Here is a 57,671-nt window from a genome sequence, read left to right as displayed (position 1 = left end):
CTGTGGGACAACACGTCGGCGACGCTGCTACGCCTGTTCTGGGGCGCGCTGATCGGCGGCATACCCGCGTTGCTGCTCGGCGTCGCGACCGGCCTCTCGCGTCCGCTGCGTGCGGTGTTCGATCCGCTGATCGCCGCGACCTACCCGGTGCCGAAGAGCGCGATCTTTCCGCTGCTGTTGCTGATCTGTGGACTCGGCGAAGCGTCGAAGATCGCGATGGTCGCCATTGGCGTGTTCTACCCCGTGCTCATCAACACGACGACGGGCGTGCTCGAAATCAACAAGATCTATCTGGACGTCGGCCGCAATTTCCGCGCGAACCGCTGGCAGGTGTTTCGCACGATCGCGTTGCCAGGCGCGGTACCGCACATCATGAGCGGCATCAAGCCCGGCCTCGGCCTCGGGCTGATGCTGATCGCCATTGCCGAGATGATCGGCTCGAAGAGCGGCCTCGGCTACATGATCTGGAATGCCTGGGAATTGCTATCGGTCGAACAGATGTATGTCGGCCTGCTCGTCATCGCGTTTCTCGGCTACGGCATGTCACTGCTGCTAACCGAACTCGAACGCAAACTGATTCCATGGAAAGGACGCTGAACATGAGCGAGTTCATCGAACAGAAACAGCGGCTCGTCGACGCCGTCATGATGCTGGAGCGCGCCGAGGTAATCGATTTCAACGGCCACTTCAGCTGGCGCGTGCCAGGCCGCGATCATCTGCTGATCAATTCGGGAAAATCGGTGCGCAGCGCGCTCACCGTCGACGATATCGTCACGATCGACTTCGACGGCAATCTGATCGAAGGCGATGCGGTGCCACCGATGGAGTTTCCAATTCACGCGGAAATCTACCGCAGACGCGCCGACGTGCAATCGGTCGTGCATACGCATCCGGTGTGGTCGACGCTTTTCAGCATGACGGGCCGCCACGTCGAGCCCGTCATCATGCAGGCGGCCGTATTGGGCGAAATCCGCCGTTTCGGCAAAACCGCGTCGATCAACAAAAAGCCGCTTGCGCAGGAGCTGGCCGACGTGCTCGGTCCGCATCGTGTCGCGATGCTGAAATCGCATGGTGCCGTGATTGCCGCCGAAGGGATACTCGAAGCCTTCGTGCTCGCGTTTTATCTGGAAGAGAACGCGCATCGCCAGTACCTCGCGCTACAGCTCGGCGAACCGATGGTGCTGTCGTCCGAACAGGTCGAGACGATCGGGCGCAATCTGTGGAAACCCAATCTGTTGCAGAAGGTCTGGGACTACCACGCCGGCAAGATGCGGCGGGAGCGCTGATGCGGCCGATGATCGAGCGCATTCCCGTCTTTCTGCTCACCGGCTTTCTGGGCAGCGGCAAGACTACCCTGCTCGCCCGCTGGCTGAAGGAAGCGCCTTTGCGCGAGGCCGCGCTGATCGTCAACGAGATCGGCGCGGTCCCACTCGACCATGCGACGCTCGGCTTCGCGGCCGACGCGTCCGCGCTGCTTGCCGATGCGTGCGTCTGCTGCAGCGGCCTGCCGGACCTGAATGAAGCGCTCGAGAATCTGTTCTGGGCGCGCCTGCATCGCAGCGTCAGGCGCTTCGATTCGGTGGTGATCGAAACCACGGGCTTGGCCGATCCCCGCCCGCTCGTTGCGTCGATGCAGAGCCAGCCCTTCATACATGAGCGGTATCGGCTGGCGGGTGTCGTGACGACGATCGGCGCCCCGACAGCGTTGCAGATAATCGATGCGTTCGGTGAAGCGCGCGCGCAACTCGACGCGGCGGACCTGATCGTGCTGACAAAAACGGATCTCGCCGACGATACGGCGCGGCAGCCGATTATCGATGCGCTGCGCCGCTCGCATCCTTTTACGCGTGTGCTGTTATCCGCGCACGCGGATCTCGGCGGTGCGGACGTGTTGCGTCATCTGGAAGAAGCGCGTGGCGCGCCACAGCAACGGCCGGACCCGGTCTGGCAGCCCCCCGCCAACCCTCGCATCGGTGCGGGGTTTTCACGCCGCGGCGGCAATTCGCGCCATGCCGCGCAAACGCGATTCGAAGCGATCGAAGGCGTCGTGAACTTCGACGCGCTAAACGCGCGACTCGATGCGCTCATCGACGCTCATCGCGATGCGCTGCTGAGAATGAAAGGCATCGTGCGTATGTGCGACGGCACTTCGTTGACCGTGCAGTTCGCGTACGGCGATCGCCATGCATGGCTGACGAATGCGCCAGTGAGCCGCAGCGGGCCCGAGGTCCCAGGCGGCGTCACGCTGATCTTGCGGACGACGTAAGCGCCATCAAAGAAAACGCCGGACGCATGGGTCCGGCGCCGTGCCCCCGTCATTCGTCCGCGACATTAATGCTCACTTCATCGTCTTCCACGGTTACAGGGTACGTTTTCAGCGGAATCATGCACGGCGGCGCGACAACTTCGCCCGTGCGGATATTGAACGCGCCATTGTGAAAGTCGCACTCGACCGTATCGCCGTCGATGCAGCCCTCGGACAACGAACCCGGCCCATGCGTGCACGTATCGTCGGTCACGAAGTATTCGCCTTCGAGATTGAACACCGCCAGCACGAAGCCATTCTTCTCGATCCGGATCGCCTGCCCTTCGGCCACGTCACCCTTGCGGCACAGTGCGATGCGCGCACACGTCTTCTCCATCTCCATCCTCCGTTTTTCGAATCACTGTTTGACACGCAGTGAGGCCGATGATAACTTTGTTCTTATCGAAAGAACAGCGTTCTTTTATATGGAACATAACGAACGATGCACGACATCGAACCAATCGACTGACAGCACAAGGAGGCAATCGAATGTTGAAAAAACAGGACAACGACCTGCTGACCCAGACGGGTCCCGGCACACCGATGGGCGAACTTTTCCGGCGCTTCTGGCTGCCGGCACTGCTTTCCGAGGAAGTCGCGGAAGCGGGCGGCGCACCCGTCCGGTTGCAGTTGTTGTCGGAGCGCATGCTTGCGTTTCGCGATTCGAACGGCAAGCTCGGCCTCATCGACGAGTTCTGCGCGCACCGGGGCGTGTCGCTGTGGTTCGGACGCAATGAGGAAGGCGGCATCCGTTGTCCGTATCACGGCTGGAAGTACGACGTGCAGGGTCAATGCATCGATGTGCCGTCGGAGCCGGCCGAAAGCGGCTATTGCAACAAGATCAAGCTGAAGTCGTATCCGCTCGTCGAGCAGGGCGGCGTCGTGTGGGTCTACATGGGGCCGCCCGAACAGCAGCCGCCACTGCCCGCCTACGAGTTCTCGACGGTGCCGGCGAGCCAGTCGTTCATGACCAAGCGTCTACAGGAATGCAACTGGCTGCAGGCGTTGGAAGGCGGCGTCGATTCGAGCCACGTGTCGTTCCTGCATCGCGGCGCGCTCAATTCCGATCCGCTGTTCAAGGGCGCGCGCGGCAACCAGTACAACCTGAACGACTTCAGCCCGGTCTTCGAAGTAGTCGAGGCCACCGGCGGCCTCTACATCGGCGCGCGTCGCAACGCGGAAGACGACCAGTACTACTGGCGCATCACGCCGTGGGTCATGCCGTGCTTCACGATGGTGCCGCCGCGCGGCGACCACCCGGTGCACGGCCACTTCTGGGTGCCGATCGACGACGAAAACTGCTGGGCCTGGAGCTTCGACTATCACCCGACGCGTGAACTCACCACGGCCGAAGTCGACGCGATGAAGGCAGGCAACGGCATTCACGTGCGCTATGTCCCAGGCACGTACCGTCCGCTGCAGAACAAGGAGAACGACTACCTGATCGACCGCGCGGCGCAGAAGGCGGGCACCTCGTACAGCGGCGTCGAGGGCATCGGCATGCAGGACGCGTCGTTGCAGGAGAGCATGGGCCCGATCCAGGACCGCACGCGCGAAAACCTCGTGTCGACAGACAACGGCATCATCATGGTCCGTCACCGGCTGATGAAGGCCGCGCGCGCACTCGCTGAGAAAGGCGTGCAGCCGCCGGGCCGCGATCCGCAATCGCAGCAGGTACGTTCGGTCGCGATCGTATTGCGGCGCGATTTGCCCTTCAAGGAAGGCGCGAAAGACGCATTGCATGCCGAAGCCGGCAAGGCCCATACGACGATCTAGCGACCCACGCGCCGCCACGCGGAACGTGGCGCGCTCATTCAACAGGGACTCACCAGGGCATAACGGCATGAACGATTCACAACCGCAACTCGCAAGGTCGGACGCGCAAGCGGACGCACCGCCACGCGCGTCGACGTTCGACGCCGCCGTCGCCGTCGAGCCAGGCCGCACCGAAATCCGTACATTCGAGCGGCCGCCCGTTACGCAGTCGACGGGCTTGTTGCGCGTCGCGATCACCGGCGTCTGCGGCAGCGATGGACCTTACTACCAGCAATTGCCGCAAAGCCGCGGACCGCTGATTCTCGGCCACGAAACGGTCGGCCATCTCGAAGAGGCCGGCGTGCTCGCGCGCAAGCGTTGGGGCCTGAAAGAAGGCGACTATGTCGCGCTCGAGGAGTACATCCCCTGTGGCCATTGCGAGTACTGTCTGAGCAACGAGTTCCGGCTGTGCGACGCAACGGACTGGCGTCTTGGCGGCATGCGCTACGGCGCGACGGGTTTGCGCACCGCACCCGGCTTCTGGGGCGGCTTCAGCCAGTTCCAGTACCTCGAACTGAACACCGTGTTTCATCGCGTGCCGTCGCATGTCGAACCGCGCTACGCCGCGCTTGCGCTGCCGCTCGGCAACGGCATCGAGTGGGCGTATCTGCAAGGCGGCGCGGGTCCGGGGCAGACGGTCGTGATTCAGGGACCGGGGCAACAGGGCCTGTCGTGCGTCGTCGCGGCGCGCGAGGCCGGAGCGGCGCAGATCATCGTCACGGGTCTCGCAACGCACACCGATCAGCGCCGTCTCGAACTCGCGCGTCAGCTAGGCGCGGATCACACGATTACCGTCGATAGCGAAGACGTGCTGGAGCGGGTTGCCGATCTCACGGGCGGCGCGATGGCCGACCTGGTCATCGACTGCGCGTCGGGCGGCACGGCCACCGTCACGACCGCGATCCAGCTCGCGCGCAAGCGCGGCACCATGATACTCGGCGGACAGAAACGCAAGCCGATTCCCGAGTTCAATAGCGACATGATCATCGCGCGCTTTCTGACCGTGAAAGGCATGCGTGGGCACAGCTATCAGTCGGTCGAACTCGCGCTGCAGTTGATCGCCGCCGATCGTCATCAGGTGCGTCGCATGAGCACGCACACGTTCGGCCTTTCCGAAACCGACATCGCGTTGCGCACGTTGCGCGGCGAAGGCGTCGAGAACGCGATTCATATGACGATCGACCCATGGAAATGACGCACGCTTCCCTCGCCGTCGCGCCGCAACGCGCGGCACTCGCGCCCGAGGCACGCTTTCGCGTGCAGGCCGCGAATTCGTCGCCGCGCCATGTGCGCGTCGTCACGCTGAGCGAATGCGCCGACGACGAGCTGCGCGCCTGCGCCACCGCCTCCGGATCAAACGTGCGGTTTGCCCGCGCGAACGAACTGGCGGCACTCGCCGGCACGCACGCTCCGCAGGAGGGCGGCTGGCCGCACACGATGAATGCCGCATCCGACGCAATGGCCGCGTGGCTCGGCGCGCCGGATCTCGCGATCATGGTCGGCAGCGAAGGCGATGATCCGCGCGCCGCCGTGCTCGCCGCACAGGCGTGGTGCCAACGCGGCGTGACGGTGTCGGCCGTCATCCGCCCTGCTGTTCAGGGCGCGCAAGCGCAACAGGATCAGCAACAGCCGCGGTGCTACCGCACCGCCGATGCGTTGCGCCCGTGGTGCACGATGCTGGTTCTCGCGAGCGGCAACGACTACCTCGCGGACCTGCTCGAAGCGCTCGGCGCCACGGGCGCAACGTAGTGCACGAAATGTAGCCAGCAAGCTGGACACCCGCTTCGCGTATAACATCGGATAACTGCGGCAAACACGACCGCACGCACAACCCACACCGCGAACGGCGCGCAAAGCGCCGGCGCGGCAAACGATGTGGAGAGAGACAGTTGAAGCAGGATATCAATCGTTGGTGGACCGTCGTAGGCGGAGCAATGTGTCTGTCGGTCGGCGCGGGCGTGATTTCCGCGTTCATGTTCGGCACGTTCATCAAGGCCATAGCGGCAGAAAACGGCTGGAGCCGCGCGCAGGTGTCGCTCGGTCTGACGATCTTCGAGTTTGCGATGGGACCGGGGACTATCGTCCTCGGCTCGCTGATCGACCGTTGGGGCGTGCGGCGTCCCACGCTGTTCTTTCTCGCGATATTCGCGCTGTCGATCGCGCTCGTCGGCGTGATCCCCGTTTCGTTGCCGCTCTTCTGCCTCGTGTTCGTGATGGTCGGCTTCTTCGCGCCGGGCAGTAACGCACTCCCGTACGCGAAGGTCGTCTGCGCGCGTTTCGATCGCCGGCGCGGCCTCGCGCTCGGCCTCACCGTCGGCGGCACGGCGATCGGCGCGATGCTGATGCCGCAATACGCGGGCTTTCTGCTGCGTCACTTCGGCTGGCGCACCGGCTATCTCGGTGTCGCGGCGATGATGGCCGCGATCTCGATTCCCGCGCTCTATCTGCTGGTGCGCATGCCGCCCGACACCGACGAAGCGATCGCGCGCCGCACGCGTCAATCCGCCGACAAGCTGCCTTCGCTGTGGTCCATCTTCAGGCACGACCGCACGTTCCGGCAGCTGGGCATCTCGATCTTCTGCATGTCGGGTGTGCTGCTTGCGCTGCTGTCGCAACTCGTGCCGATGATGACCGACCGCGGCGAGACCGTACGCGCCGCCGCGAGCATGCTGTCGATCGCGGGCCTCTCGTCGGCGCTGGGGCGGTTGTTCGCGGGCTATCTGATGGACCGCATTCACGCGCCTTATGTCGCTGCGATGTCGTTCACGCTGACCCTGTGCGGCGTGCTGATACTCGCGGCGGGAGCAACGGGATCGGCTGCGATGGTCGCGGCGGCGCTAATTGGCGTCAGCATCGGCGCGGAGGCGGACATCATCACGTTCATCGTCAGCCGCTATTTCGATCTGCGGCTTTTCGGGCGCGTATGCGGCGGCATGTGGGCATGCTGGGGCTGGGGCGCGGGCATCATGATCTTCCTGTCGGGACTGTGCTACGACCTGCTGCATTCGTATCATGCCGCGCTGTGGGTGTTCGCCGCGCTTGTGCTTGTATCGGTCGTATCGATCTGCCGGCTCGGGCCGTATGTGTATCCCGAGCAGCGCCATCCACGTGATCCGGCGGACAGAACGCAGGCGGGCAACGGCACGGCGGCGGCGCGCGCGAATCCTGAAACGACGGCGGGCTGATCGATCGCCGATGGCTTGAAACGCAGCGCCGTTATCATGCCCTTGCCGCTGCACGCCGAACACGCGCGGCGAGAAGCAAACGTGGCGCTGCCCGGCCCTTCCCTGGTCGTCGAACATCGAAGAGTTACCCGGGTCGGACCGAGGCGGATCGCGGCTCGCGCCGCGATCCGCGATCAGAAGTCGATCACGAGCTTCTCGCTCTTCGAGCCAGAACAGCAGATCAGCATCGCGTCGCCACGCTGCTTTTCGCGTTCCGACAGGATGCTGTCGCGATGGTCCGGCGTGCCCGACACTACTTTCACCATGCATGCGCCGCAAATGCCCTCTTCGCACGAATAAGGGGCCGCGACCCCGGCTTCGCGCAGCACCTGAAGAATCGTCTTGCCTTCGGGTATCCCAAACGTCTGCCCGGTTCGCTGCAGTTCGACGACGAAACCGCCTTCGCATGCGGCTTGTGCCTTCGGCATGAAGTACTCGGCATGCACCTGAGCCGGGTGGAGCGCGGCGGTGGCCGCTTCATAGGCCGTCAGCATCGGCAGCGGGCCGCAGCAATAGTAGTGCGCGTCTTGCGGCGCGCGGGCGACCATCGCGGCGATGTCGAGCGGCCTGCCGCCCTGCTCCGCGTCGACATGCAGATGCACCTGCGGCAGCGCTTCGATCTGCTCGAGAAACGCCGCTTCGCGCCGTTCGCGGCACGCGTAATGCAGCTCGAACGCGCGGCCCAGTTTCAAGAGCCGCTGCGCCATCGCCCAGATCGGCGTGATGCCGATGCCGCCCGCGACCAGCACCGTGTAGCCCACCGTCTCGTCGAGCGGAAAGTGATTGCGCGGGCCGCCGATATTGAGCGTCTGGCCGACCCGCAGCCTGTCATGCATGAACGCGGAGCCGCCACGGCTTGCGTGGTCGCGCTTGATGCCCACCACGTACGCGCGCGGATCGCCATCCGCCGTCACGAGCGAGTATTGACGCATCAGGCCGTTTGGCAAATGCACGTCGATGTGCGCGCCCGGCGCGACGGACGGCAGCGGCGCATTGTCGGGCCGCCGCATTTCGTAAAGGTTGATGTCGGCGGCGGCGTAACGGATCGACGTCAGACGCATGCTGACTGTGCCCTGCACTTCAGTTTCCGTTTCAGTTTTAGTTTCAGCGGCGACGCGTTCGCGCTCGATAGTGGGTGTATCCATTGAAAAACCTCGGGCTACCTTGAAAGAGATGTCGAATACGTGTGGCTCACGCGCTGTGCGTTTGATCGATGATGCGCAGCGGCGGCAAACGCGGCCGCAACTCATTCGCGGTATCGATCAGCAGCTTGCGGAACACCTTGATCTGATCAGCCGAGAAGCGCGTGAGCAAGCCGGATACCGTGAGCGCGGCGAGCAGTTCGCCGCTTTCGTTCGTCAGCGGCACCGCGATCGCGGCGAGATCGGGATCGCGCTCACCCTTCAATCAGATTTTCCTGCACGCTTCCTCGTAAATTCCGCATGAATCGCGCGTCTCATTGCCGGGGCGTGCCAAAAAAAACGCTCGCGAACAAGGGCCCAGCATGACCCATTATTCGCGAGCGAAGCGCTTGCTAAAGGACGTTATTGTTGCTGTTGCGGACTGCCGCGCTATCTCTCTCAGACTCGTTCACCACGCAATGCAATGCAGCAGGCCGGATCGACGGAGAACCAGATCGGTTGTCCGACCGGCGTCTTATGCGAAGGGTGAACACGCGCGAGCACGATCTGTCCGTTGACGCTGATCTGGAAATCGAGCGTTTCGCCGAGAAAGACCTTCGCGGATACCGTGCCTTCGAACACGTTGCGCTGCCCCTGCGCCGCTTCGCGCGTCTCGTGAACCATCACGTTCTCGGGACGCAGCGAGATCGCGATCTCGTCGCCTTCGCGGCACGCCGTCGCATTCGCCACCGCAATCGTGCCGATCGCGGAATCGACGATGATATTGCCGCTGTCAGCCTCGCAATGGCGCACCGTGCCGTCGATGAAATTGGTCGAGCCGACGAAATCCGCGACGAAACGGCTATTCGGCAAATCGTAGATGTCGCGCGGCGCGGCCTTCTGCACGATCTGGCCGTCCTTCATCACGGCGATCTCATGCGACAGCGCGAGCGCTTCTTCCTGATCGTGCGTCACGTAAATCGTCGTGATGCGCAAATCGCGCTGCATGCGCTTCAGTTCGAAGCGCATCTTCTCGCGTAGCTTCGCGTCGAGATTGGACAGCGGCTCGTCGAGCAACAGCAACTTGGGCTCCATCACGAGCGCGCGCGCCAGCGCGAGACGCTGCTGCTGGCCGCCCGACATCTTCGTCGCGTCGCGATCCGCCACGTGATCGAGGCCGACCGCCGTCAGCACGCGCATCACCTTCTCTTCGGTCTCGCGCTTCGAGTACTTCTTCGTGCCCACTTCGAGTGGAAAGCTCGCGTTGCGAAACACCGTCATATGCGGCCAGATCGCGTAGGACTGAAACACCATGCCGAACTGCCGGCGGTTCGGCGGCACAAACGTGTGCGAGTCGGACGAAAACACCGTCACGCCGTTCACGCGAATCGAGCCTCCAACCGGCTTCTCCAGTCCCGCGATCGAGCGCAGCGTCGTCGTCTTGCCGCAGCCGCTCGGCCCGAGCAACGTGAACAGCTTGCCGGCGGGCACTTCGAAAGAAACGTCCCGTGCCGCGCGTACCCGCACGTTGTTACCGTCGACGTATTCGGTATTCAGACCTTGTACATTCAGCACGTGTTTCTCCAGACGATTCGATGTTGCGGAGTGAAGTGGCCGGATGCGCCGGCTCAGCGCTGATTCGCCTTCACGCCGAATTTCCCGCCGATGTATTGCGCAATCGAGACGAGCCCGAGCAGTGCGATCACCATCATCACGCTCAACGCCGATAGTTCGACGTATTGACCGTTCTGCCACAGTTCCCAGATCACGATCGATACCGTCTCCGAGCCGGGGCTATACAGCAGCACCGCACTCGACAGCTCACGGATCGACACGATCATCACGTAGATCCAGCCGGCCAGCAGGCCGGGCTTCAGCAACGGGAGGACGATCCGATAAAACGTCGTAGTCCACGTCGCGCAGCTCATCGCGGCGGATTCCTCGAGTTCCTTGTGGATCTGCATCATCGACGTGGACGTGTAGCGCATGCCATACGGCATGAAACGCGTCACATAAGCGAGCAGCAGAATCCACAATGTGCCGTAGATGCCGATGTCGATCTTCAACGACACGATCATGAACGACAGACCCAGCACGAGGCCCGGAAACACGAGCGGCAACGACGCGAGGTTGTTGAGCAGCGCGCGGCCCGGCAGCTTGGTTTTAATGACGATCCAGCTGATGACGGCGCTCAGCAGCATGACGGCCGTCGCACAGCCCACCGATAACAGCAGGCTGTTGGCCACCGCGCTGCGCAGCACCGGCAGATGCAGAATGTAGCGGTAGGCTGCGAACGACAGATGATGGAGCGCGTCGAGCGACGGCGAACGGTAGTACTTTTGCAGTGACGACCACAGCAGCACCGCGAACGGCAACGCGATGAGCAGCAGAAAATAGACGACGAAGATGCCCACCGTCAGATAGCGCCAGCGTCCGATATCGACGACGCGCGGCCTGAAGCCCTTACCCGTCATCGTCGAAAAGCGGTCGTTGCGCCCGGTGACGCGCGACTGCACATACAGGCATAGCGACGTGATCACGACGAGCAGCATCGAATACGCGGAAGCGAGCCCGATCTGACTCGGATACTGTTCGATCGCTTCATAGATCGATGACGTGAACACCTGCAGTTTGACGGGCAAGCCGATCAGCGCGGGCACTTCGAACGATTCAAGCGCGCGCACGAACAGGATCAGCAACGTGGACGCGACGGCCGGTAACGCGAGCCGCAGCGTGATGCGCCACATCGTGCGGCCGATGCCCGCGCCGCACATCAACGACGACTCCTCTAGCGACGGGTCCATGCCGCGAAAGGCCGCCGACATCAGCAGAAAAGCCATCGTCGAATAATGCAGACCGTCGACCCAGATCATGCCGCCGATGCTGTATATGTTGAATAGCGGCTGCGTGGTGCCGAACAACGCGCCGAGCGCGACATTGAGCACGCCGATTTTCGGGCTCGCCAGAAAGATCCACGAGATCGTGAACAGGATGCTGGGGATGATCAACGGGACGATCGTGATCGCGTAGAAGAGCTTGCGCCACGGCGTATTCGTGCGCTCGATGATCCACGCGAGCAGCGTGCCGATCACGAACGACACCAGCGACGCACCGATCGCGAATCTCAGCGACGTCCCCAGCGTGCGCAGCGTTTCCTTGCTGCCGAAAGCCGTTACATAGTTTTCGAACGTCGCGACAGCCGGTGTGTCGGCGATTTGCGGCGTGAAGAAGCTCTGCCACAACAGGAAGGTCACCGGGATCAACGCAAGCAGCGACACGATGACAACCGCACTGCCGATGATCAGCCACTTGCTCGACCATCGCGTGCGCCTGATTGCACCTGCTGTCGCATCGGTAGTCAATTCCACGCGCCGTCCCCTTCAGTGTCCGCATTTTCCGGGCATGAACCCGGACGTCCCGTTCAAAGGAGTCTCGACTTTATGCTTAGGGACCTAAGCAAAACAGTAGAGGAAACCCCGACGGAAATTGGGGTGCTGAGGGGAGGATCACGCCCCAAGGCGGGGGTGCCACGGGGCGCACGCCTGAAGACGTGCGTGGCACGGGGATCCGGCTGCGTTTGCCTGTGTGGAATCAGTTCTGTGGTGCGGAATATGCCCGGCGCCGAATCACGTGCGGCTTTGGTCCGTCCGGTAAAGACGACAGCAGTCAGCGCGGAGCTCGTCATCGACAGCCAGGCTTCTAGTGCGATGGTCTGCTTCGTCCGCCTGGTACGACCAGCAATTGATCAACACGCCGCGCGAGACGACGAGTCTTTTCGCGCGGGTGGGCATGAACCGAAAACTCCGCTGAAGCTGGCAAAACGAACGCTGCGACTCCGAGATAACGAGAGCCGCAGCGTAACGTGGCAGTTTATCTTTCGCCTGGTGGACAAAGTCCCGTCAGGGCGGCAACCCTGACGGAACCGCTGCACCCGCTCAGGCTGAGGCGAGGTCGAACCGGTCGAGGTTCATCACCTTGACCCACGCTGCGACGAAGTCGCGGACGAATTTTTCCTGTCCATCCTCGCTTGCGTAGACTTCGGACAGCGCCCGCAACTGCGCATTTGAACCGAACACCAGATCAACGCGGCTGCCGATCCACTTCACCTCGCCGGTCTTGCGGTCGCGCCCCTCGAACACGTCACGGGCCGACGAAACCGGCTGCCATTCCGTACCCATGTCGAGCAGGTTGCGGAAGAAGTCGTTGGTCAGCGTTTCTGGCCGGCTCGTGAAAACGCCATGCGAGTCCTGTCCGGTCTGGACCTTCAGCGCGCGCAAGCCGCCGATGAGCGCCGTCATTTCCGGCGCGGTCAACGTCAGCAATTGCGCCTTGTCGATCAGCAATGCCTCAGCTGGAACACTGAACTTGCCCTTCAGAAAGTTGCGGAAACCATCGGCGACCGGTTCGAGCGCGCCGACGGATTCCACGTCGGTCTGTTCCTGCGAGGCGTCCATGCGTCCCGGCGCAAACGGCACCGTTACCTGATGGCCGGCGCTCTTCGCCGCCTGTTCGATGCCGGCGCTGCCGGCCAGCACGATCAGGTCGGCGAGCGATATCTTCTTGCCGCCGGACTGTGCGCCGTTGAACTCGCTCTGGATGCCTTCGAGCACCTTCAGTACCTTCGCCAGTTGCTCGGGCTGGTTGACGGCCCAGTCTTTCTGCGGGGCGAGGCGAATGCGCGCACCGTTGGCGCCGCCGCGCTTGTCCGAGCCGCGGAACGTGGACGCCGACGCCCAGGCTGTCGACACCAGTTGCGACACGGGCAGCCCCGACGCCAGGATCTTCTGCTTGAGCGAGGCAATGTCCTGCTCGTCGACCAGCGGGTGGTCGACCGCCGGAATCGGGTCCTGCCAGATCAGTTCTTCAGCGGGCACTTCCGGCCCAAGGTAGCGGGCGCGCGGTCCCATGTCGCGGTGCGTCAGCTTGAACCATGCGCGGGCGAAGGCATCGGCGAGCTGGTCGGGATTCTCCAGAAAGCGCCGCGAAATCTTCTCGTAGACGGGGTCCAAACGCAGCGAGAGATCGGTGGTGAGCATCGTCGGCCGCCGCTTCTTCGAAGGATCGTGAGCGTGCGGGATCGTCTCGTCAGCGCCCTTGGCGACCCATTGGTTGGCGCCGGCTGGACTCTTGGTCAGTTCCCATTCGTACTTGAACAGGTTCTCGAAGAAGCCGTTGTCCCATTTCGTCGGCGCGGTGGTCCATGTGACTTCCAGACCGCTGGTGATGGTGTCGGCGCCCTTGCCCGTGCCGTAGCTGTTCTTCCAGCCCAGCCCCTGATTCTCGAGATCGGCGCTCTCGGGTTCGGGACCGACGTTGTCGGCCGGCCCGGCGCCGTGCGTCTTGCCGAAGGTATGGCCGCCGGCGATCAGCGCGACAGTCTCCTCGTCGTTCATCGCCATGCGAGCGAAGGTTTCGCGGATGTCGTGGGCCGCGGCGATCGGGTCCGGATTGCCGTCCGGGCCTTCCGGGTTGACATAAATCAGGCCCATCTGCACGGCGCCCAGCGGATTTTCCAGGTTGCGTCCGTTGTCGTCGCGGCTTACCTCTTCACCGTGCTTTTCTTCGTCGGCGACGATCACGCCGCCGTCCTCGTTATCGCCTGCGGCTCCCTTGCCATAGCGGACGTCGCCGCCCAGCCAGGTCTTTTCGTTGCCCCAGTAGACGTCCAGGTCAGGCTCCCAGGTGTCGGGCCGGCCGCCGCCGAAGCCGAAGGTCTTGAAGCCCATGGTTTCGAGCGCGACGTTGCCGGAGAGGATCAGCAGATCGGCCCACGAAATCTTCTGGCCATACTTTTGCTTGATCGGCCAGAGCAGACGCCGCGCCTTGTCGAGGCTGACGTTGTCCGGCCAGCTGTTGAGCGGCGCGAAACGCTGCTGGCCGCGCCCGGCGCCGCCGCGGCCGTCGCCGATGCGGTACGTGCCGGCGCTGTGCCAGGCCATGCGGATGAAGAGCGGACCGTAGTGGCCGAAGTCTGCAGGCCACCAATCCTGGGAATTGGTCATCAGCGCGGCGAGATCCTTCTTCACCGCCGCCAGATCGAGGCTCTTGAAAGCCTCTGCGTAGTTGAAGCTGTCGTCCAGCGGGTCCGACTTGCTGGAGTGCTGGCTTAGCAGGTCCAGCCGCAGTTGCTGTGGCCACCAGTCACGATTTGTCGTGCCGCCGCCGGCGGCATGCTTGAACGGGCACTTTGCTTCGGTTGACATGCGCTATCTCCTTGAGGGACGTACCCACTACCTGTTCTTCTACGGCATCTGGTTCTGGGGCGCATCGCCGATCCCGCTTCGGCGGGGCCGCCGTGAAATCATAGGGTGGGCCCTTCTTGGTGTATTACCGCTGTCACCCGACGCGCAGGGTGTTGGTTCAACGCGAGGATGACCACTAATAGAATACCCCAACCCTGTTGCCGCGCCGCCTTCCCGCTTCGCGGCATCGATCCAGCTATTTCAGAGAGCACCCGGGTGGCGCCTTTCGAAAAGGAACGACGTTCTTGCCTGGATTCCAGGATATGTCAATGCAACTGCACGACCAGTATTGCCTGTTTCCAATGAAGCTGGTGATGAGCACGGATTCATCGGTGCAATCTCCGGCGTCAGAGCCCAGGTCCAGGTTTTCAATGTTGCGGCATCGAATGCACAGCACAGTACGGCGGCGCCGACGAGAGGGCCAGCCGGAGTGTTCATGGTGGTTCCCCAGCTAAAACAGCCTTGATCAACGATAGGCTATCGGTCATCCCTCCGCTAATAGAGTGATTAGATGCTCGCGATAGCAAACACTTATCGGCGTTTCGACCGATTCCACGATCGCCACCCGACGAGCCCCTGTTCCTGACCCATACTGACTTCCAGGCGCGCAATCGCTGATTGCGACGCGAATCAATTCGTCCTTCAACTCGCTGTCATGCCAAGACGACGGAGTAATTCCGCCCCGGCTGGCGTCAGCCGAAGTCTTTGATCGTCAAAAGCCGTAGATACGATTTCGACGAGACGGGCTTCCTGAAGAGCGATTGCATCTGGATCACCAGGCGCGACCTGGCTGGACGCATCGAGTAGTAGAAACAGAATGGCAATCTCATGGTGGCTTAGCAGCGATCTCATCATCGACCTCGGGTACCTGGCAGGGAGTGCCGAAGGAATGGACTGCACGCGGATAGCCGCCCTGGACGAGATTTTCGGCAGCCCTGACGCCCCGGCTGCGCAGACGCGCGAGTCGGATGCTGCCGCGAGATACGGCGGAGCTGCTGGTTTCTCCTGGCCGATGGACTCGCTCTCGAGCATCGCGAACCGCTCCAGTCTTCAGGCTTGCGCCCGAACGGCGCAAATCGTTCACACACCGCGATCGAACAAGCGGACCGCCTGTTTGATCGCTGGCATGCTCTCTTGGCCTTAACTGAACTCGCTCGCAAGTTATTCCCGCTTCGAACGGAAAAAATGGATCTGAATAACGCCGCCGTGGCGACGGACTGCCCACCGCCCTCACCTGCACGGCACGGAGACGACGTTTGCGAGAAAACGAACAGGTACCCTTTCGATTGTCACGCGTAATCGCAGGGCCGAATCAAGTTATCTGCGGGGCACTCGCCAGCGTAACGCCGGTAGGCACCTTCAGTCCGTGTCCTACACTGCAAGCCGGTGACCTGCCAACGCCGGCCGTGCTATCGCCGGCGGGAAGACGCACCAGCAGCCGTCATCGTGGCGAAAGAAGAAAATCGCGCGCGAACCGCTCGGGGCCAAGGCCTCGACGCGCACGTAGCGTCTCCTCTCGCAACCGATGCGGCCGAATTGAATGACACGAAGCCGCGTCGTCGGAGTTGGCGCAAGCCATTTTTCTACCAGGAATCGCAGGGACTTCTCGGCGATGTTCATGTTCGCCTCCTTCCATTTCTGCCGCAGCTCACGTCGATCGGCGGTTGGTGGCGAAGCGCTGCGACCTGTCGATCATGCTGCGTACACAGAGCTAAACCACGCCGACGTCCGCTTTATTCCCGAGGGTCGGTAGCGGGCCCAAAGCGTATCGCGCCACGATGCCACAGTGAATCGCCGCAGCGGCGTTGACGGGTGCGGTCCCAAGATAGACATTCGCGTGCTCGTCAATGCAAACGACCTCGTCGGGAACGATTGACGAAACGTGCTGCGCATACGGGTTGACCCAATACCGGTAGTGAAACTCCGGATTGTTTGGGAATCTGCGTTCGCAGATGTCGATTTTCATGCGTGTCGAAGACACGGTCCATCGACGATTTGTCACAGGCTTGCTTCTTGTGCTCACAACGCGCGGCCCTGGTCCTGGGGCACGCCGGAATTGGCGAAAGTCTTCTCAGGTAATTGCGTCATTGCCTGGCGGCCGTCGTGATCGGATTGTCCATCCTCGTCTTGCATCGCACCTCCCTGATCTCCGCTGCTTCCGTCTCTGCGCGTTGCACGCATAGGCGAGATGGTTAACTCAATTGTGAACGGAGCAATCAATCGACGTTAACCCCGTCGGCTTTTTGGCAACCAATACTTTTCCCAAGCATGCGAATTCACGCGCCGACGCCGACATGCCGGCGGTGCGCTATCGCGTCGCCGAAAGCAACGCAATGATGTGTTGATGATCCACCGGGAACGCGAGTGTCGGATGCCATTTCAGGCGTCGCGCCAGCGATGAGGAGCGATTGATGAAAAGCCCGCGTATTGCCATTCTTGGCTTCGCGATCGAGTCGAACCGGTTTGCGCCGGTCTCCACGCGTGCCGATTTCGTATCGCGCGCGTACTTGCCAGCAGCCTCGTTGCTGGACGACGCCCGAAAAGAAGCGCCGGTGATGACGCCGGAAATTCCCGCGTTCGTTCGAACGATGGATGCAACCTCAGCGTGGACACCTGTCCCGATCCTCTTTGCCAACGCGGAGTCGGGCGGCCCTGTCGAACACGCATTCTTCGCCGACACGCTGCACGAATTCGAGCATCGGTTGCGTGCGGCACTACCGCTCGACGCTGTCTATATCTGTGAGCATGGCGCCGCCATCACCACCGAGGAAGACGATCCCGACGGCGCGGTCTTCACGCTCGTACGCAGTATCGTCGGGCCCGCAGTCCCGATTGTGGCCACCGTCGACCTGCACGCCAACGTGTCCGACCGGATGGTGGACGCCGTTGACGCGCTGATCTCGTACCGTCGCAATCCTCACACCGATATGGCCGAGCGTGGCGCCGAGGCCGCCCGCATCCTCACAGAATTGACAAACGGCATGCGCACCGCTGTCGCGCACGTACGCATGCCCGTCTGCGCGCCTCCGACCCAGTTGCTGACCGCCCCGGGAACCGGACCGTATGCGGAGATGATCCGGCGCGCGGAAGCGCTGGACGACCCGCGCATCGTGAACGTCTCGATCGTCGGCGGCTTTGCGTTCGCGGACACGCCGAAGAACGGCTTGACGGTACTCGTTACGACGCGCGGCGACGCGCCGCTCGCACGCCGGGTGGCGAATGATCTTGTGTCGTATGCATGGCGGGAGCGTGCCGCATTCACTCCGGTTCTGACGCCCGTCGACGAAGCGGTCCGCCTCGCCAAAGCGACGAGCGACGACCCTTCGCGGGCGCCCCTGTTGCTGGCCGACGTGGCTGACAACCCGGGCGGCGGTGGGCGCGGCAACACGCCGTTCGTGCTCAAGGCGCTTCTCCAGTACGAGGTGCAGGAGGCGATCCTCGGTGTCGTCACCGATCCGGAGCTCGTAGCGGACGCGTACGCGGCAGGCACCGGGCAAACGCTCGTTGCGCGTTTCAATCGTACCGAGACCACCGTGCATTCCGAGCCGTTCAATGCGCCGGCCCGCGTGCTGAAACTGCACGACGGCAAAGGTGTCGGCCGCCGCGGACAACTGGCGGGCTGCAGCTTCGACCTTGGACCGTGCGCGGCGCTACAGATCGGCGGCGTGACGGTGATCGTCATCAGCAAGCGCCATCAGTGCCACGAGCCGATGTTCTTCGAGATGTTCGGCATCGACATTGCGCGCGCGCGAGTCGTCGTCCTGAAGTCGCGCGGACATTTCAGGGCGGCATTCGACGAATTCTTCTCCGACGCACAGATCGTGAGCGTCGATGCACCGGGCCTGACTTCGCCGATCCTCGCAAGATTCGCTTTCAGGAAGCTGCCGCGCCCCGCCATTCCGCTAGACGACATTTCAATGTGGAGTCCGACGGTTCGTACGGTCCTGCCGAGGAGTGAGTTGCGATGAACGCACCATCCAGCGAAGTCGCCCCGTCTGCACGGCAGGCCCCTGGCACGTACTGTTACACGAGAGGACTTTCCCGGTGAACGATACATTGAACGCAACGCGAATCAGACCACAGACTGCGCGGAAGGTCATCCTGCGCCTCGCGCCGCTATTGATTCTGCTCTATATGGTCAACCAGATGGACCGGGCGAACGTCGGCTACGCGGCGCTGACGATGAATCGCGAACTCGGCATGTCGGTGTCCCAGTTCGGATTGGCGGCCGGCCTCTTCTACGCCGGGTACATTCTGGTCGCCGTGCCGAGCAACCTGATGCTGGCGCGCTTTGGCGCGCGGCTGTGGATGACGCGTATTCTCGTCACCTGGGGGGTGATCGCTTCGCTGACCGCATTCGTCAACAGCGCCCACATGTTGTACGCGCTGCGTTTTCTCCTCGGCATCGCAGAGTCCGGATTTTTCCCGGGGATGGTGCTGTATGTCACGTTCTGGCTGCCGCGGCAGGAACGGGTGTGGCTGATGTCACTGCTCTTTCTCGCCATCCCGCTGTCGAACATGCTCGGCGCACCGATTTCGACGCTCGTCATGGAGCACGTGCATCTCTTCGGCTGGCCCGGCTGGCGCTCGATGTTCTTCATCGAGGGACTGCCGGCGATCGCACTAGGCGTCGTCACGTTCATCGTCATGAAAGACCGCCCCGACGACGCCCGCTGGCTGACCGCCGACGAGCGCGCCGAACTGAGCCAGGCGCTCGCCGTGGAGAGGCTGGAAGCGCAGCGGGTGTCGCCGAAAAACGCGTGGCTTGCGTTGCTGGATCGGCGAGTCCTCGCCTTCGGACTGATCTACTTCGGAATCAATATCGGCGTCGTTGCGCTGTCGTTCTTCTTGCCGCAGATCGTCGCTGAGTTCTCCCGCATGTTCGCCGTCAAGTATTCGGTGTTCCAGGTTGGACTGATCACCGCTGTTCCGTTTGCGGTATCGGCCATGACCATCCTGTTGTGGGGACACTATGCGCGACGAACCACGCTCAGCGCCTGGCACGTTGCGATCCCGACGGCGGTGGGCGGCTTGTCGTTCGCCGCAGCGCTGTTCCTGTCATCGCCGTACGAGGTCATGGCGGCGTTTACGCTCGGCGCAGTCGGCGTCTACACCCCGCATGCATCGTTCTGGCAGTTGCCTCCGCGCTATCTCAGCAATGCCGCGGCTGCGGCGGGTATTGGGCTCATCAATACGATCGGCACGCTGGCGGGCTTCCTCGGACCTTACGCTACCGGCTGGCTGCACGATATGACCGGCTCCTATCGTGTGCCGATGCTCGGTGTGGCGGGAATGATGTGCGTGTCCGCGATGATGGTGCTGTTTGTAGAGCGCACAAGCCGCGCGGCGTTGCAGCCACTTGGCGAGCGCACCCCGCGTAGCGCCTCTTGATGCCGGACACGCGGCATGGGGATTTTTCACGAACTCAGGGTGTACGACGATGCGCAATGACGCAAAGCTGGTCCTTATCGATAAACACCAGGTCGAGGCGTTGCTAATGCCTGATCACGTAGTCGAAGCAGTACGGGAGGCGTTCGCTCTGCACAGCCAGGGCGAAGGTCGCGTCTTTCCTGTTGTCAGGGAGCCGCTCGTCACGGGGGGCGTATTCGGGATCAAGTCCGGTGACGTCCAGTCGCAGGCCCTGCTCGGATTCAAGGCAGCGGGGTTCTGGCCAGCAAATCGCGGACTGGGTGGCGAGCCGCATCAGGCCACCATCATGTTGATCGATCCGAAGACCGGCCGGCCTGTATGCGTGATCGACGGTAACGCGATCACGACCATGCGCACGGGCGCCGCAGGCGGCTTGGGTTTGACGCTGCTTGCACGTCCGGACAGCACTAGCCTGTGCGTGTTTGGCACTGGCGTGCAGGCGCGCGTGCAGGTCAGCTTCGCATTGCGCGTGCTGGAGCGGCTTTCCGTCGTCCGCTATGTCACCGTCGACGGTCAGCGCGACGCTTCGTTCGAAGCGCATTTCGACGGACGCTGCGAAGTCTCGCATTCGACCGACCGAAACGCAGCCGTCGCCGAAAGCGATGTGGTGATCACGGCGACGCCGGGCTCCGGCCCGCTCTTCGACGCACAGGCGGTACGACCCGGCACGCACCTCAACTGCGTCGGCGCCGACACCAAAGGCAAACGCGAACTTCCAGACGGTTTGCTGAAACGCGTCCGTCTCTTTGTCGACGACCGGACGCAGGCGCGCGAAATCGGCGAGACACAATGGGCGCCCGATACCGCATGTATCGAGATCGGCGATCTGATCACGGGCCGGCTGCCGGCCAACCGGCAACCAGACGACATCACCGTATTCGACATGACAGGTATCGCCCTGCAGGACCTGACCGTCGCGCGTCTGCTTCATGAGCGCGCCTGCGAAACAGGTGGGGCGACCTCGCTGGCGTGGCCCTGGTAGTATCATCGGCTCGGCGGCCGCAATGTCAGGTCCTGCCCGCTTCAGGCAGTTAGCGGGCAGGACCGGACGAACGGCCGGACCCTACAGGCAATCTGTTTTCCAATGGACCGGTACGTCGAAAGGTTGCGCAACGTGGTTGAGCTGCCCCTGCGCTCAACCGCAGTTCCCGCAGGCGGGAGACGTCCGGATAGAGAGCATGACTGATGCTGCTTCCACTCGCGCCACAATGTGTTCAAGCTCACGCCCCACGGCTGACGATTTGAATGCCCCAGCCATACGGCAGGCACGCACCGATCTTGCCGCGTGCTTTCGCATGGCTTCGCGACTCGGCCTTCACGAAGGGATTTGCAATCACTTCTCCGCGCTGGTGCCGGGCTATCCGGCGCTCTTTCTGGTCAACCCGCTCGGTCACGCATTCGATGAAATCACCGCGTCCAGCCTGCTGGTCTGCAACTTCGACGGTGACGTTCTTGCGGGAGAAGGAAAGCCCGAAAGCACGGCCTTTCATATCCATGCGCGGGTGCATATGCGTCATCCCCATGCGGTCGCCTGCTTTCATACCCACATGCCGAACGCGACCGCGTTGTCGATGCTCGACGGCCCGCCCTTGAGATGGGCCGGCCAGACCTCGCTGAGGTTTTATGGCCGGCTCGCAGTGGATGAGCACTACGGCGGCCTCGCGTTTGACAGCAGTGAAGGCGACCGGATCGCCGCCGCGCTCGGGAGCGCGGACGTGATCTTCCTGAAGAACCACGGTGTCATGGTCGTGGCTTCAAGCATCGCGAAGGCATGGGACGATCTTTACTATCTCGAACGCGTGTGCGAAGTGGAACGCATGGCGCTTTCAACAGGCGTGCCACTCAAGCCAGTCGAGCCGGACATCGCGCGGTTGACCTTCGAACAAATGGAGTCTGTCGCCGACGAAGGCAGTCGGCTGCACCTCGACAGCATCAAGCGCAGACTGGACAAGCTGGAACCCGACTACCGGGATTGACGTGCGGCATGGCGTCTGGTCGCTTCGCGGCGTCGCCGCGCGCGGTCACAAAGGGTCAGGCGGCGGTTGTACGATCCGTCAACTCATCGGCCCACAGGTCCTGCACGCGCCGATCACACTGGGGCTGCTCGTTGCCGACGCGCGGTAGCCACGGCTGTTGCAATGTCGCCGCCTGGAGAAGCTCCAGAAAACGCGTCGCGCGCAGCGAGCGTCCATGCCGCGAGCTGATCAATGCGACGATATCCGCGTCCGGTTGCGTCCATGCGTCGAGCAGCGCGACAAGCCGACCCGCGTGCAGATGCTCGGCGACGTCCCACTCGGAACGCGCAATGATGCCGAGCCCGGCAAGCGCCCAATCGCGCACAGTGCCACCGTCGTTGCTTGTCAGCACGGGCTCGATCCTGACGCTCGCCGGCGCACCCTGGTGTTTCGGCGTGAAACGCCACATTGTCACGTCTTCATCGTTTTCGCGCAGCGCGATGCAGTCGTGCATGCGCAGTTCGTCCGGATGCTGTGGTGCGCCGCGCCGCGCCAGATAGCGCGGCGCGGCGCACAGGATACGGCGATTAGGTGCAAGGCGCCGACTGACGAGCGACGAATCGCGCAATTCGCCGATATGCACCATCAGGTCCCACATGTCGTCGGAAAAGCGCGCGGGGCGATCGGACAACATAAGGCTTGCGCTCACTTCAGGATACAGGCTGCGAAACTGAGCAATGGCCGGTGCGACGTAACGCTGCCCGAAACCGAGCGGCGCGATCACACGCAGGTGCCCTGCCACCGTGCCGCGTCGCGACACGAGGGTATCGGACAGGTTACCGATGTCATCGCAGATCCGGCGCGCGTGTACCGCAAGCAGCTCGCCCTCGTCGGTGAGCACCATGCGCCGGCCCGACCGGTCGATTAACCGCATGCCCAGCCGGTTTTCCAGAAGACGAAGTCGCTGCGTAACCGCGGGCGGTGTGACATCGAGCTTGCGTGCGGCATCCGCCAGCGAGACAGCGCTCGTGAGCGCGATGAAAAAGTGCAGGTCCTCGGTTGAGATCATTACCTTAAGCCTTGGCGCAGCGATCAGACGATCTTAGTCCGTGGCTTTTTTGATCGCCATTTCTTTCTCACGTCTCATTTGAGCGATTCCTGCCCGTCCGTCGTCGTCATCGCGGGCGAAGTGAACGACACTACCGGCAGCAAGAAGATTTCCGCAAAACTGTATTGCAGCAATTCATGAGGAAGTTCACCACGGCCGCTCCCCCTCGCGGCCGGCCGTTCGCCGGAATGCGAATGGCTGCCGTACTTCCGGACGCGTACGTTGCAACGCAAAAGAAGGCAACCGTACTGATTCGTCGCTCGAATTCACCACCCTCGAAATCGCGGCCATTGCGCCGTGATCTCCCTTGAGCCTGTGCGGATCAACTCGTAGTGGTCGTGCTGGGCGGCGGTCGGACACGCGTGATTGGGCAGGATGCGCACCAGCGAACCGATCGGCAGTTGAGGCAGCGACGCCGTACTGCCGGGTCGCACCGCGATAATCCCTTGCTCCTGATTGGCCTGAACCATCAGCAGGTCCGGGTAGGGCACGCCGTCGACGCTGCACACGACCCCGTAGCCCTGATCGATTCGCTGCGATGCCGTACCGCGATCCCGCGACATTGCCATCCAGCCCGCGTCGACGAGAATCCATCCCTTGTCGGGCTGGTGACCGATGACGGTCGCAAGCACGCTAAGCGCGATGTCGTCGACGGTGCACACGTCAAGACCCGCCATCACGAGATCGAAGAACACAAACACACCTGCGCGTACCTCCGTGACACCCGTCAGGTCCCGCGCAAAATGCGCGGTCGGTGTCGAGCCCACACTGACCACGGGGACGGGCAGCCCCGCATCGCGGAGTACCGCCGCGCAACCGACCGCGGCCGCGCCTTCGCGTTCGGCAACCACTTCGATCTCTTCGACGCTCCTGCAGGCGTACGATTCACCCGCATGCGTCATGACGCCTCGCAACTCCGCGCCGCCTGCATGCAACGCCCGGCCGATAGCAAGAAGATTGGCGGTATCGTCGAGTCGCACGCCGGCGCGATGACCGTCCGAGTCGATCTCGATCAGCGTTGGAATCGGATCGTTGGTACGGCGCGCATGCGCGGCCACCGCACGTGCGGCGTCGAGGTTGTCCACCACGAGCGACAATTCGACGCCCTGCCGACGCAGCGCAGTCACGCGTTCAAGCTTGCTCGGCACGACGCCGACGCCGTACAGGATGTCGCGTACGCCGCCGGCGGCGAATTGTTCCGCTTCTCGCAGCGTCGATACGGTCGCCGGACCCGCTGGACAGTCCATTACGCGGCGCGCGACTTCGATCGACTTGGGCGTCTTCAGGTGTGGACGCAGCGTGACGCCAAGTCCGGCAAGGCGCCCTCGTAGCCGCGCGATGTTGCGCATCATGCGGCTCTCGTCGAGTAGCAACGCGGGCGTGGACAGATACTCGATTGAACCACCCGGCGCGGTTTCAGTGCGCGGCCGGCTGGTGTCGCCCGGCTCACCCGGATTCGACAGTTCTGTTTCTATGCTTGACATAAATCCGACTTTGGAATGAGATGAACGCGCTTACAGAGCGACGACACTAGTCTTGATCTGCGCAAAGTCACGAAGTCCCTGCGCACCTTTCTCGCGTACCCGGAGCGATTGAAACCGCCAAACGGCAGTTCCACCTTGCCGGCTTGCTGCGACGATGCGCACGCTGTCGCATACGACAGGACGGAGTATTGCCATTCAAAATGCCACTCGGGTTAACGTCGCTTAACTTCACCATTAACCCGAAAATTAACGACTGGGCTTCTGGAGGGGCAGAAATCGCTTTGGTTTTGTCACGGCAAGGATAGAGCGGCGAGCTGGATCAATATGCAAAGTACTGCTTATATTGCGAGGTCTTAGAATTGGCTACTCCTAAAAAACCAGGTTATCCAGACCTTAGCAATCCTGATGTACTGCGCGATCGATCGTCCGCCGATCAGCAAGTCGACAACACCCTCCGCCTTCGTATCGCTCCGCCCATCATAGCGGAGCAGCTCACGTCAACAGAATGGAAGCGTGGTGGAGCTAAGTAATTCTCCCCGCAGATCATGGGTCTGCGTGCGGACTTCAATGCGATCAGCTTGCATCACGATTTCACCATCTCAGGAATCAGATACAAAGATGATCTGGATCTTCGTCAAGGCGGCTTGTCTCTCGACCTGTTTCCGCTTCACACCAGCGGTTTTCGCGTAACGGCCGGCGTGCACTTCAACGACGATCATCTGACAGGGACTTCGGTTCCGACCAATGGCACTTACGTGTTCAACGGGAAGCAGTATCCGGCACTTCCCGGAGAATACGCCGTCGCCGAAGCCCGCTACCCGCGTGTGATGCCTTACTTTGGCATTGGCTACCGGCATCATCCGCAGGCGAAAGGCTTCGGGTTTATCGTAGATGTGGGGGGCGCCTATGGCATCCCCGAGGTTTCCTACACACTCTCGCCGGCACTGATTCAGAGGACCGGTCCAGCGATGAGTCAGCAAATCGCGAGCGAGGGGCTGAGTGAACTAAGGTCCAAGGTGTCGCCGTACCGCTGGTATCCGGTGGTGCAAATCGGCGTGTCGTATCGCTTTTGACGCGTGACAGGTCGCGCATGGTATGCGAGCTATCGCCGAGCTTCGGCTTGCCCAAAATTTGCGTGGCCGAGATCCGTTACCCGGCTTCAGCCTCGCTGCCGGCGCGTGGGTAAGCGGCCCGTGCCCTCGGCATCTCGCTGTATCGCGGTAATTTGCCCGCTTTTGTCAGCGGAGTTCGCGATGAAATCACTTTGCCGAAGCAACAGCGCCGGGTTAGTGCATATGCTGGCCGCCTTTCGGCTGCCGGTGAGTCCGATTCTGACGGGTTCATTTCCGCGCGTGGCCGCCACACGGATCTCCGCGTCGCTGCAGCCGGATGCCTCGAGAAGAGACGGCGGCAGGTCCTGCCGGCATTCCGGCCGTTTCTTCTCAACTCGCTCACTGGCAGCCGCGGGATAACCGCCGGGCATCGATGCGAGTTGCTGACGCGCCCGCCCGGCAGTGTCGACGTTCAACGCAATCGCTTTCTCATACGCTTCCCGGGCCTCTTTCTCGTTGCCATCATCAGCGGCCTTCATGTTTTGACCGGCCGACGCGGCGCGCTGCGGTCGCAAGGCATCGCCCAGGTTCACGAACGCCTCCTGGTAACCAGGATCGAGTTCCACTGCTTTCGTAGCCTCTGCGCGTGCCTGCGCGCGAAAATCGGTCAGCGAGGCAGTCTTCGGTTCGGCACGGACGCTCGCTATCGCGAGCGCGTTGTATGAACGCGCGAGCGCATTGTGCGCGGGTGCATAAGATGGGTTCCTGGTCACTGACGCCTTCAGCACGTCGGCACCGGCCTGATGACAGCCTAGATCGTTGAGTGCCACGCCCCAGTTGTAATAAGCCCACGAGACTGCCTTCTCCCACGATTTGTCCTGTTTGCTCTGCTCGTCGATCTTGCTCGCATGCCTGATCACACCTTCGTAGTTCCCGTCCAATTCATCGAGCTTGGACAACATGAGCTCCGCCCAGGGAGCGTTGTTCTTCATACTCGGCGTTTTCGTTGTCGCATAGCCCGTGCCATTGCGCGCAAACCGTTGTCCAGCAATGGATTGCGACGGCCGGACAGCCTTGCTGTCGCTAAAAGTGTTAGCGCCCGACCGACAGGTCAACAGCGATAGTCTGGTCTTGCCAGTCAATTCGATGGTTGAACGGGAGGCGTGAGGTCACGGTGCGTCGGCGGGAGATACGCGTTGTGCTCGGATCGGAATGGGCGTGTCGCTTTTCGGCGGTTGTGCGCGAGAGTCCTTCGCGTGCTCCGCCTCAGCGCGTGCGATCCGATGTCACCGCGTCTTCACTTCAGCGTCGTGCGCGGAGGCATCATCGGTTGGCGTGGGCGTTGCCTGTCGCGCCGTTGGATGCCGCGGATCATGCAACTCGCCGGTCGACCAGCCGCCGCCGAGATCGCCGAACAGCGACGCCGCGTCCAGCAGGCGCGACTCCTGAACATTCAGCGCGGTCTGCTGCGTGCTCAACTGCGTGGCCTGCGCGACCGCCACCGTCGTGTAGTCCACCGTGCCGGCCTGATACTCGTTGAAGGCAATCTCGGCGCCACGGTTTGCGTCGAGCACGGCCGATTCCAGCACGACCGCCTGCTCGGCCAGGATGCGCAAGCCGGACAGGTCGTCTTCGACATTCTGGAACGCGGTGAGCACCGTGCCGCGATAGTTGGCGACCGCCGAGTCGTAGGCGGCCTTCGCCGCGTCGACGTCCGCGCTGCGCAAGCCACCGTCGAACAGCGTTTCGGTGGCGCTCCCGCCCAGCGACCAGACATAGTTGGCCACGTTCAGCAGTCCGGACAGCGGCGACTGCGTGAAGCCGACCACGCCGGAGAGCGATATCGTCGGGTAATACGCCGCCACCTGCACGCCTATCGCGGCGTTTTGCGCGGCCATCCTGCGCTCGGCAGCGGCGATGTCGGGGCGGCGTTCGAGTAGCGTCGACGGCACGCCAACCGGGACGTCCGGCAGCGTCGGCATCGCGGTGCTGTGCGTGATCGACAGCTCTTCCGGGTTCTTGCCCACCAGCACGGCAATCGCATGCGCGTCCTGGGCACGCGCCACGCCGAGTGCGATCAGGTCGGAACGTGCGGTGTTCAACTGGGTGCGAGCCGTGATCACGTCGCTCGGCGGGATGGTGCCCGCGCGATCCTGCTCGGACACCACGTCGAGATAGTGCTGATAGGCGACCACCGTCTTTTGCAGGAGGTCGATATTAGCGTCGCTGGTACGCAATTCGATGATCGCCGTGGCGAGCGCCACCTGCTCGGCGAGCGTCGCATTGGCGAGCGTGGCTTCGCTTGCCTGCGCCGTCGCGGCGCTTTCCTCGATCGTGCGCCGCACCTGGCCCCACAGATCGGGTGCCCAACTCACATTGCCCTCCAGCGAAGCCGAGTTGACCACTCTGGCCGCATTGCCGCTGGCGGCGCGCTCTTTGGCGGCCGAGCCGGTCGCGCCGATCGTCGGAAAGAGGCTGGCGTGCGCAGCCCGCACTTCCGCCAGCGCTTCCTGATAGTTCGCGTAGTCCGCACGCACCGTCTGGTTCGACACCGACACCAGAGGCTCGAGTTGGTCGAGCAGCGGATCGTTGAAGGCGGTCCACCATGTGCCCTTCGGTCCCGTTGCGGCCGGCTCGGCTTGCGTCCAGCCCGGCAGCTCCGAGAACGTGGCGGGTACGTTGACTGGCGGCCGGTGGTAGTCCGGGCCGACCGTGCAGCCAGCGCCGAGCAGGGTCAGCGCGGCGGCGACCAGCGGCCGAAGCGGGCTGCGCCGACCAACGCGATCAATGTGACCATCGCGACCAAGCGGCCCCATGCGTTTGCGGGAGATCTTCATCATCATGCCTTCGTGTCCGGTTGTCCCGGTTGTTCCGCGTCCCGGTTCCATGGCAGGTTTGCGGACCACCTGACCAGCCTGAAACGCAGGCGGTCGAGGTAGAGGTAGATCACCGGCGTCGTATACAGCGTAAAGATCTGACTCAGGATCAGGCCGCCCATCACGGTGATACCGAGCGGCTGGCGCAGCGACGCGCCCTGTCCAATGCCGATGGCCAGCGGCACCGCGCCGAGCACCGCAGCGAAGGTGGTCATCATGATCGGGCGCAGACGTATCACGGCGGCTTCGTGAACCGCGTCCCGCGCGGGCATGCCCTCGCTGCGCTGCAACTGGATCGCGACGTCGACCATCATGATGCCGTTCTTCTTGACGATACCGATCAGCAGAATAATGCCGATCATCGCGATCACCGAGAACGGCGTGCCGAAGATCAGCAACGCCAGCGTCGCGCCAATGCCCGCCGACGGCAGTGTCGACAGGATGGTCAGCGGGTGGATCGAGCTTTCGTACAGCACGCCGAGCACGATATAGACGACGCCGAGCGCCGCCAGGATCAGCAGCGGCACCGTGCCCATCGACTGCGAGTAGGCCGCCGCCGCGCCGGCGAACGATCCGTGGATGCTGGCGGGCATGCCGATCTCGCGGATCGTGTTGTTGATCGACACGGCCGCCTTGCTCAACGAACCGCCCGCCGGCAGGTTGAACGAGATCGTCGCGGCCACGAGACCGCTTTGATGGTTCACCTGCGTGGACGTATGGCTGTTCGAGTACGAGGCGAGTGCCGCCAGCGGCACCATGGTTTCCGCCGAAGTGCTGTCCGCGCTGCCGGTCGAACTGCCACCCTTGCTGTTGGCGATGCTATTGATGGTCGCGTTGGCTTGCGCGTTCGAGTTGAGCGTGTTCGTATTGGACGATGCGGCCGTGCTGGTTTCGGTAGCGGCCTTCACCGTGCCGCTCGGCATCTGCGTGGCCGCCGTCCCGGTGGCATTGCCCGAGGCCGTGCTCATATAAATCTGCTGGAGCGTTTGTGGATACTGCCAGTAATCCGGCGCCACCTCCATCACCACGAAGTACTGGTTCAGCGGGTTGTAGATGGTCGATACGGTGCGCTGGCCGAATGCGTCGTACAGCACGTTGTCGACCTGGTTCGGTGCAAAGCCATAACGCGCCGCCGTCGAGCGATTGATCCTCACGTAGGTCTGCAAACCGTTTTGCTGCAAGTCCGAGTTCACATCGAGCAACTGGTCGTGTTCCTTGCCGAGCGCGGCGACGAGGCGCGGCGTCCACCTGAACAGCGCGGCGGAATCGTCGCTGGTCAGCGTGTACTGATACTCGGCGGCGGATTGCCGTCCGCCGATCCGCAGATCCTGCTGTGCCTGGATAAAGAGCCGCGCGCCGGAGACCTCGTTGAGCTTGGGCCGCAGGCGGTTCACGACCTCGGTGGCCGTGACGTGCCGCTCCGCCAGCGGCTTGAGTTCGATGAACACGTTCGCGGTGTTGAGCGCGCGGCCGCCCGTAAAGCCCGCCACCGAAGCCACGGCCGGGTCCTTCTGCACGATCTCCTGCAATTGCGCGAGCTTCTTTTGCATCGCCGAAAAGGAGATGCTCTGGTCGGCGATGATCTGCCCGATCAGGATGCCCGTGTCCTGCTCGGGAAAGAAGGTGGCCGGCACCAGCTTGAACAGGAACACGTTGGCCACGAGCAGGCCGATCAACAGCAAGATGACGAGCAGCGAATGATCCAGTACCGCCGTGAGCGAGCGTGCGTACGCATTCTTGAAACGATCGAACTGCTTTTCGATCCACATCGCCCAGCGGGCTTTCGAATGACCGGCGTTGTCGCGGCTCAGCACATACGCGCACATGGCCGGCGTGACCGTCAACGAAATCACGAGTGAAATCATGATCGCGATGGACAGCGTGACCGCGAACTCATGGAACAGCAAACCGACCACGCCCGGCATCAACATGATGGGCAGGAACACGGCGATCAGCGACAGGCTCATCGAGATCACCGTGAAGCCCACCTCGCCGCTGCCTTTCAGCGCGGCCTCTCTCGGGCTGAGCCCCAACTCCATGTGACGCACGATGTTTTCCAGCACCACCACCGCGTCGTCGACCACGAAGCCGGTGCCGATGGTGAGCGCCATCAGCGAGAGGTTGTCGATGCTATAGCCAAGCAGGTACATCGGCCCAAAGGTGCCCACGATCGACAGCGGCAGCGCGACCGCCGGCACCAGCGTGGCACGCGGCGACTGCAGGAAGACGAACACCACGCCCACCACCAGCAGCACCGCGATGAACAGCGTGCGCTCCGTATCCCCCACCGACGATCGGACCGACTCCGAGCGGTCGATCGCGACGCCCACATGCACGCTGCTCGGCAGCGTCGCTTCGATCGACGGCAGGACCTGACGGATTTGCGCGACGGTGCTCACGACATTGCTGCCCGGCATCGGATACACGATGACGAGGATCGCCGACTTGCCGTTGAAGAGCCCTGCATTGCGGATATTTTCGTTCGAGTCCCTGACCTCGGCCACGTCGCGCAACTGGACCGGCGCGCCGTTACGATAGGCGACCACCAGGTCGCGATACGGCGCGGCGTGGGTGATCTGGTCATTGGATGTGACCACGTAGCGCTGGTTGCCCACGTCGAGATGACCCTTCGCGCTGTCGGCGTTGGCCGCGCTGATTGCCGCGCGCACGTCTTCCAGACCGATGCCGTAGCTGTTCAGCTTGCCCGGTTGCAGTTCGACCCGCACCGACGGCAACGCCCCGCCGCCGAGCGTGATCTGGCCTACGCCCTTGACCTGCGAGAGCTGCTGCTGGATCACCGAATCGGCGGAATCGTAGAGCTGCGCCTTGGTGAGCGTGTCCGACGTCAGCGAGAGCACCATGATGGGCGCGTCCGCCGGGTTGTACTGGCGATAGGTCGGATTGCTGCGCAGCGTGGTCGGCAAGTCGGCGCGGGCCGCCTGAATAGCCGCCTCCACATCGCGCGCGGCGCCGTTGATGTCGCGCTTCAGACCGAATTCGACAATGATCATCGACGAGCCGACATAGCTGATCGAAGTCAGTTCTTCGACGTCGGCAATCGTGGCGAGCCGCCGCTCGAGCGGCTCGGCCACCGTGGCCGCCATGATGTCCGGGCTCGCGCCCGCCATGTTGGCCTGCACCACGATGACCGGAAAGGCGATATTCGGCAGCGGCGCGACCGGCAGCCGGAAATAAGCGAGCGCCCCGGAGATCAGGATCGCTATTGCCAGCAGCGTGGTCGCGACCGGGCGCCGGATGAATAACGCCGAGATGTTCACCGCGCGTCCTCCGCCCCGCCGTCAGGCGGATTCCCCGGACTAACGCGGTTGCGCCGGCGCCTGAAGCGCTCGGCCATCCTGTCGAAGAACAGGTAGATCACCGGCGTGGTGAAGAGCGTCAGCATCTGGCTCAAGGTCAGACCGCCGATGATCGCCAGACCCAGCGGCCGGCGCAATTCCGAACCCGTGCCGGTGCCGAGCAGCATCGGCAGCGCGCCGAGCATGGCGGCGAGCGTGGTCATCAGGATCGGGCGGAAACGCAGCAGCGACGCCTCGAAAATCGCCTCACGCGGCGCCTTGCCGTGATTGCGCTCGGCGTCCAGCGCGAAGTCCACCATCATGATCGCGTTCTTCTTGACGATGCCGATGAGCAGCACGATGCCGATGATGCCGATCACATCCAGGTCGCTGCCGGCGATCATCAGCGCGAGCAACGCGCCGATCCCCGCCGAAGGCAGCGTGGACAGAATCGTCACCGGATGGATGAAGCTCTCATACAGCACGCCGAGCACGATATACACCGCTACCAGCGCCGCAATCAGCAGGTAGACCTCACTCGACAACGAGTCCTCGAATGCCTGGGCCGCGCCCTGCAGCGACGAGGTGATCGACGCCGGCAGGTTCACCGATTGCTCGGCTTGACGGATAGCCGTAACCGCCGTGCTCAACGACGCTTCCTTCGCGAGGTTGAACGAGATCGTGACGGACGGGAACTGCGCCAGATGACTGATCACCAGCGGCGATTTGGTGATCTGGATCTTCGCGACGCCCGATAGCGGCACCTGACCCGTGCTGCTGGTCTGGCTCGGCAGATACAGGTTGCCGATCGACTGCACATTCGGCAGCGTTTCCGGTTTGGCGACGAGAATCACGCGGTATTGATTCGACTGTTCGAAGATCGTCGAGACGATCCGCTGGCCGAGCGCGTCGTATAGCGCGTTGTCGATGGTCGCGGGCGTAATGCCGAAGCGCGCGGCCAATTGCCGGTTGACTTCGACGTTCACGCTCAGACCGTCGCTATTCATGTCGCTTTGCACGTCAGCCAGCGACGGAATCTGTTTCAGGCGCGCCACCAGTTCCGGCACGTACTTCTGGAACGCCTGCTGGCTCGGTCCGCGCAGCACGAAGCTGTACTGGTTCGGCGAAACCGTCGTGTCGAGCGTCAGATCCTGCTCGGGCTGCATGTACAGCTTCACGCCGGGCACGTTGGCGACTTCCTGCTGCAGACGCCGGGCAATCTCCTGCGCCGTATCGGAGCGCTTGTCACGGTCACGCAGATTGATCAGAAAGCGGCCATTGTTGAGCGTCGAGTTTGTGCCGTCGATGCCCACGTAGGAGGTCAGCGAAGTGACATCCGGGTCCTTCAGGATCGCGTCGGCGAGCGCGCTCTGGCGGTTCACCATCGCGGCATACGACACCGAGTTGTCGGCCACGCTGATCCCCTCGATCACGCCGACGTCCTGCACCGGAAAGAGCCCCTTCGGAATCACCACATACAGGATGCCGGTCAGCACGACGGTGCCGAGCGCCACCATGAGCGTCAGCACCTGATGATCGAGCACCCAGCGCAGGCCGCGTTCATAAGCGGCGAGCGTCTTGTCGAACAGGCCTTCGCTGATGCGCTCGAAGCGGCTCGGATGACGCTCGGCCCGGGCGCGCAGCATGCGCGCGCAGAGCATCGGCACCACGGTCAGCGACACTACTGCGGAGATGACGATCGTGACCGCGAGCGTCACCGCGAATTCGCTGAACAGACGCCCGATCACGCCGCCCATGAAGAGCAGCGGAATCAGCACGGCGATCAGCGAAATGGTCAGCGACAGAATCGTGAAGCCGATCTGGCCCGCGCCCTCCAGCGCGGCTTCGAGCGGCGTCTTGCCCTCCTCCAGATAGCGCACGATGTTCTCGATCATCACGATCGAGTCGTCGACCACGAAGCCGGTGGCGATGATGAGCGCCATCAGCGAGAGGTTGTCGATCGAGTAGTTCAGCTGGTACATCACGGCGAGCGTGCCGATCAGCGACACCGGCACGGAGATGCTCGGAATCAGCGTGGCGGGCACGTTGCGCAGAAACACGAAGATCACCGCCACCACCAGCACGATGGCGAGGATCAGTTCGAGCGCCGCGTCCGAGACCGACGAGCGGATCACGCCCGTGCTGTCCGACACCACGGTCACCTTCATGCCGGCCGGCAGCGTGGATTCGAGCTGCGGCAACTGCTTCATGATCTGGTTGACGGTGGCGATCACGTTCGCGCCAGGCTGCCGCTGCACGTTGAGCACGATCGCGGGCGAGCCGTTGTACCAGGCGCCGCGCTCCACGTCCTGCGCGGCCCGGCTGACTCGCGCGACGTCGCGCATGAACACCGGTGAGCCGTTCTGGTAGGCGATCACCGTGTCCAGATAGTCCTGCGGATCGGTGATCTGGTCGTTGCCATTGATCGTGTAGTCGAGATCCGGGCCGTCGAAATTGCCCTTCGGCTGGCTGACGTTGACGTAGCTGAGCAGCGTGCGCAGGTCGTCGATATTCAGGCCGTAGGCCGCGAGCTTGTGCGGGTCCGCTTCGACACGGATGGCCGGCACGTTGCCGCCGCTCGTCGTCACGACGCCCACGCCCGACACTTCGGAAATCTTCGTGCCGAGGCGATTGTTGGCGACGTCCTCGAGCTGGGTCAAGGACATCGACTTCGAGGTGACCGCAAGCGTCAGGATCGGCAGGTCGGCTGGATTGACTTTCGCATAGGTCGGCGGTGCCGGCAGGCCGGAGGGCAGATAGCTGTTCGACGCGTTGATGGCCTGCTGGACGTTCTGCTCGGCAATGTCGAGGTTCAGCGACAGATCGAACTGCAGCGTGATGACCGACGCGCCGTCCGAGCTATACGACGTCATCTGCTGCAGGCCGGGAATCTCGCCCAACTGCACTTCCAGCGGCGCGGTGACCGTGGTGGCCATCACGTCCGGGCTCGCACCCGGATAGAAGGTCTGCACCTGGATGGTCGGATAGTCGACGTTGGGCAGCGACGAAACCGGCAGCACGCGCATCGCGACGAGACCCACCAGCACGAGTGCGATCATCAGCAGCAGCGTGGCTACCGGTCGGAGAATAAACAGACGGGAGATATTCATCGGCGCGTGAGCCCGCTACGACGACGCAGCATTCGCCGCCGCCGCGGACGCAGCAGCGGCGCCACTGGCCGGGGCACTGGCCGTTGCGGGTTTCGCCCTGGCCGCCTGAATCCTGGCGCCGTCGTTCAAACGATCGGTGCCGTCCGTGACTACCAGGTTGCCTTGGGACAGGCCGGAGAGAATGACCGTGTTCCTGCCGTCGCTCGGGCCGATTTTGACCTTGTGCACGGAAACCGAATTGTTCGCATTGACGAGATACACGAAGTCGCCCGGCGCGCCGCTTTGCACGGCGGGGGTGGGCACCAGCACCGCATTCTGCATCGTATCGACCAGCAGCTTGACGTTGACGAACTCGTTGGGGAACAGCGCCTCGTCATCGTTGGCGAAAGTGGCCCGTAAAGTGACCGTGCCGGTCGCCGTGGCCATCTGGTTGCTAATGGCATACAGCGTTCCCGTGGCAACCTCGCGCGAGTTGTCGCTGGTGTAGGCGGTGACCGGCAAGGAGGCGCCCGCATTCAGGCGCTGCACGATGGAGCCCAGCGCGTCTTGCGGCACCGTGAACTGCACCGTGGTCGGCTTGATGGTGGTGATGACGACAATCCCCGTCGTCGACGACGCCGTCACATAGTTGCCCGGGTCGACCAGCCGCAGGCCGACCTTTCCGGAGACGGGCGCGGTGATGCGGCAATAGGCCAGATCGAGGTCGAATTGGGCGATGTTGGCCAGATCGGACTGGACCGCGGCCTCGTCCTGCTGGACGAGGAACTGCTGGTCCGCGAAGGTCTGCTGCGCGATCGACTTGTGCTCGTTCAACTGCGTGTAGCGGACCAGATCGGCGCGCGCCTGCGCGAGCGTCGCGCGGTCCTTGGCAAGTGTCGCCTGAGCCTGCTGCTTGCTGATCTGATATTGGCGCGGATCGATCTGGGCGAGGAACTGGCCTTTCTGCACTTCCTGGCCTTCGTGATAGCCGACGGCCGTGAGGTAGCCGCTCAGTTGCGGCAGCACGGTCACGGTCGCAGTCGGCGTGACCGTGCCGAGCTCGCTCAACGTGACCGGCATCGAGCCGAGTGCCGCGCTCGCCACCGTGACGACGATGGGCGCAGTCTCACGGCTGGGTTTCTTCCGCGTCAACAGGTGGACGGCGACCACTGCGATCAGCGCCAGCACGATAAGTACGAACAGAATGAGCCCGCGTCGGGAGCGCTTGGGCGGCTTGGACACGGCTTCGTTCATAGGTAGCTCCGGAAGCAGGTGATGCTGCTTTGGATGACGGGGCCCGGAATGATCCTCAACCGGGATTGAACAGTGCCACGGCTTCTATGCGTTGTCACCGATCGGCGATCCCCTCCACCGTTTGTTATCAAGACGTAAGCCAGATGGCCGCGCGAGCGGCGCAGCCGAGTGACGGCACAGGTAGACTTTACGGCGTGGCAATTGCCTTGCGTGACAGTCAACGCGCATCGTATTGTGCAGTAATGTCTGATCATGGGCCCCTGTCGAAATGGAGCTTACGGCGGACCGCCGATTGCGGCGCGGCTATCGCAGCAATCATGCCGGTACGTCGGATGTTCTTCAGATTCGCCCTGGTGGAAAAGGACCGACACCGATTGCGTCGAGACATGGCTTGCACAAGATCTGAGTTAACGGCGTGCAACATGTTGGCGTCTGAAAGACTTCGCCTCGTCTCGTAGGTTTGAAACTCGCGCCGACGGGCCGTTGGATGCGGGGGTGGTTATCGAAGGCCGGACCCAGCCAGTGGTAGCTGCGCCGAAAGCTTATTGAAATGCGGCGGGCTAATTGGCCGGTGCGGAGCAGGCGACCCTATGACGGTTTTCGTTCAGTATCCTAAGCGATGATTCAAGCGAGACTCATCCGGGCGGCGCTGTGACATTTACTGGCACGACGCAGGCACGGTAACTAGTATTCCGAATGTGGTAAGCAACGCTTCACGTGACTCCGGTCGCATTGCGGGGCCGTTGTCATCCATTCAGCCTCCGCGAAAGGAGGATATATGTCATCTTCGTCCTCACGCCGTCCAGAACGACGCCCACTATGGGGCCGACTCTCCCCGCATCGCATCGCGCCCCTCATTGGTATCTCTCTCGCTGGATTGTCGTTGGCGCACACGGCGGTCGCCGGTGGCGTCCTCCCGCAAGGCGGCCACTACATTGCCGGCGCAGGAACCCTAGCAGGGCAAGGCACCGCGCTCGTCGTCACGCAGCCCGGTTCGGCTCGCGGCGTGATCGACTGGAGCAGCTTTTTTTTCGATCGGCAAGGCAAACACCGTCACTTTCGACAACGGTTCGGGCGCAACGCTCAATCGGGTGACGGGCGGCGCGCCTTCAGCGATTCTCGGCAGCCTGAATGCAACGGGTAGTGTGTATCTGATCAACCCGCAAGGTGTCCTGGTGGGTCCGAGCGGCGTGATCAGCACGGGCGGACGATTCGTGGCTGCAACGCTCGACATACCGAATAGCGCCTTCATCAATGGCGGGACGCTCACGCTTGCTGGGTCAGCGAATGGGAAGGTGGTGAATCTTGGCAAGATCAGTTCCAGCGGCGGCGATGTCTTCCTCATCGCACGAGACGCCGTGGTGAACGCAGGATCAGTGAGCGCACCGAACGGCACGGCCGAATACGTCGCTGGGCAGCAGGTGGTGTTGTACGAATCGTCGAGCAACAGGCAGGTGTTCGTGCAGACAAGCAGTCACGGCACCGTCGTCGATCGTGGTGTCACTCAAGCCGCGCAGATCAATCTGGAAGCGGCCGATGGCAATATCTATGCGCTTGCCGGTAGTGACCCGGTAACGTTGGCACAAGGTTTTTTCCGGGTAACGATGGTGAGGCGGCACGGATGGCGCAGACGACAGCGCAGCGGAAGGCCGCCTACAGGTGTCACCCACACGATGTTCTGTGTCGGGTCCTTGATATCGCAGGCTCTTGCAATGCACGCAGTTCTGCGCATTGATCACGAGACGCTCGATGCCGTCGTCGTTCTTGACGAGCTCATACACGGCCGCCTGGCAGTAATGCGATCCCGACCCGCATAGGTCTGCCAGTTTACGTTGACCAGGCACCGACGGGTCTTTCAGCGTCAGGTGCGTCGGCTGGCTCTCTTCGTGATTCGTGTTCGAGATGAATACCGACGAGAGCCGGTCGAAGGTCAGCTTGCCATCCGGCTTCGGATACGTGATCGGTTTGCATTGCGAAGCGGGCTTGAGGATCTGGTCATCCGAATGCTGAGGGTGCAGCGTCCACGGCACGGCAGCTTAACATCGATCCCGCATCAGAGTGACGCTGCACGGCGCCAGAGCGGTCGATAAACCGTTCGACCAGCCACGGCGCGAAGGTCCGTTGCTTGACCGGAGCTGCCATTTGAATGGCCGTCTGAGCGCGCAGGCGAATGGCTGCAGTTGGCCCCATCGTTGATTTCCAATTGTCCTCGAGCCGCCGACGTGTTCTGGTGCGGAGTCCGGATCGCTGCTGCAGGTGGCACTTGCCGACGTACTTCGCGCAGAGAAACAGGCCTTGGGCTCTGCGCTAGTTTCGTCGACTTGGATATTCCGCTGCGCGTCCTATACTAAAAGCGAGCCGCGCGGAAGCCGGCCTCTGATGCAGAAGCGGACGAGAAATCGTTCATTGGGGCGCGGTAGCGGGGCCACGGAAACGCCTGTGTGAAAGCGCAGGCGTTTTCTTTTGCGGTCCAGATGACGACTGCGCCGCAAATGCCGACATGTTCATCTGCGCCGGCATGTGCGAAGTGTGACTGCGTTGGCATGCATCGGGTGCAACGCGTTTCGCTACGATGATGTGGGTAACTAACTACAAGCCGGCAAACCCGTCTTGTCGGATTGGGCGAGGCGACGGCCGCCGCTCGTCATGGTCGGTCCGCGTGGTCGCCACGCACGCCCGGATATCATGGAAAAACGGCCTCGGCCTTGCATCTGCGCCGCCGCGTAGAGCCGGTTAGCGCCCTTCCCGCCCGAACTCTTCATGCCCGATCATGCCAAACGTCGCTTCGACACCGTCCTGTTCGGGGCGTTCGACCGCCATAACGTCGGCGATCTGTTGTTCCCCCACATCGTTGCACGGATGCTCGCGCCGAGCGACGTACTGTACGCAGGGCTCGTTACACGCGACTTGCGCGAGTGGGGCGGTCATGCCCCATGCGCGTTCGCAAACCTCGGCGCGTGGCCGCGCGGAAAATCGCTGAACGTGATTCATGTGGGCGGCGAGCTGCTCACATGTGACGCATGGGAAGCCGCGGTCATGCTTGCGCGGCCCGAACACGCGCGCACAATGATTGCAGAAGAGAAGCAATGGCGGGGCGATCCGCTGGGATGGGCGATGGCGCATCTCGGCACGGCGTCGCGTGCGCCTTATGTCATTTCAACAGCTTCGTTTCCGCAGGTTTGCGTGAACACGACCTCTTTTCACGCGGTTGGGGGCGCGGATCTGGATCGACGGGAACCCGCTTTCCGCAACGAGGTTCTGAACGGGATCAGGCGTGCCGCGCATCTCAGCGTGCGCGATCGGCAGACGCAGGCGCATCTGCGCGCAGCCAACATCGAAGCGCCGCTCGTACCCGACCCCGCCGTCATGGTCGCGGAGTTGTTCGGCGCACGAATAGACGACCGGGCGACCGGCGATGCGGTCAAGCCGCTGCGTGATGCGTATCCGCAAGGCTATGCAGCGCTGCAATTCGACGCCAGCTTCGGCGACGATGCCACGCTCGACGTCCTCGCATGCCAGATCGGGCGCACGGCAAAGACCAATGGGTTGGGCGTGGTCATGTTTCGTGCGGGCGCCGCGCCCTGGCACGATGACCTTGATATCTATTGGCGTCTCGCTGCGCGTCTGCACGGCACGCCGGTGCACCTTTTTACTTCGCTGGACCTCTGGGACATTTGCGCTCTCATCGCGTACGGCCGCGTGTACTGCGGCAGCAGCCTGCACGGACGGATCGTCGCGATGGCCTTCGCGCGGCCGCGCATCAGTCTCGTTCATGCGAGCGAGGCGCGGCAGGCGACGAAGCAGGCGGCCTTCGCCGCAACGTGGGAGCCGCAGGGCATCGCCGCGACGACGGTCGCGGATGGTCTCGCCGACGCAATCAGCAACGCGCTGGAGACCGATGTAGCACTTATGCACCATACGGCCGCCGATCTGGCGCGCCGCTATCGCCTAGCATTCTGCGTGTAAAGTGGCTGACGGCGGGTTCAGTCATCTGTTGGCTGGAGTTGTGACCTTGACGAAGCCCGCCGACATCAACTTGCCCAAAATGACGGAGCGCCTGGCGATGTATGGCGCGGCGCTGCTATTCAGCGATGGCATAAAAGAGACGCGGGCTGCGATCGGCAATTCAACGAAAAGAGGCCAGAAAAAAGGCCTGTTCGCGCTGCGAGCGCATGCACATGACCGATAGAATTTCGTTATGTACCGTCACGCGTCCGATATCTGTCGGATCGCTTTCTCACATCGGATTTCCGGTTAATTCAGCATGACACGGCTTGCACGGCACCACGTTCCAGAACAACCGCAGCACGTTATCTTGCAGGGGCTCACAGGGCCCGCATTTCTGGACGAAGGAGACTACCGGTACTTCCTCGCCTGCCTGGCAGACGCAGCGCGCGTCGCCGATCTGGCAGTCCACGCGTGGGTACTCATGCCTGACGCGGTGCAGTTCCTCGTCACGCCTTCATACGAGTCGAGCGTGGCCATGGCGATGCAGGCGGTCGGCCGTCGATATGTCGAGACCTTCAACCGCCGCCATGGACGCCGAGGTACGGTGTGGCGTGGCGATTACTGGGCAACAGTGATTGAGCCCGACCGGTATTTCCTGCTCGCGAGCCAGGTCATCGATCATGCGCCGGTGCGTAACCGCCTTGTGGCAGAGCCGGGAAGCTACCGGTGGTCTAGCTACGCGCATCACATCGGGCTGCGTGTCGATAGCTTCATCAAGGATCATCCGCTCTACCGGGCGCTCGGCAATACGCCGTTCGAGCGCCACCAGGCTTACTACGATCTGGGCGCACAGCCCCTTGACGAACTCGAGGTCAATAACCTGATGGAGTCGACGCTCAAGGGCTGGGTGCTTGGCAGCGCCGCGTATTGCGAGTGGGCGGCGCAGACAGCCAACCGGCGTTTGATGCCCCTGCTGCTGCGCGACCGGCCGCCCAAGGGTTGCACGACACGCGCCCTCGCACACGTGGGCTAATCAAAAGAAAAACAGCTATCGACGGCTTCGTCGGCCAGACGTACCGCACGGTCGACACGGAATACATTCTTCAACGGTCTTGCAGCAAGTGGATGGCACACAGCAGCGATCACCATGAAACTCCTCGTAGAGAGTTTGCCATTGGCGGGTGGGTGAGATCGGCACCTGTCGTAAGGACAATTTTTCCGAAGTGTGTGCCGGAATCGATCAGCTCGTGAGCGGCGCGAGCGTCGGCAAGCGCAAAGGTCTCGTAGACAACCGGCTTGATCTTGCCGCTCTCGATGCGCGGCCAGACCTGCTGCTCGAGTTCACGGATGATGGTCGCCTTGTCCGCGGACGTGCGCGATCGCAATGTCGAGCCCATATGCGTCAGACGTTTCGTCATCGTCGGTACTACGTCGAGATCCTTCGCCGGCCCCTTGATCACGCCCACCTGGAGGATCCGTCCGTCCATGGCTGCGGCGTCATAGTTTCGAGCCACGTAGTCGCCGGCAATGATGTCGAGGATCACGTCGACGCCTCTTCCTTGGGTAGACCGCTTTGTTTCGGCGAGTATTTCTCGCGGTGGAGCGCGAAAAAACGCTCCGTGGTGCGGCCAGGACGCTCAATCTCGATCAGGCGACGGTTGGCAGACGGATTGCGACACTCGAGCACGCCCTGCGTGCAACGCTCTTCCTGCGCACCTCTGAGGGTTACGCGTTGACCGCCGCAGGCGAGGCCGCGCTGAGATCAGCGGAGAAAATGGAACAGTCCGCCCACGAACTCGTCAGACGAACTCAAGGCACGGATACACGGCTTGCGGGGGACGTAACAGTCACCAGCACCGACTCGATCGCGCTGGAATTCCTGCTTCCCGCCATCGAACGCCTGCATGCTGCGCATCCCGAGGTGCGCGGCCTGCTGGACACGTCGACGCGCATGCTAAATCTCGCAAAGCGTGAAGCGGATATCGCGGTTCGGTCAGTCAGGCCGGATAATCCCGATCTCGTCGCGCGACGTTTGGCTCGCTGGCCCATGGCGCTCTTTGCATCGAATGCTTATCTCGAGCAGCACGGCAAGCCCGCCGCCGGCTCCGGATTCGCGGGCCACGATCTTGTCGTCTATCAGGGAAACTGGACGGGTAATCGGTCACCGACTCTTGCTGGCGAATCGATACACGCGGGGCGCATCGTATCGACCTTCAATTCCAGCGTCATGCTGCGTACCGCGGTTAAGACCGGCATCGGCATCGGTGATGCTTCCAATACATCTGGCCGAACACGACGGGCTCGTGCAGATATGGCCGGAACCCGCACGTCGAGCGGTCTACGAAATCTGGCTCGTCACGCATCAAGACCTTCGGCATACCGCGCGCATCGCGGCAATGATCGACGGCATCGTCTCCGCGTTCGCAGATCACACGACCCACACAAAATAGTCACGCATGACTTGGCTGCTGTTGCTGCGTAGCGCGTTATAAATAGTTTTAGAAGCTGTTGCGAAATGAGTACCCTGTCAAATCCCGAAGCGAGCATCCGGTTGCTGGCCTGCGAGACATAAAAAAACGCCGCCGATGCGCTGGCGGCTAACAGGGGACGTTGGTTGCAATCGTTACTGCGTAGAAAATTGTGGCACTGCTGGCGCTTACTCTGGGGTCGACCAGCCTGATGCATGCGAGATTAGCGTGGAACGGCGTTCGGCGACATGATACGAATGTATATGTGAACAGAACCCACGTTCGTGCCGGTCGCTCCGTGCGTCACCGGAGCGTTCACCTCGTATGTCGGGACTCTCGAGGGTCTAATGAGAACGTTGCGCCGCCTTATCACCATGCCGAGCTGCACGTCGTCAAGAACGGTTCAAAGGGCCGCGGAAGCTTGGCCTCGCGAATACAGGACTCAGAGTCTGTAACCGCGGCGATAGTATTGCCTTCAGGGTGCAAAGCGGGATTGGGCCATGCAGGGCTCGATTCCGCGCGTTAGATCTCCTAACCTCGCTATACGCCCGCATACTCAGGTAATGTTAGCGCTGCATCGATGTATCCCACCGTATAGTAGATTCGCCTTTCGGCAGAGCCTACTCTTCTCCCATCGAGACAGCGTTGCCATGATGACAGCGCAAAGCTCGCGAATCGGCCTGACCACAACATAGTCGTTTTGGAGTGGGCCGCCCCGGCCGGTTTGTATGTCGAACATCTTTGAGCAGTCACCGCGTAGCCTCAAATCAGAGCTCGCGCCTATTTCCACCGCACAGACGGAAGAACTCGCTGCGCCGTTGGCAGCCGTTCTCGATGACAGAAGAAAACAGACGCTCGACCGTCTGTCGCAAGCGCTAAGCGACGCGGTCCCCGAGTTTCTGCAGCGAGCGTTTGAGGACGAATTGCTCGCAAGCGGAAAGTCAATGGAAAGGCGTAACTCACGAGTGAAGCATCGACTGAAGGCTGAGCGTCCCAGGGTGCGCTTCGCCGTTTGGCCAAAGGAGGCCCAAAATGAAAGTTGAAGGCGCGATGTTTGTGCGACTGCGTCGTCTCGCTCCGGTTCTCGATGACGTACTCAGTGCAGGAGAAGTCGGGCATCCGGACCAGGCCGCGGGCCTTGCGTCCCTTGCCCAGCTATGCTCTCAACTGTTCGACGCGTACCAATGCCAACACCGGGGCGCGGTTGCGGAAGCGACTGGAGGCCCTCGAGTCGGAGCAACGTACTGCCTCTGGACGGCTTCCGAGCAGTACGTCAAAGATTAAGAGATCGCGAAGAATACGCATCTTAATGCGCATTCCGTTCTATAAATTGTTAAATGCGCATGATGCTGCGCATTTAACCTATGCCTTGGCCAAGCTTAAAAAAATCGGCCCAGCGGCGCATGAAACATGCACCATTGTGCGCACTCTGAATCAATGCTAGCCTTATGCGCACTATGATGCGCAAAAAAGTTACCGATCAGCCTATCAACAACGTCGAGCGCCTCGCGGCGAGTCTGCGGACCACGCGGCGCGAGCGCAAGCTGACACAACAGACGCTGGCGGAACGCGCAGGCGTTGCGCGGCGCACGGTCACCAACGCCGAGAGCGCGGAGAATGTGGGCATCAAGGAGTTGTGCCGCCTCGCAAATGCTCTTGGCTATGAGCTGGTTCTGCGGCCGATGGATTGCGTTGTGCTGGAAGATCTTCCCACCATCTTCAAGGACGATGAGGAATGAGTTCCGAGGCATTGCCGGATGTCGAACGGCTGTTCAGGCAAATCCGTTCGCTAGAGGTGCACACACCGCAAGGTAAAAGCGGCCTGCTGGCGAAGGAGAGTCGATATGTCTTCAATTATGCGGAGGTGGCCGACCGCGCCGCTGTGTCCCTGACCATGCCAGTTCGCCATCAAAGCTACGCTAGCGGCGATCTGATGGGTGTCTTCGCAATGAATCGACCTGAGGGCTACCTGCGGTACGTCATCGAGGAGCGTCTTGCGCGCTACGGGACACCAAGCGACATGCTCCTGCTGTTTCTCGCGGGCCGCAATCAGATCGGGCGACTGACTTATTCGGTCCCCGGCGAGAGCGTGCCGGAGCACGAAGGCGAGCGCCTTGATGATCTCCTCTCCTCGCCGTGCCGGCGACTCTTCGAGCGTCTGGTCGACCGATACGCGCTTGGCTCCGGCATTTCCGGAGTTCAACCCAAGGCGGTCGTGCCGATCGCGGTCGGAACCGACGCCCCGCCCTACGAACATGCCGCGCTGCCGCTCAAGACGGTGATCGTCAAAGCTGAGGGCGACGATTTTCCAGGGGTCGCCCGAAACGAGTTCTTTTGCATGTCGGTTGCGAAGGAGGCTGGACTTGATGTGCCCCAATTCTGGCTCTCGGACGACGGGAATCTCTTCGTGATGGCGCGCTTCGACCGGCTCATCGACGGCTCGCCCCTGGGCTTCGAGGACATGAGTGTTCTCACGGGCAAAGGCAAATACGAGGGCAGTTATGAGATAGTTGCAAAGGCCGTCGATATCTACACGCGCTCCGATCAACTGCAGAAGAACCGGCTCTTCGAGCGTGTTGCCTTGTCGTGCCTGCTTCGTGATGGCGACGCCCACATGAAGAACCTGGGTATCGTCTACGACGACCCGACCGGTGCGCGGCGGCTGGCGCCAGTGTTCGATGTCGTATGCACTGACGTCTATCCGGATCTCGACGGCAAGATGGCCCTGAACCTCAACAAGTCCAAGACGTTTCCCGTGCACAGTACCCTCGTCGCATACGGTACGCGTTTGGGGCTGCATGCCGACGACTGCGAGGCGATCATGACGCGTCTGCGCAATGCATACGCGACGGTAGCTGAGCGGTTCGAAGAGGATCGGCGGTATCAGGAAGACAACCTGCTGAGCACCATGCGGCATGCCATCGAGCGCGAGGGCGTTCGGCCTGTCTCGCGGCCGAAATTCCGATAGCGCCGCTCCGTTTGCCTGCCGAGACCTACGTGCTCATCCATCTGGGCACTCTGATGCCGTCGACCTGTAGCGGTTCGCCTTTCTTCACCGTCCGCCACCGCGCCCTCCGCGGATCAATTCCGCGACCTCGCAATATGAGCAGTACTTTGCATATCGATCTCCTTCGCCCCTCGATCCTGACCCTGAACTACGAAACGTCAATCCTTTCGCATGCGTTCAACCAACGCGAGCAAGCGAGCACTCATTTCCTCGGCCGGCAAGTGCGCGAGCCAACCGTGACCGGGAAGCAACCATTCGAAGCGATACGCGGTCAGCTTGCTCAGCGATTCGGTGAGTTCTGTCCATGAGTACCAACACGCGTCCCTGAACGCGACGAGGTCGCGCGCGCGCGGGCTCCAGGCAAGCGAATCACCCGAGAACAGCACGCGATCATCGAGCAGGTACACGACGCTACCCCGAGTGTGCCCGGGCACAGAGACCGCGCGCACACCGGCCGCAATGCTCGGTGCTGACCCGTCGTCGAGCAGATCCGTCGCATAGGGGGCCGCCGACAAGTCCTCCCGGTGAATCCAGACGCGCGCGCCGAATCGACGCGCGTATTTGTCCGCGTCCGCCACGTCGTCACGATGCGACAGAAGGATGTGTGCGATACCACCGTTGTCGTCAAACCATTTCACGAGCTCCGCCGCATAGCGCGGTGAGTCGATCAGCAGATTGCCGTCCGGACGCGCAAGAAAATAAGCATGGGCGCCAAACGACGACCGTGCGTTGAATCCGCAGCGCCACACGCCCGATGTGATCTCCTGCGGAAAGATCGCGGCGTTCGGACGAGGCTGTTTCGTTTCGCTGCGTACCGATGCTGTAGGACATACGAGCACCGCACGCCAGGCAGCAAGCTGCTCATCCGGCGTATCGGGCTGCCGAGCGAAGACACTCTTGTCGTTTCGTTCGACAATCATCCCAGGCGCGACGTGACGCGATGCACCGCAATTGATGCACGCTGTGTCGATGTACCACTCCCCTGGGACGGAGTCGGTATTGCGTATGGGCTTCATTTGTTGCTCCAGGTCCGGGATAACGCCGTATTGATGTCTTTCGGCCGCAGCCCGCGATACGGCTACGGGTCCGACCCGCATGCGCGCGTCGCCAGTGCTGACGTACCCATCCGCCGGCTCGACGATCGTTGGCGTCTCGCGGTCCTCGGAGCGATTGTCACGCGATCATCAAAGTACGGCTGCTCGCATGGTCCAGCTCGTGTTCAGCGGGTGTGTCATTAAATATAACGCTAACAAGGAGTGAGGTGATGACCTTATCGGCTGGCATGGCTCTGCGAGAGGTTGGTCATCGCGTCGCCCAGTTTCTCCAAAAGAAATTCGGCGAAGACCGCTACCGCGGGCGGCACCGGTGGACGGCTCGTGTAGACGAGTTGCAGGCCGAGGCTGGGACTGGAGCGCCGATAGGTCGGCAGCACGCGTACCAGTTTCCCCTGCGCGATGATTGGGTCAACTATCAGCTGCGGCAGCAGCGCGATACCTAGTCCAGCTACACAAGCGTGCGCCAGCACTCGCATGTCGTTGACCGCGAACCGGCTGTTGATCGACACTTCCTGACTACCGCGTGGGCCCTGCAGACGCCACGTGCTGCGACCCTGGCGATTGGAAATGGTCAGACAGTCGTGCTCGGCCAGGTCACGCAGCGTGCGTGGTGCAGCGCGCCGTTCCAGATAAGCCGGACTTGCCGCGAGGATCATTGCACTCGGCGCCAGCCGCCGTACCTTGAGGCCGCTACGGGTCTCGATGCCCATGCGCAAGGCAAGATCGATACGCTCGGTGATCAGATCGGACGGCGTATCGTCGAGCAGAAAGTCGATGCTGATGTGTGGATAGCGCGCGTAGAACTCGACCAACCATTCCATACGAAAGAATTCGAACAGGCCGGCCATCGCGGTGACGCGAACCGAGCCGGACGGTGCCTGCTCGTCTGCATGGAGCCGCCCGATCTCGAGGATCTGGTCAAGCGCCGGCGCATAGCGTTCGAACAGCGCCTGACCTTCCGTGCTCGGCGCGAGTTTGCGAGTCGAACGATGCAGCAGACGTGTGCCGAGTTGCCCTTCCAGTTGATCGATGCGTCGGCTCAGCGTATTTGACGGCATGCGCAGACGCCGCGCCGCCTCGGAAAAGCTGCCGGAACGGACGACCTGGACGAACATCGCCAGATCATTCAGATCGAGCATGACATTTCTCCATAAATGGATTAATCCAATCCGATTTTACCATCTAGTGTGAAGCGCCCTGAGTCTCCATACTTGAGGTGTCGTACAGGAGGCGGCCGATCAGGCGCTCGGTGTTCAACGTCGGCGGCGTTGCATCACCCGATACCGCGCACGGGCGCGGCAACTTAACGATTCAAGGAAATTGATGTGAATAAGCATCTGATGATTGCGGCTGGTGCACTCGCCGCCTCACTGTCGTTTTCGGCATTCGCGGACGTGCCGACGTACCAGCTTGATCCGGACCACACGTACCCGAGTTTCGAAGCCGACCACATCGGCGGCCTGTCGGTCTGGCGGGGCAAGTTCGATAAGTCGCAGGGCACGGTGACGCTCGATCGCGCTGCAAAGACCGGCACCCTCGAAGTGACGACCGACATTGCGTCAGTCCACACGGGCAACACGAAGCTCGACCAGAACCTGCAGTCGGATCAGTTCTTCGACGCGTCGAAATTCCCGGAAGCGACCTACAAGGGCACGATCAAGTTCAAGGGCGACAAGCCGGCCTCTGTCGTCGGCAATTTGACGATGCACGGCGTGACCAGGCCGCTGACGCTGAACATCGACTCGTTCAAGTGCATGCCGCATCCGATGCTCAAGCGCGAAGTGTGCGGCGTCGACGCGGTGGGTGAATTCGATCGCAGCGACTTCGGCGTCGACTTTGGCAAGACCTACGGCTTCAGTATGAAGACCAGGCTGCTCATCTCAGCCGAAGCACTGAAGCAGTAATCCCGTTCGGAGATCAGTCTCATGAAACTGCTACACGTAGATTCCAGCATCCTCGGGCAAGGCTCCGTCAGCCGTGATCTGTCAGCGGATGTTGTCGCGACCTTCCGGGGCAGGCATCCCGGCCTTGCGGTCACTCGTCTCGACCTTGCCGCCACACCGATCGGCCATCTGACGGCTGCACACCTCGCGGCCGCGCAAGGCGCTCCGGTCGACGATGCATTGAAGGCCGACGTGGCGATGGGCCAGCGCGCGCTTGACGAGTTCCTGGCAGCCGATATCGTGGTCATCGGGGCGCCGATGTACAACCTCGGCGTGCCCTCTCAACTGAAGGCCTGGATCGACCGCATCTCCGTCGCCGGGAAGACGTTCCGCTACGGGGAGCACGGCCCCGTCGGACTCTGCGGCGACAAGAAGCTGGTCATCGCCTCGTCGCGCGGCGGCGTATACAGCGAAGGCTCGCCGGTCGCCCTTTTCGATCATCAGGAAACCTATCTGAAAGCGGCCTTCGGTCTTCTGGGCATCACGGATATCACCTTCATTCGCGCGGAAGGTGTGGCGATGGGTCCTGAGGCACGCAGCGAAGCCATCGCCTCGGCGAAGAAAGAGACCGCCGCGCTCGCCGCGTGAAATAACACCGCCCTAACGAAATTCTCCCTGGAGAACCACCATGTCGAACACCCAGAAGCTCATCGCCGTCGTGGGCGCAACCGGCCAGCAAGGCGGCGCCGTTGTGCGCGCGCTGCAGGCGAGCGGTCAATTCAAAGTGCGCGCATTGACGCGCAATCCGGACTCGCATCCGAAGCTGGGTGACGAAGTCGTTTTGATGGATTTCAATCGTCCGGAAACGCTTGGAGCCGCATTTGCCGGAGTACACGGCGTTTTCCTGGTGACCAATTCCTGGGAAGCAGGTACAGACGAACGCGGCCAGGCACGCGCCGCCGTCAACGCGGCGAAAGACGCCGGCGTGCAGCACTTCATCTGGTCGACGCTCCCAAACGTGGAGGCGATCAGCCGCGGCAAGATCAATGTCCCGCATTTCACGGACAAGGCCGAAGTCGAGCGTATTGTGAGCGAAGCCGGATTTGCCCATCACACCTTTGTGATCGCTCCGTTTTATTATCAAAACCTGCTCGGCGCAATGGGCCCGCAGAATCAAGCGGACGGCACCGCGGGTTGGGCGCTGCCGCTTGATCCCGAGCGGCGGGTCATCCATATGGGCGACATCACTGAACTCGGGCGCATCGTGGCGGGTGCGTTCGCGCAGCCGGAACTCGCGGGGCACGGTGAACATTTGCCGCTCGTCGGCGATTTCTTGAGCTTCAACGAGATCATCGCCACCCTGAATCGTCAGGGAAACGCGTTCTCGTTCAGGCAAGTCCCGTGTGAGGTTTTTGCTGGCTGGTTCCCGGGCGCCGAGAGCATCGCGGCGATGCTCGCCTACTTCGAAGCGCACACGTATCTCGGCTCGGATTCGCGCGACGCGATCGCGCTCGCCAACAAAGTCGCCGGCCAGCAGCCGACGAAGTTTGCCGCATGGGCCAAAGCAAACTTCGCGTTGCCGGCAGTCACCTGAAAAAGCCTCCCCCTCCTCTCAAGGCGAGGGCATCGGCCGCCCGCTCCGGCCCGCGCTCATCGCCGCGTCTCTTTCCGCTCGATGTTTAGCGGCCACCTTCGCTAGCGCAGCCTGGAGGTCGGCGGGATATGAAACATCATCACCCTGCGATGGGTTATATCCCGCCGCCTCCAGTTCCTCGAGTTCATGCATGACTTCCGCCCGGGTGAGTTGAGGAGCCGCAGGCTCCGATACGGTTTGCGCATCAACGCTCGCGAAACTCGCCATCGACATCACGCCAGCGATCACCAAATTACGTAGCGGCGAAACCACATACTGATTCATCGATTCCGATTTCATTCTGCACTCCTTTTAACCTGAGACTGTATTCGCGCGCATACATTCACTCCGCACTGTTGGGGCACCTTGCGAGTGATGCGTGACGCGCATCAGGTAGACGGAGATTTCTCGACGTATATTCCCGATCTGTGGATAAAAGAGCCGCAGCCGCGGTCGAAAGCATCCTTACGCCTTAAGCAGCGCCTATCTCGCACAGATCGTAGCCGTGTCACGAACTCAGCGAACGCTTCCGCAGTCTTCGGCGTTCAAGCCCGTTGCGCAATTGGCCTGCGACGAACGCGCTAACGATCAAAGACAAGTAGAAAGCCACGAGATCGTGACGCCAGACATTCAGGGCGAGCTGATGCGCAACCAGTTTCGGATCGGGGGCCGCAAGCACTACGCTTTTCGCTTCGACAGCTCGCATCATCCGGATAAAGCCTGCCGCCGATAGCAACGGCAATAGAACGACCCAGGTCAACAGCGCGGGCTTCATGCGGCGCGCCCACGGGAAGGGACGCAATCGAAACCATAGTCCGAGGCATCCGTGTATCCATCCCGGTGCGAGCAGCGCAAGCTGCAAACCCTGCGTACCACTCGTTAGCAGGAGGATAACGACGCGCTCATAGTCGGGCTCGAAGCCATAGAGCGAGGACGCGAGCCGGGTCGTCACTGCATGGCGGATAAGCAACAGCGGCAGGCTGAGTCCTGCCCACAGGCGGACCCACTCGGCTAGCGGCAAACTCCAGTGACGGCGCCCGTATATCGTGCGCACGGCCAGCGCAAAATGGAGCGCAGCGGCCCCATACAACGCGATCGTGCCTGGTGCGCTACGCCACAGCCACAGCGCTAGAACGAGACCGCGTCCGGCAAGTTCGAGTGACCAGATTCCTAGCGCGTGATTGATCAGATGGAGAAAGAGATAGACCAGCAACACGACGCCCGACCCGAGTTGCAACCGACGCAGCACGGCTTGCATCTGCACCGTCATGCCGGCGTCCGGCGAGCATTGTGCGACACGCGACGAGCAAATACCGCCCGTCCGGCAGGCATTCCCACACCTCCAATAAACCTGCGGCGTAACCCTCCAGACAGATCAGCCGCCGGCGACCGCGGCGCAGCAGACTCGCGCTGACTCGCCGCGCCCTGACATACCGCTTCGGCGAATCGCTGTAATGCTGATACCGAGCCGCATACGCTCTGGTATTCCTCGCGCCCGATCCTGCCGTCGAGGATGACGGCCAATCCCGATGCACGGGCCATGTCGACGATGTTCATTTGATCACCCCATTTCGTGTCTGTCCTACCTGCAAGACCGTGGGGATGCGTCGGTTATTCCCGGATTCGACCGGATGCGGGAATCCCACATCGGGCCAGTTTCGATTCCGGACCGAAGGGGATCCTCACTTGCCAGGCCCGGGTAATCCGCGCATCGTTCGTTCACGAACGTGAGGGCACTGGACTGATTCGCATACCAGGAGTGCGCTGCCATCAGATTCAGTGTGGCCTGCAGCGCTTCCTTGGTGAAAGCATCCATGAGGCACCTGTCGGCGTGACAACAACGGGACTGCGCGCTGGTCGTTCAGCATGTCGCCATTGTCGATATCTCGCCAATCATGCGTTTTTCGATTCGGGGTCACTTACCGCATCGACATGTGGCTGGTGGCCTCACCGGCTTATCTTGAGCGCGCAGCAACACCTCAGAGGGTCGCAGAGCTTGCGAACCATGGCTCCATACTGACCCGCACCAATCTCGACCATTGAACGGTCGTTAATCCGGCGATCCGTGTCCGGTGGCATATCAGCACCGGCAACATCGGGCGTGGGGTGACCTTCCGTACCCTTCCGGGTGCAGTCGCGATCGAAAGAACGTCGAGTTATTTTATTTTTCTGATGTAATGTTATAACATTCCTCGTTGGACCGCATTTCTCGTTCTCCGCGCAGAAGTGCCTCAGCCTGGGCAGCGGCGGCGTAAGAAGCTGCGTCGCACTGCTGTATCGCTTTGAACAAGCACAAATGAACGCGATTGCGCGCGGGATTAACCGCGTACTGCGATGCAACCCATTCAATGACGACAATGAGATCGATGAAACGTCGCACACTTTTCTCTCACGCTGCGCTGCTGCTTTTCGCACAAGCGCTAGCAGGCCATGTCGATGCCGCGCCGGTCGAAGCCTCGGTAGGCGGACTCGTCACCGATAGTCTCGGCAAGCCCGTAGCGGGCGCTAATGTGGTCCTTCAAACCGCCACCGGGGCGTCGGCAGGAACAACAAAAACCGATGCGGGCGGGCATTTCTCAGTGCAGGACGTCGCACCGGGAACCTATGCGATCGTTGTCACCGCGACGGGATTTGCTAGCGGGAGCAGCATCGCCACCACCGGCCCCGGAACGGAAAGTTCCGTTACCGTCGCGCTCACAGAAAGCGACGCGATTGACGTGCGGGTGAATGCCCAGCGCCTCGACCAGGCGCGCAACGGACTGTCGCCGGAAACCGGCAGCAGCGTGTACCGCATCAGCAACGCGGACATCCGCAACATGCCGCAAGGCGAAGCGACGCCACTCAACCAGGTCCTGCTGCAAGCGCCCGGGGTCGCGCAGGATTCATATGGCATGGTCCACGTGCGGGGCGAACACGCGAACCTGCAATACCGGATCAACGGCATCATGATTCCGGAACCGATCTCCGGCTTTGGCCAGTCCTTCGATACGCGCACCATCCAACAGGTGGACCTGCTCACCGGCGCGCTGCCCGCGCAATACGGGTTGCGAACCGCTGGCATCGTCGACCTCACGACCAAGTCGGGCGAAGCGGGCAACGGCGGCTCGCTAGGCGTGTACGGCGGCAGCCACGGCACCGCGCAGACAAGCGGCGACGTGTACGGCACCCAGGGTGCGCTGACTTACTACTTCAGCGGTTCGGCCGGCGTGAACGATCTGGGCATCGAAGCGCCGACTTCGGACGGCTCCCCGCTGCACGACCACACCCGGCAAGGCAACGCATTCGGCTACATGTCGTACCTGATCAATCCGCTTACCCGGGTCAGCGTCACCTTTGGCACCGCGAGCAACCAGTTCGAAATCCCGAATACACCTGGGCAACCGACCCAATTCGTGCTCAACGGCCGGACTAGTTTCGATTCCGCGACGCTCAACGAAACCCAGAGTGAACTCAACAACTTCGCAACCGTCGCGTTGCAGGGGACGAACGGCGACAAGCTCGACTACCAGGTCGCGTACTTCACGCGCTATACGCGCACGCAGTTCAACCCCGATCCGATCGGCGATCTGCTCTTTAACGGCGTCGCATCGCAAGACTTCCGCAGCAATTGGGCCAATGGACTGCAGGGCGATACTACCTACCGGCTCAACAGTTCGCACACGCTGCGCGCCGGCGTGTATTTCGAACAGGACCGCGCGGTCGCCAACGACAGCGTCTCGGTGTTCCCCACTGTCGATGGCGCACAGTCCTCCGACCAGCCCTTCACGATCAGCAGCGCGAGCACGACGATCGGCCGGCTCTTCGGAGTCTATGTGCAAGACGAGTGGAAGGTGAACGACAAGCTCATCATCAATTACGGGCTGCGCTACGACAAAATGAACGAAGTCGTCGATGCCAGCCAGTTGAGCCCGCGCGTCGGCGTGGTGTACAAGGCAACGCCGAGCACCACGCTGCATGCAGGTTACGCGCGGTACTTCACACCTCCCCCTCTCGAACTGATTGCGCCGACCACGGTGGCGCAGTTCAACAACACGACAAACCAGGCTGCGAGTCCGCAAAATTCGCCAGTGCAACCCGAGCGAAGCCATTACTTCGATGTCGGCGTAACCCAGCGGGTCACCTCCGCCGTCACGGTGGGCGTAGACGCTTACTACAAGAAGGCGACCGATCTGCTCGACGAAGGGCAGTTCGGCACCGCCTTGATCAACACGCCGTTCAACTACCAGACCGGCCACGATTACGGCGTCGAATTCACCGCCAACTACAAGGACGAGCACTTTTCCGCGTACGCGAACCTGGCGCTCAGCCGCGCAACTGGGGAAAACATCGTCTCGGGCCAGTTCAATTTCTCGCCCGATGAACTTGCGTACATTGCCAGCCATCCCGTGAATCTCGACCACGACCAGTTGATCACCGGTTCGGCGGGGATCGCCTACACGTTTGCGCGCACGACCTACAGCGCGGACACCACCTTCGGCAGCGGCCTGCGCAGCGGCTTTGCGAACACGGACCATGTGCCGTTCTACGTGAATATCAACCTCGCGGTCATCCACCACTTCCAGGCGCCCCTCGTCGGCAACTTCGATGGACGCCTCGTCGTGGTCAATCTGCTCAATCGTGCCTACGAATTGCGCGACGGTTCCGGCATTGGCGTTGGCGCCCCGCAGTTCGCACCGACCCGCGCCTTCTACGCAGGCATCACGAAATACTTTTAAACCGCCCGCGCGGCGTCCCGCCGCGTGAGCAGGAAACCACGACACCATGAACGATTTTTCCGAACTGTTTCTCGCTGTGCGCCTGGGCGGATGGGTCATCTACCCGTTGACCGTCCTCGCGGTGGCCGGCCTTGCGATCATCCTCGACAAGGCCTATTCGCTGCACCGGTTCGCACGAATTCCAGCCCGCATCGACCAACTGATCGAGGCTCCCGTGGTCGATTTCGCGCAGACACGCGCACAGATCGCGGCGCTGCCCGAGCGCCATGCGCTGCGCAGCTTCGCCGCGCCGATTCTCGACGGCGGCCATGCGCCGATCTGGTGGATCGAGTCACGTGCCGAGACTGCCGCGCAGCATATCGAGCGCGCGCTGAACCGGGGGCTGTGGCTGCTCGAAACCATCGTGACGGCTGCCCCTTTGCTCGGACTGCTCGGTACGATCATCGGCATGATGCACTCGTTCAAGCTGATCGGCGGACAGGGCGTGGTGAACCCGACCGGTGTGACGGGCGGTGTCGCGCAAGCGCTCATCGCGACCGCGATCGGCCTGCTGATCGCTCTTGTCGCGCTCTTCGCGTTCAATTATTTTTCCCGGCGGGTCGGCGAGCTGCTCGATCACTTCGAGCGGGTCGGCACACGGCTGATCGGGCAGCTCCGACTTGACCAGGAAGATCCGGAAGAAGCGGCGCAACGGCGGGTCGACCGGGAGCCCGCGGAAGGGTCCGTGCAGTTGCGGCTCGCCCGTGAGCATACGCAAGGACTGCGCACGTGAAACTGAAACGCTCAAGACAGGCTCGGCGCGGGAAGATCGAAATCATCCCAATGATCGACGTGATGTTTTTTTTGCTGGCGACGTTCATGCTCGCATCTCTTTCGATGCAGCGGCTTGATTCGATCAAGATCGACTTGCCGGGCGGCCAGGCACAACGGCTCAATCTGGACACGCCGCTAACCCTCACCGTGACGCGCGCCAATGCTATCTTCGTCAACCGGCAACCAGTGCCGCTCGCGGCGCTAGCGGGCGAACTGCGGCCGTTGCTGAAACCCGACGGCAACCTCGTGGTTGCCGCCGACGACACCGCGTCGCACGGCGTGGTCGTCAAGGCGCTGCTCGAAGCACGGAAAGCCGGCGTGCAGCACTTCCTGATCGCCGTTCATCATGAGTAACGTGGGCCGCCTCAGCAACAGGTCCTTGCTGGACGAGCCGAAACCACGCATCGTCGTTGCGGTGGCCATCGCGTTCGGGTTGTGGTGCGCAGCGCTCGTGCTCATCGGCGGACTGCTCGTGACGCCTGAGATCACGCCGCCTTCGCCGCCGAATCTCGACGCGCAACTCGTCGAAATAGAGCCCCCGCCGCCGGCCACAAGCACGCCGGCGCGGGCTGCGCCGGCGAACGTTGCGCCCCAGATACCGCCGGTGCATCACGCAACCTCCCAGCACGCGGCCGCGCCGGCGTTGGCGGCGGCCCGGCCTGCTGCCGCGCGTGTGGTGCCGCCCCCTGCACCCTCGCCCGTTGCGGCTCCTTCCGCTATGCCATCTCCGGCGCCCGCGGCGCCAGCCTCGGACATGCCTTTGGGCAGCGCCGTCAATCGTTCATCGGCAACGACCGACCTCGCCCCCAGCGGCAGCGGCCATATTGGCGCGCGCCCAATCACGCAGCCACTGCCGGAAATCCCGGACGACTTGCGCGAAGCCGCGTATCACGCCATTGCGCTTGCACGCTTTACGATTCACCCGGACGGCTCCGTCGACGTCGAACTCCTGCAGCCGACACAACAGCCGCGACTGAACCAGTTGCTTCTCGCCTCACTGCACAACTGGCGTTTCTTCCCCGCCACCGAGAACGGCAAGCCAGTCGAGAGCCATCAAGACGTTCGCGTCCACCTTGTGGTGCAGTAGCCGTACAGCGATGAACCTCGACCTTCAATCAGAACCGTACTATGTGTATGGCGAGTGCATGCCTTTGGCTCATCGTGTGCCATGTAGTCACCACGCAGCGATCTTTGTATCGCAGTCCGATCCATCTTTGAAGCGACGTTAGTCGATTTCATACTTGAACGGTTTGCCTGAGACAAGCGCCGCAACGAATGAGTCAATGAACCCATCGCCCGCGCCCAAGGTGTCAACCGCATGTACAGCATGCGCCTGGCGTCGAGCTGTGCAACGCCATCGCTGTACAACGCGCCCTGCGCCGGCTTCATAGCCGCACGCCGTCCACTGAACTCATACCACCGCCGATTGTTGAAGCGATCAGCCTCCGGCCCGCTTCGCGCTGTAACCGTACTTTTTCAACGCTTCGACGACCCGCTCGCAATGGTCACCCTGCACTTCAATCACGCCATTCTTGACCGTCCCACCCGAACCGCAGGCCGCGCGCAATTGCTTGCCTAGCGAGGCCAACGCAAGAGAATCGAGCGCGAGCCCTTTAACCAGCGTCACACTCTTGCCACCCCGGCCCCTGGTTTCGCGACTCACCCGCACTATGCCATCGCCTGCTGGTGGTGTCCTGGCGGCCGCCTTGCAGACACATTCTGCGAGCACGCGCCGGCATTCGGGACACGTCCGCCCGCCATCGGTGGAATAGACCAGGCCGCTGTTTGAATTACTCTTCATGACAGTCATAGTGAGAGACGATTTGAGCCCCATAAGTCGGCAATAGCGCTGTAAGCACGGATACCCTCTCCTTCAGCACTTCATGCAGTTGTCGGAT

Annotated in this window: 46 protein-coding genes and 6 pseudogenes (2 of these 52 only partly in view); 28 read left to right on the top strand and 24 right to left on the bottom strand. The window is 62.1% G+C overall.

Going from position 1 to position 57,671, the window contains the following annotated elements:
* The 3 genes in view from PQR02_RS15540 to PQR02_RS15530 are tightly spaced (at most 2 nt apart) and all read left to right on the top strand, a layout consistent with a single transcriptional unit that may run on beyond the window.
* Positions 1–597, top strand: the 3' portion of a protein-coding gene (locus PQR02_RS15540) for an ABC transporter permease (RefSeq protein ID WP_408232174.1). Its footprint begins 231 nt before the window's first position; only the last 597 of its 828 coding nucleotides appear in the window; its start codon lies beyond the left edge, outside the window; it ends in the stop codon at positions 595–597.
* A 2-nt stretch (positions 598–599) separates the two neighbouring features.
* Positions 600–1,286 (top strand): class II aldolase/adducin family protein, encoded by a 687-nt coding sequence (locus tag PQR02_RS15535; RefSeq protein ID WP_408232171.1) that lies wholly within the window; start codon positions 600–602, stop codon positions 1,284–1,286.
* On the top strand, positions 1,286–2,266 hold the full coding sequence (locus PQR02_RS15530; RefSeq protein ID WP_408232168.1) for a CobW family GTP-binding protein: 981 nt from the start codon (positions 1,286–1,288) through the stop codon (positions 2,264–2,266). The genes PQR02_RS15535 and PQR02_RS15530 overlap by 1 nt, the downstream gene beginning before the upstream one ends.
* 49 nt (positions 2,267–2,315) lie before the next feature.
* Here the strand turns inward: PQR02_RS15530 and PQR02_RS15525 are convergent, their stop codons facing one another.
* Entirely contained in the window at positions 2,316–2,642 is a 327-nt protein-coding gene (locus PQR02_RS15525) for a non-heme iron oxygenase ferredoxin subunit (protein WP_408232165.1), read from the bottom strand.
* A gap of 152 nt (positions 2,643–2,794) precedes the next feature.
* On the opposite strand from PQR02_RS15525, the gene PQR02_RS15520 reads away from it, so the two are divergent.
* From PQR02_RS15520 to PQR02_RS15505, 4 genes are all read left to right on the top strand, one after another.
* Positions 2,795–4,081, top strand: coding sequence for an aromatic ring-hydroxylating dioxygenase subunit alpha (locus tag PQR02_RS15520; protein ID WP_408232162.1), 1,287 nt, complete (start codon positions 2,795–2,797; stop codon positions 4,079–4,081).
* A 67-nt stretch (positions 4,082–4,148) separates the two neighbouring features.
* A complete protein-coding gene (locus PQR02_RS15515; RefSeq protein ID WP_408232159.1) occupies positions 4,149–5,315 on the top strand; it encodes a zinc-dependent alcohol dehydrogenase in 1,167 nt (388 codons plus the stop codon).
* On the top strand, positions 5,312–5,869 hold the full coding sequence (locus PQR02_RS15510; RefSeq protein WP_408232156.1) for a hypothetical protein: 558 nt from the start codon (positions 5,312–5,314) through the stop codon (positions 5,867–5,869). The genes PQR02_RS15515 and PQR02_RS15510 overlap by 4 nt, the downstream gene beginning before the upstream one ends.
* Positions 5,870–6,009: 140 nt before the next feature.
* On the top strand, positions 6,010–7,305 hold the full coding sequence (locus tag PQR02_RS15505) for an MFS transporter (RefSeq protein WP_408232153.1): 1,296 nt from the start codon (positions 6,010–6,012) through the stop codon (positions 7,303–7,305).
* A 173-nt stretch (positions 7,306–7,478) separates the two neighbouring features.
* Here the strand turns inward: PQR02_RS15505 and PQR02_RS15500 are convergent, their stop codons facing one another.
* The 7 genes from PQR02_RS15500 to PQR02_RS15470 all read right to left on the bottom strand — a co-directional run bounded on the left by PQR02_RS15500 (position 7,479) and on the right by PQR02_RS15470 (position 16,673).
* Positions 7,479–8,405 carry a PDR/VanB family oxidoreductase gene (locus PQR02_RS15500; protein ID WP_408232210.1) on the bottom strand — a complete coding sequence of 309 codons (927 nt, stop codon included), beginning with the start codon at positions 8,403–8,405 and terminating at the stop codon, positions 7,479–7,481.
* Positions 8,406–8,535: 130 nt separating this feature from the next.
* The gene (locus tag PQR02_RS15495; RefSeq protein ID WP_408232150.1) at positions 8,536–8,751 is read right to left on the bottom strand and encodes an IclR family transcriptional regulator domain-containing protein; all 216 of its coding nucleotides are present in this window, start codon (positions 8,749–8,751) and stop codon (positions 8,536–8,538) included.
* 173 nt (positions 8,752–8,924) lie between these two features.
* On the bottom strand, positions 8,925–10,040 hold the full coding sequence (locus PQR02_RS15490; protein WP_408232147.1) for an ABC transporter ATP-binding protein: 1,116 nt from the start codon (positions 10,038–10,040) through the stop codon (positions 8,925–8,927).
* A 53-nt stretch (positions 10,041–10,093) separates the two neighbouring features.
* On the bottom strand, positions 10,094–11,833 hold the full coding sequence (locus PQR02_RS15485) for an ABC transporter permease (RefSeq protein ID WP_408232144.1): 1,740 nt from the start codon (positions 11,831–11,833) through the stop codon (positions 10,094–10,096).
* Positions 11,834–12,400: 567 nt separating this feature from the next.
* Positions 12,401–14,668, bottom strand: a complete 2,268-nt coding sequence (katG, locus tag PQR02_RS15480) for a catalase/peroxidase HPI (RefSeq protein ID WP_408232141.1) — start codon at positions 14,666–14,668, stop codon at positions 12,401–12,403.
* 1,410 nt (positions 14,669–16,078) lie between these two features.
* Positions 16,079–16,327 (bottom strand): hypothetical protein, encoded by a 249-nt coding sequence (locus PQR02_RS15475; RefSeq protein ID WP_408232138.1) that lies wholly within the window; start codon positions 16,325–16,327, stop codon positions 16,079–16,081.
* A 91-nt stretch (positions 16,328–16,418) separates the two neighbouring features.
* On the bottom strand, positions 16,419–16,673 hold the full coding sequence (locus PQR02_RS15470; RefSeq protein ID WP_408232135.1) for a hypothetical protein: 255 nt from the start codon (positions 16,671–16,673) through the stop codon (positions 16,419–16,421).
* Positions 16,674–17,118: 445 nt separating this feature from the next.
* On the opposite strand from PQR02_RS15470, the gene PQR02_RS15465 reads away from it, so the two are divergent.
* The 4 genes from PQR02_RS15465 (at position 17,119) to PQR02_RS15450 (ending at position 22,113) form a co-directional block, all read left to right on the top strand.
* Positions 17,119–18,675 (top strand): M81 family metallopeptidase, encoded by a 1,557-nt coding sequence (locus PQR02_RS15465; protein WP_408232132.1) that lies wholly within the window; start codon positions 17,119–17,121, stop codon positions 18,673–18,675.
* A 76-nt stretch (positions 18,676–18,751) separates the two neighbouring features.
* Positions 18,752–20,098 (top strand): MFS transporter, encoded by a 1,347-nt coding sequence (locus PQR02_RS15460; protein ID WP_408232129.1) that lies wholly within the window; start codon positions 18,752–18,754, stop codon positions 20,096–20,098.
* 49 nt (positions 20,099–20,147) lie between these two features.
* Positions 20,148–21,119, top strand: coding sequence for an ornithine cyclodeaminase family protein (locus tag PQR02_RS15455; RefSeq protein ID WP_408232126.1), 972 nt, complete (start codon positions 20,148–20,150; stop codon positions 21,117–21,119).
* Positions 21,120–21,345: 226 nt separating this feature from the next.
* Entirely contained in the window at positions 21,346–22,113 is a 768-nt protein-coding gene (locus tag PQR02_RS15450; RefSeq protein ID WP_408232207.1) for an aldolase, read from the top strand.
* Between the two features lie 55 nt (positions 22,114–22,168).
* Here the strand turns inward: PQR02_RS15450 and PQR02_RS15445 are convergent, their stop codons facing one another.
* Positions 22,169–23,161, bottom strand: a complete 993-nt coding sequence (locus tag PQR02_RS15445; RefSeq protein WP_408232123.1) for a LysR family transcriptional regulator — start codon at positions 23,159–23,161, stop codon at positions 22,169–22,171.
* Positions 23,162–23,466: 305 nt separating this feature from the next.
* Positions 23,467–24,552: an alanine racemase gene (locus PQR02_RS15440; protein ID WP_408232204.1), complete on the bottom strand. Its 1,086-nt coding sequence runs from the start codon at positions 24,550–24,552 to the stop codon at positions 23,467–23,469.
* Between the two features lie 674 nt (positions 24,553–25,226).
* On the opposite strand from PQR02_RS15440, the pseudogene PQR02_RS15435 reads away from it, so the two are divergent.
* A pseudogene (locus PQR02_RS15435) lies at positions 25,227–25,757 on the top strand (hypothetical protein); the annotation flags it as partial.
* 86 nt (positions 25,758–25,843) lie between these two features.
* On the opposite strand, the gene PQR02_RS15430 reads toward PQR02_RS15435, so the two are convergent.
* The 5 genes from PQR02_RS15430 to PQR02_RS15410 all read right to left on the bottom strand — a co-directional run bounded on the left by PQR02_RS15430 (position 25,844) and on the right by PQR02_RS15410 (position 36,251).
* The gene (locus PQR02_RS15430) at positions 25,844–26,728 is read right to left on the bottom strand and encodes a tetratricopeptide repeat protein (protein ID WP_408232119.1); all 885 of its coding nucleotides are present in this window, start codon (positions 26,726–26,728) and stop codon (positions 25,844–25,846) included.
* Between the two features lie 294 nt (positions 26,729–27,022).
* On the bottom strand, positions 27,023–28,579 hold the full coding sequence (locus PQR02_RS15425; protein ID WP_408232116.1) for an efflux transporter outer membrane subunit: 1,557 nt from the start codon (positions 28,577–28,579) through the stop codon (positions 27,023–27,025).
* The gene (locus PQR02_RS15420) at positions 28,576–31,890 is read right to left on the bottom strand and encodes an efflux RND transporter permease subunit (RefSeq protein WP_408232113.1); all 3,315 of its coding nucleotides are present in this window, start codon (positions 31,888–31,890) and stop codon (positions 28,576–28,578) included. The genes PQR02_RS15425 and PQR02_RS15420 overlap by 4 nt, the downstream gene beginning before the upstream one ends.
* Positions 31,887–35,018: an efflux RND transporter permease subunit gene (locus PQR02_RS15415; RefSeq protein WP_408232110.1), complete on the bottom strand. Its 3,132-nt coding sequence runs from the start codon at positions 35,016–35,018 to the stop codon at positions 31,887–31,889. Before PQR02_RS15415 ends, PQR02_RS15420 begins: the two co-directional genes overlap by 4 nt.
* 15 nt (positions 35,019–35,033) lie before the next feature.
* On the bottom strand, positions 35,034–36,251 hold the full coding sequence (locus PQR02_RS15410) for an efflux RND transporter periplasmic adaptor subunit (RefSeq protein WP_408232107.1): 1,218 nt from the start codon (positions 36,249–36,251) through the stop codon (positions 35,034–35,036).
* A gap of 778 nt (positions 36,252–37,029) precedes the next feature.
* On the opposite strand from PQR02_RS15410, the pseudogene PQR02_RS15405 reads away from it, so the two are divergent.
* Positions 37,030–37,840 (top strand): annotated as a pseudogene (locus PQR02_RS15405) (two-partner secretion domain-containing protein); the annotation flags it as partial.
* Positions 37,841–37,899: 59 nt separating this feature from the next.
* On the opposite strand, the pseudogene PQR02_RS15400 reads toward PQR02_RS15405, so the two are convergent.
* Positions 37,900–38,281: pseudogene (locus PQR02_RS15400) on the bottom strand (4Fe-4S dicluster domain-containing protein); the annotation flags it as partial.
* A gap of 730 nt (positions 38,282–39,011) precedes the next feature.
* Between PQR02_RS15400 and PQR02_RS15395 the strand changes: the two are divergent.
* The 4 genes and pseudogenes from PQR02_RS15395 to PQR02_RS15380 all read left to right on the top strand — a co-directional run.
* Positions 39,012–40,217, top strand: a complete 1,206-nt coding sequence (locus PQR02_RS15395) for a polysaccharide pyruvyl transferase family protein (RefSeq protein WP_408232104.1) — start codon at positions 39,012–39,014, stop codon at positions 40,215–40,217.
* A gap of 46 nt (positions 40,218–40,263) precedes the next feature.
* Entirely contained in the window at positions 40,264–40,440 is a 177-nt protein-coding gene (locus PQR02_RS15390; RefSeq protein WP_408232101.1) for a hypothetical protein, read from the top strand.
* A gap of 75 nt (positions 40,441–40,515) precedes the next feature.
* The gene (locus PQR02_RS15385) at positions 40,516–41,232 is read left to right on the top strand and encodes a transposase (RefSeq protein ID WP_408232098.1); all 717 of its coding nucleotides are present in this window, start codon (positions 40,516–40,518) and stop codon (positions 41,230–41,232) included.
* 51 nt (positions 41,233–41,283) lie between these two features.
* Positions 41,284–41,385: pseudogene (locus PQR02_RS15380) on the top strand (dehydratase); the annotation flags it as partial.
* Here PQR02_RS15380 and PQR02_RS15375 read toward each other — a convergent pair.
* A pseudogene (locus PQR02_RS15375) lies at positions 41,342–41,770 on the bottom strand (zinc-binding dehydrogenase); the annotation flags it as partial. The pseudogenes PQR02_RS15380 and PQR02_RS15375 overlap by 44 nt on opposite strands.
* 2 nt (positions 41,771–41,772) lie before the next feature.
* Here PQR02_RS15375 and PQR02_RS15370 point away from each other — a divergent pair.
* The 4 genes and pseudogenes from PQR02_RS15370 to PQR02_RS15355 all read left to right on the top strand — a co-directional run bounded on the left by PQR02_RS15370 (position 41,773) and on the right by PQR02_RS15355 (position 45,635).
* A pseudogene (locus PQR02_RS15370) lies at positions 41,773–42,649 on the top strand (LysR family transcriptional regulator).
* A gap of 746 nt (positions 42,650–43,395) precedes the next feature.
* The gene (locus PQR02_RS15365; protein WP_408232095.1) at positions 43,396–43,710 is read left to right on the top strand and encodes a hypothetical protein; all 315 of its coding nucleotides are present in this window, start codon (positions 43,396–43,398) and stop codon (positions 43,708–43,710) included.
* A 417-nt stretch (positions 43,711–44,127) separates the two neighbouring features.
* Entirely contained in the window at positions 44,128–44,406 is a 279-nt protein-coding gene (locus PQR02_RS15360) for a helix-turn-helix domain-containing protein (protein WP_408232092.1), read from the top strand.
* A complete protein-coding gene (locus PQR02_RS15355; RefSeq protein WP_408232089.1) occupies positions 44,403–45,635 on the top strand; it encodes a type II toxin-antitoxin system HipA family toxin in 1,233 nt (410 codons plus the stop codon). Before PQR02_RS15360 ends, PQR02_RS15355 begins: the two co-directional genes overlap by 4 nt.
* A gap of 197 nt (positions 45,636–45,832) precedes the next feature.
* Here PQR02_RS15355 and PQR02_RS15350 read toward each other — a convergent pair whose 3' ends face one another.
* Both PQR02_RS15350 and PQR02_RS15345 read right to left on the bottom strand, forming a co-directional pair.
* Positions 45,833–46,690: an MBL fold metallo-hydrolase gene (locus tag PQR02_RS15350; protein WP_408232086.1), complete on the bottom strand. Its 858-nt coding sequence runs from the start codon at positions 46,688–46,690 to the stop codon at positions 45,833–45,835.
* A 254-nt stretch (positions 46,691–46,944) separates the two neighbouring features.
* Entirely contained in the window at positions 46,945–47,868 is a 924-nt protein-coding gene (locus PQR02_RS15345; RefSeq protein WP_408232083.1) for a LysR family transcriptional regulator, read from the bottom strand.
* 186 nt (positions 47,869–48,054) lie between these two features.
* On the opposite strand from PQR02_RS15345, the gene PQR02_RS15340 reads away from it, so the two are divergent.
* Genes PQR02_RS15340 through PQR02_RS15330 form a run of 3 tightly spaced genes read left to right on the top strand, consistent with a single transcriptional unit; the run spans position 48,055 to position 50,206 of the window.
* The gene (locus PQR02_RS15340; RefSeq protein ID WP_408232080.1) at positions 48,055–48,633 is read left to right on the top strand and encodes a YceI family protein; all 579 of its coding nucleotides are present in this window, start codon (positions 48,055–48,057) and stop codon (positions 48,631–48,633) included.
* 21 nt (positions 48,634–48,654) lie between these two features.
* Entirely contained in the window at positions 48,655–49,260 is a 606-nt protein-coding gene (locus tag PQR02_RS15335; RefSeq protein WP_408232077.1) for an FMN-dependent NADH-azoreductase, read from the top strand.
* A 40-nt stretch (positions 49,261–49,300) separates the two neighbouring features.
* Positions 49,301–50,206, top strand: a complete 906-nt coding sequence (locus PQR02_RS15330; protein ID WP_408232074.1) for an NmrA/HSCARG family protein — start codon at positions 49,301–49,303, stop codon at positions 50,204–50,206.
* An 18-nt stretch (positions 50,207–50,224) separates the two neighbouring features.
* Here the strand turns inward: PQR02_RS15330 and PQR02_RS15325 are convergent, their stop codons facing one another.
* From PQR02_RS15325 to PQR02_RS15315, 3 genes are all read right to left on the bottom strand, one after another.
* Positions 50,225–50,545: a DUF4148 domain-containing protein gene (locus PQR02_RS15325; RefSeq protein WP_408232071.1), complete on the bottom strand. Its 321-nt coding sequence runs from the start codon at positions 50,543–50,545 to the stop codon at positions 50,225–50,227.
* 208 nt (positions 50,546–50,753) lie between these two features.
* Positions 50,754–51,515 carry a hypothetical protein gene (locus PQR02_RS15320; protein ID WP_408232068.1) on the bottom strand — a complete coding sequence of 254 codons (762 nt, stop codon included), beginning with the start codon at positions 51,513–51,515 and terminating at the stop codon, positions 50,754–50,756.
* A complete protein-coding gene (locus PQR02_RS15315) occupies positions 51,512–51,802 on the bottom strand; it encodes a hypothetical protein (RefSeq protein ID WP_408232065.1) in 291 nt (96 codons plus the stop codon). Before PQR02_RS15315 ends, PQR02_RS15320 begins: the two co-directional genes overlap by 4 nt.
* 809 nt (positions 51,803–52,611) lie before the next feature.
* On the opposite strand from PQR02_RS15315, the gene PQR02_RS15310 reads away from it, so the two are divergent.
* The 4 genes from PQR02_RS15310 to PQR02_RS15295 are packed head-to-tail and all read left to right on the top strand — an operon-like array spanning position 52,612 to position 56,860.
* Entirely contained in the window at positions 52,612–54,960 is a 2,349-nt protein-coding gene (locus tag PQR02_RS15310; RefSeq protein ID WP_408232062.1) for a TonB-dependent receptor, read from the top strand.
* A 46-nt stretch (positions 54,961–55,006) separates the two neighbouring features.
* Positions 55,007–55,732, top strand: a complete 726-nt coding sequence (locus PQR02_RS15305; RefSeq protein ID WP_408232059.1) for a MotA/TolQ/ExbB proton channel family protein — start codon at positions 55,007–55,009, stop codon at positions 55,730–55,732.
* On the top strand, positions 55,729–56,127 hold the full coding sequence (locus PQR02_RS15300; protein WP_408232056.1) for an ExbD/TolR family protein: 399 nt from the start codon (positions 55,729–55,731) through the stop codon (positions 56,125–56,127). The genes PQR02_RS15305 and PQR02_RS15300 overlap by 4 nt, the downstream gene beginning before the upstream one ends.
* Complete coding sequence (locus tag PQR02_RS15295) at positions 56,120–56,860, top strand: energy transducer TonB (RefSeq protein ID WP_408232052.1); 741 nt, start codon at positions 56,120–56,122, stop codon at positions 56,858–56,860. The genes PQR02_RS15300 and PQR02_RS15295 overlap by 8 nt, the downstream gene beginning before the upstream one ends.
* Positions 56,861–57,211: 351 nt before the next feature.
* Here the strand turns inward: PQR02_RS15295 and PQR02_RS15290 are convergent, their stop codons facing one another.
* Entirely contained in the window at positions 57,212–57,574 is a 363-nt protein-coding gene (locus PQR02_RS15290) for a translation initiation factor Sui1 (RefSeq protein ID WP_408232049.1), read from the bottom strand.
* Positions 57,564–57,671, bottom strand: partial view of a LysR family transcriptional regulator gene (locus tag PQR02_RS15285; protein WP_408232046.1) — the end only. Its footprint extends 846 nt past the window's final position; 108 of the gene's 954 nt are visible here — the last part of the coding sequence; its start codon lies beyond the right edge, outside the window — the gene reads right to left on this strand; its stop codon occupies positions 57,564–57,566. The genes PQR02_RS15290 and PQR02_RS15285 overlap by 11 nt, the downstream gene beginning before the upstream one ends.

The organism is Paraburkholderia sediminicola, from assembly GCF_046026895.1.
GTDB classification, from domain to species: Bacteria; Pseudomonadota; Gammaproteobacteria; order Burkholderiales; family Burkholderiaceae; genus Paraburkholderia; species Paraburkholderia sediminicola_C.
The sequence above is the reverse complement of the archived record's forward strand: the minus strand, read 5'-3'. Positions and strand labels throughout refer to the sequence as shown.

Coding starts and splice junctions, on each gene's coding strand:
- PQR02_RS15425 (WP_408232116.1), bottom strand. CDS start 28,579: ATGATGATGAAGATCTCCCGCAAACGCATGGGGCCGCTTGGTCGCGAT.
- PQR02_RS15410 (WP_408232107.1), bottom strand. CDS start 36,251: ATGAACGAAGCCGTGTCCAAGCCGCCCAAGCGCTCCCGACGCGGGCTC.
- PQR02_RS15450 (WP_408232207.1), top strand. CDS start 21,346: ATGTGTTCAAGCTCACGCCCCACGGCTGACGATTTGAATGCCCCAGCC.
- PQR02_RS15330 (WP_408232074.1), top strand. CDS start 49,301: ATGTCGAACACCCAGAAGCTCATCGCCGTCGTGGGCGCAACCGGCCAG.
- PQR02_RS15365 (WP_408232095.1), top strand. CDS start 43,396: ATGTCGAACATCTTTGAGCAGTCACCGCGTAGCCTCAAATCAGAGCTC.
- PQR02_RS15350 (WP_408232086.1), bottom strand. CDS start 46,690: ATGAAGCCCATACGCAATACCGACTCCGTCCCAGGGGAGTGGTACATC.
- PQR02_RS15465 (WP_408232132.1), top strand. CDS start 17,119: ATGAAAAGCCCGCGTATTGCCATTCTTGGCTTCGCGATCGAGTCGAAC.
- PQR02_RS15515 (WP_408232159.1), top strand. CDS start 4,149: ATGAACGATTCACAACCGCAACTCGCAAGGTCGGACGCGCAAGCGGAC.
- PQR02_RS15395 (WP_408232104.1), top strand. CDS start 39,012: ATGCCCGATCATGCCAAACGTCGCTTCGACACCGTCCTGTTCGGGGCG.
- PQR02_RS15530 (WP_408232168.1), top strand. CDS start 1,286: ATGCGGCCGATGATCGAGCGCATTCCCGTCTTTCTGCTCACCGGCTTT.
- PQR02_RS15335 (WP_408232077.1), top strand. CDS start 48,655: ATGAAACTGCTACACGTAGATTCCAGCATCCTCGGGCAAGGCTCCGTC.
- PQR02_RS15525 (WP_408232165.1), bottom strand. CDS start 2,642: ATGGAGAAGACGTGTGCGCGCATCGCACTGTGCCGCAAGGGTGACGTG.
- PQR02_RS15510 (WP_408232156.1), top strand. CDS start 5,312: ATGACGCACGCTTCCCTCGCCGTCGCGCCGCAACGCGCGGCACTCGCG.
- PQR02_RS15385 (WP_408232098.1), top strand. CDS start 40,516: ATGACACGGCTTGCACGGCACCACGTTCCAGAACAACCGCAGCACGTT.
- PQR02_RS15355 (WP_408232089.1), top strand. CDS start 44,403: ATGAGTTCCGAGGCATTGCCGGATGTCGAACGGCTGTTCAGGCAAATC.
- PQR02_RS15430 (WP_408232119.1), bottom strand. CDS start 26,728: ATGAAGAACAACGCTCCCTGGGCGGAGCTCATGTTGTCCAAGCTCGAT.
- PQR02_RS15360 (WP_408232092.1), top strand. CDS start 44,128: ATGCGCAAAAAAGTTACCGATCAGCCTATCAACAACGTCGAGCGCCTC.
- PQR02_RS15500 (WP_408232210.1), bottom strand. CDS start 8,405: ATGCGTCTGACGTCGATCCGTTACGCCGCCGCCGACATCAACCTTTAC.
- katG (WP_408232141.1), bottom strand. CDS start 14,668: ATGTCAACCGAAGCAAAGTGCCCGTTCAAGCATGCCGCCGGCGGCGGC.
- PQR02_RS15455 (WP_408232126.1), top strand. CDS start 20,148: ATGCGCAATGACGCAAAGCTGGTCCTTATCGATAAACACCAGGTCGAG.
- PQR02_RS15305 (WP_408232059.1), top strand. CDS start 55,007: ATGAACGATTTTTCCGAACTGTTTCTCGCTGTGCGCCTGGGCGGATGG.
- PQR02_RS15470 (WP_408232135.1), bottom strand. CDS start 16,673: ATGAAAATCGACATCTGCGAACGCAGATTCCCAAACAATCCGGAGTTT.
- PQR02_RS15520 (WP_408232162.1), top strand. CDS start 2,795: ATGTTGAAAAAACAGGACAACGACCTGCTGACCCAGACGGGTCCCGGC.
- PQR02_RS15325 (WP_408232071.1), bottom strand. CDS start 50,545: ATGAAATCGGAATCGATGAATCAGTATGTGGTTTCGCCGCTACGTAAT.
- PQR02_RS15415 (WP_408232110.1), bottom strand. CDS start 35,018: ATGAATATCTCCCGTCTGTTTATTCTCCGACCGGTAGCCACGCTGCTG.
- PQR02_RS15290 (WP_408232049.1), bottom strand. CDS start 57,574: ATGAAGAGTAATTCAAACAGCGGCCTGGTCTATTCCACCGATGGCGGG.
- PQR02_RS15445 (WP_408232123.1), bottom strand. CDS start 23,161: ATGATCTCAACCGAGGACCTGCACTTTTTCATCGCGCTCACGAGCGCT.
- PQR02_RS15295 (WP_408232052.1), top strand. CDS start 56,120: ATGAGTAACGTGGGCCGCCTCAGCAACAGGTCCTTGCTGGACGAGCCG.
- PQR02_RS15440 (WP_408232204.1), bottom strand. CDS start 24,552: ATGATGCGCAACATCGCGCGGCTACGAGGGCGCCTTGCCGGACTTGGC.
- PQR02_RS15310 (WP_408232062.1), top strand. CDS start 52,612: ATGAAACGTCGCACACTTTTCTCTCACGCTGCGCTGCTGCTTTTCGCA.
- PQR02_RS15320 (WP_408232068.1), bottom strand. CDS start 51,515: ATGACGGTGCAGATGCAAGCCGTGCTGCGTCGGTTGCAACTCGGGTCG.
- PQR02_RS15345 (WP_408232083.1), bottom strand. CDS start 47,868: ATGCTCGATCTGAATGATCTGGCGATGTTCGTCCAGGTCGTCCGTTCC.
- PQR02_RS15535 (WP_408232171.1), top strand. CDS start 600: ATGAGCGAGTTCATCGAACAGAAACAGCGGCTCGTCGACGCCGTCATG.
- PQR02_RS15315 (WP_408232065.1), bottom strand. CDS start 51,802: ATGAACATCGTCGACATGGCCCGTGCATCGGGATTGGCCGTCATCCTC.
- PQR02_RS15475 (WP_408232138.1), bottom strand. CDS start 16,327: ATGAACATCGCCGAGAAGTCCCTGCGATTCCTGGTAGAAAAATGGCTT.